We start from the raw sequence: 57,671 nt of genomic DNA on the forward strand, positions 1-57,671 counted from the left end.
CTCTTCTGCGCGGCGTGGACGGCGACGCGCGGCAAGGGGGAAGAGGAAGAGGGGCAGGCGACGGCGACGGGGACGACGGAGGAACCGCCCGGACCCGGACCGAAAGGTACGGGCCCGGCCGGGCCCGTCGAACCCGGCGGAGCCACCCGCGCCGGCGGGGGGTGAGGCGCCGCTACGGGCGGGGACGGCGGCGGACCATGTCCGGGAGCGGGTGGCGGCGGTTGACCAGGAACACCGCGCCCGAGAGCACGATCAGCGCGGCGCCCGCGAGGGCGAGGGCGATACCCATGCCGCCCGAACCGCCGTTGTGCGCGGCGGCGACCTGGCCCCCGGTGGATCCGGCCGAGTCGGCGCCGGCCGCGGTCGGCTTCGACGACGGGTTCGTCTCCGCCGACTTCGGCGGCACCAGCGTGCCCACCGGCTTGACCTTCCCGGCGGCGGCGAAGCCCCAGTCCAGCAGCCGAGCCGACTCCTGGTAGACCGCGTGGGCCTCGGTGGACGACGGGTTCATGACCGTCACCAGCAGCACCCTGCCGTCGCGCTCCGCGACCCCGGTGAAGGTCGCGCCCGCGTGCGTGGTGTTGCCGTTCTTGACCCCCGCGATGCCCCGGTACTGGCTGACGCCGTCGGCACCGGTCAGCAGCCGGTTGGTGTTCTGGATCTCGAACATCTCGCGCTTGCGCGGGACGGCCCCCTCCCGCTCGCTCCCGGTGCCCTGCTGGTCCGTGTCGGCCTGCGCGGTTCCGGTCTTCTCGTCCTTCTCGTCCTTCTCGTCCTTCTTCGGCTTGACGTACTCACCGGGGAACTTCGCGGAAGGCGTCGCGCAGTACTCCCGGAAGTCCTTCTTCTGCAGTCCGGAGCGGGCGATCAGGGTCAGGTCGTACGCGCTGGAGACCTGGCCCTCCGCGTCATAGCCGTCCGGTGAGACCACGTGCGTGTCGAGAGCCTGGAGTTCGTTCGCGTGGGCCTGCATCTCCTTGACGGTCTTGGGCACGCCGCCGTTCATCGCGGCCAGCGCGTGCACCGCGTCGTTGCCGGAGCGCAGGAAGACGCCCATCCAGAGGTCGTGGACGGAGTACGGGAGGTTCTCCTTGACCCCGACCAGGCTGCTGCCGTCGCCCATGCCCTGGAGGTCGGCGGGGGCCACCTTGTACTCCTTCTCCTTGGGCCACCTGGGCAGCAGGGTGTCCGCGAAGAGCATCTTGAGGGTGGAGGCGGGCGGCAGCCGCCAGTGCGCGTTGTGCGCGGCCAGCACCTCGCCCGACTCGGCGTCCGCGACGATCCAGGCCCGGCCGCTCAGCTGCTTCGGCAGGACCGGGGCCCCGGCCCCGAGGTCCACCTGGGTGCCCGCCGTGCCGAGCCTGGCGCCGCCGACCGTGGACATCGAGGCGGGCGGCCGGGGCTGCTTCGGACCCGGCGTGGGCGTCGCGCTGTCCGCGACGGACGGCGTCGCGGTCAGAAGAGGAAGCAATGCGGCGGCGGTGACCGTGAGAGCGGTCTTCTTGAGAGCGGGCACGACCGAGAAGGTACAGGGGGCGGCGACCGGTGCCGACATCGCCCGAACGGAGGACGCGGACGAGGCGGCGGCCACCGGCCCCGGGGCCGGTCCGGGGCCGGCCACGGGGTCCGTGCCCGGCCGATGCCGCCCCCGCTGCCGATCCCCTGAAAGAGACGGCGATACTGAACCCATGAAGCTCAGCCGCCCCGTGTCCTGGTTCCTGCTCGTCTTCGGGGTCTGGAGCTGGTTCATCTGGATCACTTTCGTCAAGAACCTGTGGCAGGACGGGAGCGGACTCGCGTTCGACGACGCCGGTGACCCCACCGGGTACTTCTGGGTCCACCTGCTGCTCGCCATCGTGTCCTTCCTTCTCGGGACGGTCATCGGAGTGATCGGGTTCCGAGGTGTGCGCGCCCTGCGGCGGGAACAGCGGTAGCGGCGGCGGACGCGGTGCAGTGGTAGCGACGGGAAGAGGGACCTGTACGTGGTCGTCGTGGTCATTTTGATGGTGCTGGTGGTCATCGCGCTGCTCGTCGGAGCGCACTGGTACCTGTGGAGACGCCTGGTGCACGACACCACGGCGCCGGGCTCGGCCGCCCGGAGGCTTGGTACGGCGGCGCTCGTCGTGCTGCCGTTACTGGCCGTGGGGGCGCTGACTTCCGGACGGTCCGGTGCGCCCTTCTGGGTGCAGCAGGTGCTCGCCTGGCCGGGGCACCTGTGGCTGGCGACGCTGCTGTACCTGCTGCTGGCGCTCGCGGTGGGCGAGGCCGTACGCCCGTTCCTGCGCCGCGCGCTGGACCGCCGCGACGCCCGCGCGGGCGCGGGCCCGGTCCCGGCGGGCACGCCGGCCGGCACGGTCCCGGTCGGCGCGGGCGCGGCGGGTCCGGCCGCGGCGGGCACCCCGGTCTCCGGTGCCGGAAAGGCCGACGCCCAAGCCGCCGGCATGGCGAGCGTGACGGACACGGCGGGCGTGGTGGGCGCGGCGGCGCCGCTCGCACCCTCCGCGCCGGACGGAGGCACCGGGCCTTCCGCACCGGCCGGCGCCGCCACACTGACCCCCACCGCCGCATCCGCACCGGCCTCCGCATCGGGGTCCGCGCAGACGGGCGGTATCACGACGAGTCCGGCAACGACGGGCTCGGCAACGACGGGCTCCGCACCCGTACCGGAGCCGGCCGGTGCCTCCGCCGCGGTCGCCCGGCCGTCGCGTCGGCTCTTCGTCTCCCGGGTCGTCGGCGGAGCCGCGGCCGCGGCGGCGCTCGGGACCGTCGGCTACGGCACCTACGGCGTCCTGCGCGGCCCGCGCCTCAAGCGCGTCACCGTGCCCCTCGCCAAGCTGCCCCGGGCCGCGCACGGGTTCCGTATCGCCGTCGTCAGCGACATCCACCTCGGCCCGACCCTCGGCCGCGCCCACACCCTGCGCATCGTCGACACCATCAACTCCGCCCGGCCCGACCTGATCGCGGTCGTCGGGGACATGGTGGACGGCACCGTCGAGGACCTGGGGCCGGCCGCCGAGCCGCTCGCCGGGCTGGAGGCACCGCACGGCGCCTTCTTCGTCACCGGCAACCACGAGTACTTCTCCGGCGCGGACGCCTGGGTCGACCACGTACGCGAACTGGGGATGCGTCCCCTGGAGAACGAGCGCGTCGAGATCGCGGGCTTCGACCTCGCCGGGGTCAACGACGTCGCCGGCGAGAGCGAGGGCGCGGGACCGGACTTCGCGAAGGCGCTCGGCGACCGCGACCGCGGCCGTGCCTCCGTCCTCCTCGCGCACCAGCCCATCGTGATCGACGACGCCGTGGAGCACGGCGTGGACCTCCAGCTCTCCGGCCACACCCACGGCGGCCAGCTGTGGCCCGGCAGCCTCCTCGCGGGCCTTGCCAATCCCACCGTCGCCGGGCTGGAACGTTACGGCGACACCCAGCTGTACGTGTCCCGGGGCGCCGGTGCCTGGGGCCCGCCCGTACGGGTGGGCGCGCCCTCCGACATCACCATCGTCCAGCTGGCGTCGCGTCAGGCATGACAGGAGGGGGGCCGGGCCCCGCCCCCGGCCCGGCGGGCGACGGGCGCGCGGTACCTGTCGGACGGGACGGGCATCCGGCGGCCGTGGGCGCCGGCCGGGCTCTGGGCGCCGTCACCGCTGAAGGGCCGCCGGCGGCGCGCCGCGCTCGGCGAGAGCCCGGCGGAGCCGCATCACCCCTTCCGCCAGCTGAGTGGTGCCCGGCGTGCTGATGTAGCTCAGCCGCAGGTGGGGGGCGGGCGCTTCGGCGGTGAAGTAGGGGCCGCCGGCGGTGACCGCCACGCCGTGGCGCAGGGCGGTCGTGGTGACGGCGCGCTCGTCGGTGCCGTCGGGCAGCCGCAGCCACAGGTGGCATCCGCCGCGGGGCGGCCGGGGCGGCAGGAGGGCGGGCAGGGCACCGCCCAACGCGGTGAGCAGGGTGGTCCGGCGCTCGTGCAGCGTGCCGGCGAGCGCCCGCAGGTGACGGGCCCAGGCGGGGGAGCCGACCAGTTCGAGGGCGGTCTCCTGGAGCGGGCGGGGGACGAAGAAACTGTCGACGGCCTGGATCGCGCGCAGCCGCCCCTGCACCGGACCACGGGCGGTCAGGGCCGCGATCCGCAGGCTGGGGGATGCCGCTTTGGTCAGCGAGCGCACATGGACGACGACGCCGTGCGGATCGTCGGCGGCCAGCGGGAGCGGCAGGGGCGGGGAGTCCGCGTGCACCAAGTGGCGGGCGAAGTCGTCCTCGACGACGAAGGCGCCCGCCGCCCGGGCGATGTCGAGCACGGCGGTGCGCCGCGGCGGGGACAGGATGGCGCCGGTGGGGTTGAGGAACAGCGGCTGGCAGACGAACACCCGGGCCCGGGTGGCCTCGAACGCCTCGGCCAGCAGGTCGGTGCGTACGCCGTCCGCGTCGACCGGTACGGGGACGGGCCGCAGTCCGGCGGCGCGGGCCACGGCGAGTACGCCGGGATACGTGGGTGACTCGACCAGGACGGGGGAGCCGGGCGAGGCCACGGCCCGCAGGGCGGTGGTGAGCGCGCTCTGGCCGCCAGCGGTGATCAGGACGTCCGAGGCGTCGAGCGAGCCGGCCGGCCCGCCGATGTCGCGGGCGAACCAGTCCCGTAGCTCGGCCAGGCCCTCCGCCGGGGGCCGGGACCAGGTGCCGGGCCTGCGGCCGGCCCGGGCCAGGGCGCCGGCCAGGGCGCGTTCCGGCCGGATCGACGCGTGCAGGTAGCCGCCGTTGAGGTCGATGACCTCGGGCGGCAGGGCGGCGAGGGTGGCCAGCACCCCGGCGGCGTCCACGCCGCGCGGGCCCGTGTCGAGGGCGGCGTGCGGCGGGTCCGCGCTCAGCGCCACCTCCTGCCAGGAGACGTCGCCGAGACCGCCCGCGACGCGCCGGGCGGTGGCCTTGAAGACACCGGTGCCGGGGCGGGAGGCCACGAGCCCCTCGGCGGCGAGGGTGGCGACGGCCCGGGAAACCGTCACGGGGCTGACCTGGTACCGCGTCACCAACTCCCTGCTGGACGGGAGCTTCTCACCATCCGAGTAGCGGTCCAGCTCCTTTCGCAAGGTCGCGGTCAGGCGAGCCACACTGCTACTGTCATTCATGACAGTACAAGATAGCGCTACTCCCGCCTCCGCGATAGCGGTCCGCAGCGGTACTCCCCTGGCCGCGCTCGGCGTGGTGTGCTTCTCGTTCAGCTTCCCGGCGACCGTATGGGCCCTGGAAGGACTCGGCCCGTGGACGGTGACCGGCGTGCGGGGTCTGCTGGCGGGCCTGCTGGCGGCGGCCTGCCTGTACGGGGCCCGGGTCCCGCTGCCCGGCCGGGAGCACTGGCCGGGGCTGCTCACGGTGGCCGGCGGCTGCTCCATCGGCTTTCCGCTGCTGACCGCGCTCGCCCTCCGGACGTCCACCAGCGCGCACTCCGCCGTCGTCATCGGCATCCTGCCGCTGGCCACCGCCGCCGTCTCGTCCGTCCTGACCGGCCGACGCCCGTCGCGCGCGTTCTGGGCGGCCGCCGGCTTCGGCGCCCTCACCGTGGTCGCCTTCACGCTCCAGCAGAGCCACGGCCTGCCGGCCCTGGGGGACGTGTACCTCTTCGGCGCGCTGCTGGTGTGCGCCGCGGGATACGCCCAGGGCGGCAGGCTCGCCTCCCACATGCCCGGCTGGCAGGTCATCGCCTGGGGAGTGGTCGCCGCTCTCCCGGTGTCCGCACTGGTCGCAGCGCTGGCCCTGCCCGAGGAGCCGGTGCACGTGACGGGCCGGGCGGTCGTCGGCATGGCCTACCTGGCGGCCGTCTCCTCGTTCGGCGGGTTCGTCGCGTGGTACCGCGGCATGGCCGCCATCGGGGTGCCCAGGGCGAGCCAGATCCAGCTCGCCCAGCCGCTGCTCACCCTCGTGTGGTCGGTCCTGCTGCTGGAGGAACCGCTCTCACCCCTCGCCCCTGTCGCGGCCCTGATCGTCCTCGGCTGCATCGCGGTCACCCAGCGCGCGCGAAGCTGACCGAGACGCGCGAGGCGCGTGGGTACGTCTCGGCCGGAAGCGTGCGCGTACGGCCTCAGCGGAGGGCGCGCGCGTACGTCACGAACCGGCGGCCCGTCGCGGCCGTCTCCGCCTCGCTCTCCGTCACGAGCAGGTACGCCGCCACCTCGTCGCCCGACATCAGCAGCCGTGACATCGCGGGCCGGAGTGGTCGCCGGTGCGGTCGACGCGTTCGACCTCTTCGCGCGGCTCTCGCCAGGCGGGGACACACCCCGCGCCGAGCGGACGGGCCACCAGGCCCGCCACGGTGTCCTGTCCTGTCACGTGTGCCGTCCTCTTGACCGCGCCGCGGCCGTTCCTGCGGCCGGCGCCTTCCGGGAAGCAGCCGCCTCCGCCATGCCCGGCAGGAACTCCGCGAACAGCTCGTGCACCTCGCGTACGAGCGGCCGCAGCGCCCGGAAGCGCGCGAGCGCCACTCCCCGGGCGGTCAGCCGCGAGCCGCGCTCCGCGAGCCGACGGGTGCGCTCGCTGCCCTCCGAGCGGTCGAAGACCCAGTACAGGACGAGCCCCATCTGGGCCAGCCACATCAACTCGGGCAGGGCGTCGGCCAGTTCGTCCGGAACCTTCGCCCGGGACCCGGCCAGCACCTCCCGCTGGAGCGCGACGGCCGCCTCTCGCGCCCCCTCCGACTCGGGGGAGAAGGGGCTGAGCGGGCTGTCGGGGTCGGCCGCGTTCTTGAAGAACTGCGCGGCGAACTCGTGGTACGGCGCCGCGACGTCGAGCCAGATCGTCAGCACGCCCGCCATGCGCGCCCCCAGATCGGTCTCCCGCTCCAGCACCTCCCGGGCCGCCGCCCGGTGCTCGGTGCCGATCCGGTCGTAGAAGCCCTGGACGAGGTGTTCCTTGGACGAGAAGTAGTAGTACGCGTTCCCGACCGAGACCCCGGCCTCCTGTGCGATGGCCCGCATCGTCGTCCGGTCGTAACCGCGCTCCTGGAACAGGCGCAGCGCGGTTTCCAGGATGAGCGTGCGGGTCTGCTCGCTCTTGGGCATCCGGGAGGCCCGGGAGCCCCGGCCCCTGCCGGTCTCCCGGGCCTCCCGGGCCGCGGGCGAGTCCGGGGCGGCTGGGCCCCAGGGGGCGGCGGTAGGCGGCCCGTCGGCGCCGGCCGCCGTCACCCGGGGCTCGGAGTTCTCGTCCTTCACGGTCCCTGAGCCTAATCTCCCGGCGCGGGAGCCTCGCACGCTCCGTGGCAGGGCACCGCCGTCAGCTCCCGGTACTTCGCGGCGGCCAGCATCGTGACCCGCGCGAAGGGCGCACCGGCGGGAGTCGCGAGCCAGTTGGCCTTCGGCCGGTGCTCGGCCAGTGCCCACAGGCACACGATGAAGGCGTTCGTGGACCGGTAGACCTGGCCGCCGTCACCGACGACCGTGATCTCGCCGAGGGTGGCGCCGTGATCGAGGTCCGGGAACCGCCGCCGCGCCTCCTGGGAGGCCGCGGGCACCAGGTCGAGCGGGACGAGCTGGGGCTGGCGGGAGAGCCAGTGCCGCAGGTGGACACAGAGCGAGCACTGGGCGTCGTAGAGCACGGTGAGCCGTCGTACGGACCGCCGGTACGTCGGACGGTGCGGCGAGCGGTTACCGGAGCCGGAGCGTGCGGGCCGACGGGCGGCCGGCGCGGGGTCGTGTCCGTACCGTACGGCGGGCATCAGGCCCACCGGGATGCGCGCGGGTCCCGGCCGGGGGCCCGGTACGGGCGTCGGATCGGTCCGGGCCCACGCTCGTACCGGCGTCGGATCGGTCATGGCCGCTCACACTCCGGTCGCCGGGGTGCCGAACGGGCCCGCGCTCTTGTCCGCGGTCGCCGTCCAGCCCTGCGGCGGCACCGGCGGCTGCTGCTCGCGCTCCATGATCCCCCGGCGCCGGAACTTGTTGAGGACGTAGACGTTGCCGAGGTGCATCACCCCGAGCACCAGCAGGACGACGCCGACCTTCACGGAGATCGCCTCGACCAGCTCGCGGGCGTCGGCGACGCCGTCGGAGTTCTTCAGGTAGAGCGCCACGAATCCGAGGTTCACGAGGTAGAAGCCCACCACCAGCAGGTGGTTGACGGCGTCCGCGAGCTTCTCGTTCCCCTGGAGCACGTCGGACAGGAACACGCGCCCGTTCTTGCTCAGGGTCCGGGCCACCCACACGGTCAGCGTCACGCTGATCAACAGGTAGGCCACATACGCGACAACAGTGAGGTCCATCCCCACACTCCTTCGAACGCGCCTCTGAACGCACCTTTGAACACGTTCAAAAGCTGATGTCGTAGACTGTAGACCTGTTTTTGAACGTGTTCAAGTGAGGTGTGGGAGAGGCCGGTTGCCGATGACGGCATGTCGGGGAGGCCCGGGAAAGGCCGGGAGAACCGGCAGGGCGGGCAGGGCGGGCAGGGGCGGTGGGGCAGCGGCGCCGGGGGCGGGCGGCGGCGGGTCGCCGCGCCGCCCGCCCCCGGCGGCCGGTCACCAGCCGGCGCCCGCCGGCTGCTTGGTCGCCACGTTGAGCCGGTTGAACAGGTTCGTCGCACCGATCATCAGGAGCAGCGACGCGAGCTGCTTCTCGTCGAAGTGTGCCGCGGCCTCGTTCCAGATCTCGTCCGGCACCGGGTCCGGGCGGTCCGAGAGCCGGGTGGCGGCCTCGGACAGGGCCAGCGCGGCACGCTCCGCCTCGGTGAAGTACGGCGCCTCCCGCCAGGCGGCCACCGCGTGCAGCCGCTCGTCGGTCTCGCCGTTCTTCTTGGCGCCGCGTACGCCGCTGTCCACGCAGTAGCCGCACCCGTTGATCTGGCTGGCCCGCAGGTGGACCAACTCCAGCGTCGCCTCCGGTACACCGCCCTCCCGCGCGACCTTGAGCAGGGCGAGTACGGGCGGCACGGCGTCGGGAAGGACCTTGGCGGGGTTTTTCATCCGGGCTTCCATCACGGTCTCCTCGGTCAGCGGGCGGTCAGCGGCCGTCGGTGGCCGATGCTCCGTTCATCCCGTCACCGTTGCGACGGATCCCGACGAGGAGATGTGACATCCCACGGGCCCGGGCCGGGTGAACCCCGGCCCCCGTACCGCCACACGCCGTCACACGCCGTCACATGCTGCTCGGCGTCACATGCTGCTCGGCCGTCAGCTGCTCGGTGTCACATGCTGCTCAGCGAGCGGGCGTGGGAGATCTGCCCCATCACCATCTGGAACGCCCCCGGGTGGGTCGCCGGGACCATCGTCGCGTGGTGCTTGCCGCCGCTGGTGACCGTGACCTGGATGAAGCCGGTCGTGGTCTTCTCCTTCATCAGCAGGAAGAGCAGGCCCAACAGGCAGAACAAGAAGAAGACGACGGCCAGGACGATGGCGTGCGTCGGGATCTTCTCCTCCGTGCGCGACATGTCCGTCGCGTTCCACACGGCGCCCCGCAGCGGGAGCGTGCCCGAGGGCGTGACGATCGAGTCGTTCACGACCGTGATGTCACCGATCGACAGCAGCGGTGCCCCGCCGCCCATGGGGCCGCCGATCGGCACGGGGACCGGGGCGGTCGACTGCGGGTAGCCGTATCCCGGCGTGCCCGGCTGCGGGTAGCCGTACCCCTGCGTCGCGCCGAACTGGCCGCCGTCGACCACGGTGGGGTTGGGGAAGTCGTACTCCGGCGCCCCGGGCGTGGGAGGGCCGGACGGCGGGGGAGGCACCGGCGAGCCGCCCGGCGGCTGCGGCGGTCCCCACTTGTACTCCCCGTCCGCGTTCGGATTCGGCTCGCTCATGTCTCTCCCCGCTTCCCAGCTGCCCCGCCCGCCGGTTCACCGGCTGAACAGGGCTCGTGACGTATGCGTCGATCCTGGCATACGAAGGGCCCGCTTCTGTACGGGCGTTCACACAATCCACGCCGTACGGAAGCGGGCCCCACGGACAGCGCCGGGTCACGCGGGTGACCCGGCGGGCCCGTGACGTCAGAAGCGGCGCGTGATGAGCGCGCGCTTGACTTCCTGGATCGCCTTCGTGACCTCGATACCGCGCGGGCAGGCGTCCGTGCAGTTGAACGTCGTACGGCAACGCCACACGCCGTCCTTGTCGTTGAGGATCTCCAGCCGCTGCTCCCCGGCCTCGTCGCGCGAGTCGAAGATGAAGCGGTGGGCGTTCACGATCGCGGCCGGGCCGAAGTACTGGCCGTCGTTCCAGAACACCGGGCAGGACGACGTGCACGCGGCGCACAGGATGCACTTGGTGGTGTCGTCGAACCGCTCGCGGTCCTCGGCGCTCTGCAGGCGCTCGCGCGTCGGCTCGTTGCCGCTGGTGACCAGGAACGGCATCACGTCCCGGTACGCCTGGAAGAACGGCTCCATGTCCACGACCAGGTCCTTGAGGACCGTGAGCCCCTTGATGGGCTCGACCGTGATGGGCTTCTCGGGGTTGATGTCCTTGATCAGGGTCTTGCACGCCAGCCGGTTGCGGCCGTTGATGCGCATGGCGTCCGAGCCGCAGATGCCGTGCGCGCAGGAGCGCCGGAAGGTGAGCGACCCGTCGACGTCCCACTTGATCTTGTGGAGGCCGTCGAGCACGCGCTCCTTGGGGTCGATCTCGATCGGGAAGTCCTGCCACTGGACCTCGTCGGAGACCTCGGGGTTGAAGCGGCGGATCCGGAAGGTGACCGTGATGTACGGGGAGGCGGCGGCAGCGGCCTCCGCCTCGGCCTTGTCCATGGTCGGGGTAGCCATCAGTACTTACGCTCCATCGGCTGGTAGCGGGTCTGGACGACCGGCTTGTAGTCGAGACGGATGGACTCGTTGCCGTCGTCGCCGACCTCGCGGTACGCCATGGTGTGGCGCATGAAGTTCACGTCGTCGCGGTTGGGGAAGTCCTCGCGGTAGTGACCGCCGCGGGACTCCTTGCGGGCCAGTGCGGAGACGGCCATGACCTCGGCCAGGTCGAGCAGGTTGCCCAGCTCGACGGCCTCCAGCAGGTCCGTGTTGAACCGCTTGCCCTTGTCCTGGATGGACACGTTCAGGTAGCGCTCGCGCAGCTCGCCGATCTTCTCGACGGCTGTCTTGATCGTCTGCTCCGTACGGAACACCATCACGTTGGCGTCCATGGTCTCCTGGAGCTCCTGGCGCAGCGTCGCCACGCGCTCCTTGCCCGTGGCCGCGCGCAACCGCTCGACCTGGGCCTCGACCAGCTCGGCCGGGTTCTCGGGGAGCTCGACGAAGTCGTTCTTCGCGGCGTACTCGGCGGCGGCGATGCCGGAGCGGCGGCCGAAGACGTTGATGTCGAGCAGCGAGTTGGTGCCCAGCCGGTTGGCGCCGTGCACGGAGACGCAGGCGACCTCGCCCGCCGCGTACAGGCCCGGGACGACCGTCGTGTTGTCGGCGAGGACCTCGCCCTCCACGTTGGTCGGGATGCCGCCCATCGCGTAGTGCGCGGTCGGCTGGATCGGGATCGGGTCCGTGTACGGCTCGATGCCCAGATAGGTCCGCGCGAACTCGGTGATGTCGGGCAGCTTGGCGTCCAGCTGCTCCGGCGGCAGGTGGGTGAGGTCCAGGTAGACGTGGTCGCCCTCGGGGCCGCAGCCGCGGCCTTCGCGGATCTCCGTGTAGATGGAGCGGGAGACGACGTCGCGCGAGGCGAGGTCCTTCATGACGGGCGCGTACTTCTCCATGAAGCGCTCGCCGTCCTTGTTGCGCAGGATGCCGCCCTCGCCGCGGGCGCCCTCCGTGAGCAGGATGCCCATGCGCCAGATGCCCGTCGGGTGGAACTGGAAGAACTCCATGTCCTCCAGCGGCAGGCCGCGCCGGTAGCAGGCGGCCTGGCCGTCACCGGTCAGGGTGTGGGCGTTGGAGGTCACCTTGAAGAACTTGCCGGTGCCGCCGGACGCGTAGATCACGGCCTTCGCCTGGAAGATGTGGATCTCGCCGGTGGCCAGCTCGTAGGCGACCACGCCGGCCGACTTCTTGACGCCGTCGACCTCGGTGATCAGCTGGTCCAGGACGTAGAACTCGTTGAAGAACTCCACGCCCTCCTTGACGCAGTTCTGGTACAGCGTCTGGAGGATCATGTGGCCCGTGCGGTCCGCGGCGTAGCAGGACCGGCGGACCGGCGCCTCGCCGTGGTTGCGGGAGTGGCCGCCGAAGCGGCGCTGGTCGATGGTGCCGTTCGGGGTCCGGTTGAACGGCAGGCCCATCTTCTCCAGGTCGAGGACCGCGTCGATGGCCTCCTTCGCCAGGATCTCGGCGGCGTCCTGGTCGACCAGGTAGTCACCGCCCTTGACCGTGTCGAAGGTGTGCCACTCCCAGTTGTCCTCCTCCACGTTCGCGAGCGCGGCGGCCATGCCGCCCTGCGCGGCGCCCGTGTGGGACCGGGTGGGGTAGAGCTTCGTCAGCACGGCGGTACGGCTGCGCTTGGTCGCCTCGATGGCCGCGCGCATGCCGGCGCCGCCGGCGCCGACGATGACGGTGTCGTACTTGTGGATCTTCATCAGTCTCGTCAGCCCCGGCTTTAGCGGATGTTCGGGTCGAAGGTGAAGATCACCAGCGAGCCGAGAAGGATGGTGAACACCGTGGCGGTGTACAGCAGGCCCTTGAGCCACAGGCGCGTGTTCGGGCGCTCCGCGTAGTCATTGATGATCGTGCGGAGGCCGTTGGCCCCGTGCAGCATCGCCAGCCACAGCATCAGCAGGTCCCAGACCTGCCAGAACGGGGAGGCCCAGCGGCCGGCCACGAAGGCGAAGCCGATCTTGGACACGCCGCCGTCCAGCACCAGCTGGATGAGCAGGTGGCCGATGACGAGGACGACCAGGACGACGCCGGAGAGCCGCATGAACAGCCACGCGGCCATCTCGAAGTTGCCGCGGGTGGACTTGGGCGTCTTGGCGGTCCGCTTGCGGGGCGGCTCGATGACGGGCGCCGGGTTGTCCACGTCGTACGGGCTCACGCCCTCGACGGTGCCGACCGCGGACCCGCCGGACCCGGCGGTCCCTGCGGAGTTGTCGGCGACGGTGTTGTTGGCAGACATGCGGACTCAGCTCCCGAATACGTCGCGTACGGCATGGCCGAGCACGGGGTAGAGGGCGCCCACCATGAGGACGATCCAGACGCCCACGGCGCCCCAGAGCATCTGCTTCTGGTAGCGGGGGCCCTTGGACCAGAAGTCCACCGCGATGACGCGGAGGCCGTTGAGCGCGTGGAAGAGGATGGCGGCCACGAGGCCGTACTCCAGCAGCGCGACGACCGGTGTCTTGTAGGTGGCCACGACGTCGTCATAGGCCTCGGGAGAGACACGGACGAGAGCGGTGTCCAGCACGTGGACGAACAGGAAGAAGAAAATGAGGACGCCGGTGACTCGGTGAGCCACCCAGGACCACATTCCTTCCCGGCCGCGGTACAGCGTTCCAGCCGGCACGGAAATACCCTCCGGGAGCGGGATCTAGGGGAGCCGGCCGCCATCTTCTACTCAACAAAGCACAGTGGTGTCGGTCGCGCCCGGCCGGGTACGGTCCACCGGCCCTGGACATCGTAGCGACGACGTGGCGGCTCCTCGCGCCGGGGGGCCTCCGGTGTGATCGAACAGGCAGTCATACGGCCACGGACGGGCTACTCGGGCGGGTGGAATGCCCAGCTCCGCCGTGGCTGGTTTGTTTCAGGCGTTTTTAGCCGGATTTCTGGCTGGTTTCCTCGTTTTGGTTGGCTTCTTGGCCGCTCTGTGCCCCTGGGGGTGCGAGAGCAGGTGCACGATGCGGGCGCGGGCGACCCGGCGGAGTTCGTCGGCGGCGACGGCCCGTTCGTGGTCGGGGTCGTGGGAGAGCCGGGCGCGGATGCCCGCGAGGACGTGGTCCAGGTACTCCTCGGGGCGGCGGCCGTCGAGGCTGATCACGAAGGCGTGGCCGAAGCTGCTCTCGTACGCGGCGTGCGCGGCGGTCAGGGCCGTGCGTGCGGCGGGCGGGGCGCCGGCCGGCGCGACCGGGGACGGCTCTCCGGCGAGGGCGTCGGAGATCTCGGCGGGCGAGAGGTCGTAGCTGGCCTCGTCGGCGGCGGCGAGCAGGGCGTCCAGGCCGGGGTACGGGCGGTGGTCGGCGACCCGCCGGGCCCAGCGGCGGCTGCCGCAGCAGGTGAGCAGCGCGGCTTCGACGGCGGCGTGCGGGGCCGTGTTGAAGAGGTCCAGGCCGCAGGCGTGCGGGCCGTGCGGGTGCGGGGCACCGGCGTGTGGGTCGCAGGCGCGCGGATCGCAGGGGTCGTTCGAACGTCCGCTCGACGCGGGGTCGCTCGGACGGCTGTGCGGACGGCCGGCATGGGGTGCGCGGGACACCGTGGGCTCCTCGAACACGACGGGACGGCGGTGGGCTGACTCGAGTGGAGACGGCCTGTGGGGCGTGGAGGTTGTGTGTGCGAGAGTCAAAGATCGACAACAGGCGCGGTGAAAGATCGGCGGTAGATGCGCGGGGACGGCGGATGCGGGTGAGAGGGAAGCGGTGGATGCGCCGTAACGCTATCGACGGGCCCGGAAGGCGGGTCCGACGGATGCGCGAATTTCACCCGAACGGTGGGGTTTCGCCACGCGTGGTGGACGCGGGCGTGCGACCTTCACCCTAAGTACGCGTGGCGGCTGCCGCCGGAAGTGGCAGCGGTCGCCGGAAGCGGCGGCGGTCCACGGACAACAGTGGGCGGGACACGCGGCTCACGGGCCCTGCGGGCGTCCGGGTCCTGCGGGCGTCCGGGTCCTGCCGGGGTCCGGGGTCTGCCGGGGTCCGGGGCCCGCGGGGACCTCGGGGCCTGCCCGGTTCCGTCGTGCCCCGCGTACGGCCGCGCTCCGCCGCACGGAGGAGGTTGCTCAAGTGATACGTACATCCCGGGGCAGTACCAGGGCCGCCGAGGCGGTCCTCGCGGTGACTGCCGCCCTGGCCCTCACCGCCTGCGGTTCCGGGGGCGGCGACCCGTCCCAGGACAACCGCTCCCCGTCCGCGGCGAAGACGTCGGTCGCGTCACCCTCGCCGACCCGTTCGTACGCGCTCTCGACCGCGCCGCGCACGGTGCCCGCCGTACAGACCCACGAGGCGGCCCGCGGCCCCGGCTGGCGGCCGGCGGGGAACAGCACCGGGGTCGTCATAGCCGGCGGCGACGCGGGCCGGGGCCTCGCCGACGAGGGCAGACTGATCGCCCAGGAGCTGAAGATCCCCTATCGCGGCACGGCCGCGGCGGGCGCCGGCGACGTGGAGCTCGCCCTGGCGAGCGGGGGCGGCGGCGCCGAGTCGTACACCATGGACGTCAGCGGCGGCCAGGTGCGGATCACCGGGGCCGACGAGGCGGGCGTCTTCTACGGCACCCGCACGCTCAAGCAGGCGATACGGGCGGACGGGGTGATGCCCGAGGGCGTCGTCAAGGACGCCCCCGCGCGCGCCCAGCGCGGACTGATGGTCGACATCGCACGCAAGTTCTACACCCAGGGCTGGCTGGAGGACCGGCTGCGCGAGATGGCCGACCTCAAGCTCAACCAGCTGGGCCTGCACTTCTCCGACGACCAGGGCTTCCGCATCGAGTCCACCAGCCACCCCGAGATCGTCTCCGCCCAGCACCTCACCAAGGCGCAGGTCCGGGAGATCCTGGCACTGGCGAAGCGACTGCACATCAACGTCGTCCCGGAGATCGACAACCCGGGCCACCTCGGTGCCGTCCTCGCCCCGAACCCCTCGCTCAAGCTGCGGAAGGCGAACGGCGCGATCGCGAAGGGCGCCATCGACATCTCCCAGCCGGCGTCCGCCCAGCTGATCGACGACCTGCTGCGCGAGTACGCGGGGCTGTTCCCTGGGCCGTACTGGCACCTCGGCGCGGACGAGTACCAGGCGCTGATGGCCTCGAACCCCGAGGCGACGTACCCGAACCTCGCGCGGGCGGCGGTCAAGAGGTACGGATCCGGCGCCACGGTCGCGGACCTGACGACCGGCTGGACGAACGACCGGGCCGCGACGATGCGCCCGTACGGCCGGGAACTGCGCGTCTGGAACGATGGCATCTACAAGGACGGCATCGTGAAGGCCGACCCGAACCTCCAGGTGGCGTACTGGACCGGCAAGGAGATCGGGGCCCGGGAGCCGGTGGCGTATCTGAGCCAGGGGCGCACCGTCGTGAACTACAACGACGAGTACCTCTACTACGTGCTCGGCCAGCCGAACAACTTCACCTACCCCACCGGGCAGCGGATCTACGAGCAGTGGACGCCGCTGGTGCTGCGCGGGACGAGCCCCGTGCCCGCGAAGTACTCGAAGCAGATCGCCGGCGGGGTCTTCGCGATCTGGGGCGACTTCCCGAACGCGCAGACGCAGGACCAGGTGGCCGCGGGCATCCGGCTGCCGCTGGCCGCGACGTCCCAGAAGCTGTGGGACGCGCGGAAGCCGACGCAGAGCTGGACGTCGTTCAAGGCGCTGGCGGTGAAGGTGGCCGGCTGAACGCGGGGCGGGGTCCTGGCCCGGGCGGGCGGGGCCGGGGCCGCCCGTCTGCCCGGACCCCGCCGGCCCTGCCCGGACCACGGGCCCGCGGCGGAGCCGGGCGGGCGGTGTGCTGCGGGCGAATTCCGGGTGTACAGCGCCTTTCCGGGATCAGCGGGCGCTTTTCGGAGTGACGAATTCCGTCCGTGCGGCGCAGTAGGGGGCAGTGCGTGCTCAGCGGGTGCTCGGTGCCGAGGCCACTCCGTCCGGAGGGCCGTCGGCACGTCCGTGCTGACCGCTGCCGCGTTCGTGACAGTGACGGGAGACGTCGTCCATGAGTCTGGTGAAGCTGATCGCACAAGCGGATGAGCGTGGTCTGGCCGCGAGCGGTCTGGCCTGCCTCGATCGCTGTCTGCCGTTGCTCTCCGCCGAGGAGACCGATGTCCTGCGGCCGTTGTGGACGGGCGTGGTGGACGGGGAGCAGGACTGGCGGGCGCGGCTGGTGGAGTCCAGGGAGGCACTGGACGAGCTGGGCGTGGGCGACCCGGTGGACGGCGGTGCGGGGACGGCGGACGCGGGCGCGGCGGCCACGGCGGATCCGGGTTCCGCGGACGTGGGCCTCATGGCCGTCCTCGTACGGACGATGCTCGGATCGGCGCCGTCGGACTGGGCGGCGGAGCCGCTGCGCACCTGGGCCGACACCTGCTCCGTCATGTCCCTGGAGCTCCACCAGCGGCTGGACGCGGTCGGTGACGGCGGGAGCGCGGGCGCGGCGGAGCGGCTGGCGCGCTGCCGGGAGGACACCGTCGTCGTGGCGGACGCGGAGGACGGAGCGGCGGGTACGGACGGGATCGGCCCGCTGGTCGCCGGCGAACTGCGCCGCCAGGTCAAGGTCCTGGAGATCCTGGCCGAGACGGCGGGAGCCCCCGGGGTGCGCCGCGCCATGGACGTGTCCACCGAGGGGCAGCGCGTGCTGCGGGCTGTGGTCTCCCGCCGGGCACGGGCGCGGAGCTGACGCGAGGTACGGCGGAGACCACCTGGGGCCGGTGCCGGGGCGGCGCGGCCCGGGGCGGCACGACGGCCGGGCGGCCGGGTATTCCGGTCGGCGGGGCGCGAAGAAACAGCCACCGGGTGAACTCAGTAGCGGCGAGTTCCGTCGAAGTACACTTAGACGGGTTTCGTCGCAGTCGAGGTGGTGGGAGCGCCGAGTGAAGAGAAGCCTGCCGGCTAAACCCGGCGACGTGGTCGACCGGGACCGGGAGTGGGATCTGCTCGCGGAGTTCCTGACCGATCGGGATCCGGCGATGCGGCTCGGCATCGTGTCGGGGCGGCGGCGGCACGGGAAGTCGTACCTTTTGCAGGCCCTGTCCGAGCAGGTCGGCGGCCTCTACGTCACGGCGGTCCGGGAGGAGGGGCGGCTGCCCGCGATCCAGCGGTTCAGTGACGCGGTCGCTGCCCACGCCGGCCTGCGGCCGGGCAGTCTGCGCCTGACGGACTGGCGTGACGTCCTGTCCAACGCCCTTGACGTGACCGCCCGTTCGTCCCACCCGCTCCTGGTGATCGACGAGTTGCCGTACCTGCTCCAGCACTCGCCCGAGATTCCGGGTCTGCTGCAACAGCTCTACGACGAGCGCCAGCGCGGCTCCCGGTCCGGCGCCGGACCGGGACCGCGGCTGATTCTGTGCGGCTCGGCGATGAGCGTCATGCACGAACTGCTCTCGGGGACGAAGCCGCTACGGGGACGTGCCGTGGTCGATCTACGACTGGGTGCCTTCGACTACCGGAACAGCCGGGACTTCTGGAAGATCGCCGACCCGCTGACCGCGCTGAAGGTGCACGCGGTCCTGGGCGGAGCGCCTGGCTATCGGCCGGTGGCGGGTCGTCCGCATCCGGACGACGGCTTCGAGGCATGGCTGACCCGGACGCTGCTCGACCCGGGTCGGGCGGTGTACTCGCGTACCGAGACCGAGTACCTGCTGCGCGAAGACCCGAGGATCACGCAGCACACGCTGTACTACGACATCCTCACCGCGATCGCGCGAGGCGCCACCACCCCCAGCAAGGTCGGTGCCGCCCTGGAGCGCCCACGCAACGCCGTCGCCCACCCGCTCGGAGTGCTGGAATCCACCGGCTACATCCGGCGGGAACAGGACATCCTCCGCTCCCGGCATCCCGTCATCACGCTCGCCGACCCCGTCATCCGCTTCAACCAGCTCATCACCCTCCCGCAGGCCGCCGCCGTGGAGCAGGGGTTCGCCGAGCAGGTGTGGCAGCAGGCCGCTCCGACCTTCAACTCCAAGGTTCTCGGGCCGCACTTCGAGGACCTGGCCCGCGAATTCACCCGCCGCTACGCCCACACTCTGTTGCCGGGGGGATTGCCCGGCCCGGTCGGTACCACCGAGGTGGCCGACCAGGCCGCCCGGACGAAGCACGAGGTCGACGTGATCGCCCTGGCCGCCGGTGAGCGCCCCCAGGCCCCCCGGGTGAAGATCGCGCTGCTGGGCGAGGCCAAGGCGACCGCCGCCCGCCGGGGGACCGGTGACCTGGAGCGTCTGGAACGTATCCGTGCCCTGCTCGCGGACCAGGGGTACGACACCGCTGCCACGATTCTGGCCCTGTACTCCCTGCACGGCTTCTACCCCGACCTGGTCGACTTGGCCGACCGCCGGGACGACCTCCTCCTGGTCGATCTGCCCGCCCTCTACGGCGGCTGACACCCCTCGCGCCGGCCTTGGGAGTCGAGACGGTCCCGGGCCGCGGGGTGGTGGGCGTGTGCTCAGTGGGAGCGGGGTTTGGCCTTGGTGGCGTGGCGGGCGGCCTTGTAGGTCTCGGGCAGGAAGCGGTGCTCGAGGGCGGTGCGCTTGGTGGCGGCATCGCCTCCGACGACCTGGGCGCGTCCGTCCATCAGGGCGAGGAAGCCCTGGCGGGCGACGTCCTTGCGGCTGTTCTTCTTCATGCCGGGACCGAAGGCGGTGTTGTTCATGCCGGCTCTGGCGTGGAAGTCGCTGTCGGTGGCGCCGGGCATGAGGCAGGTGACGGTGACACCGTGCTCCTTCAGTTCCTCGCGCAGCCCGAGAGCGAACATGCGGGTAAAGGCGCGGGAAGGCCCGTACACGGTCTCGTAGGGGGTGGGCAGGGTCGCCGACAGCGAGGACGTGATCAGGACGCGGCCCCGGCCGTTGCCGGCCATGTGCCGGGCGACGTGCTTGGCCAGGTGGACGACGGAGGCCACGTTCAGCTGAATCAGCGAGAGCTCGTCGTCGAGGTCGGTGTCGAGGAAGGCACCGCCGATGCTGCGGCCGGCGTTGAGGACCGCGGAGTCGAGCGGCCGACCGGTCTCCTCCACCGCCCGCCACACCGTCTCGACGCCCTCGCTCAGGGAGAGATCCGCGCGCACGGGAGTGACGTCGACACCGTGCCGCGCGAGGTCGGCCGCCGCCTGGTCGGTGTGCTCACCGCGGCCGGTGGCGATCAGGTCGAAGCCGTTGATGGCGAACAGCTTCGCGAGTTCGTAGCCGATGCCCGCGGAGGCCCCGGTCACCAGGGCGAGCGGGCGGTGGGAGGCGGTGCTGATCATGAGAGGTACTCCGTTCCGTGTGGGGGTGGAGGTACGGTGCCGCCGGTGGCCGACCGCGGCGGACGCGGAACTTGGTGGCGCTGTGGACGCCGCCGGCACCCCCGACGCGGATCTCATCGGTTCCGCTTCCGCGCGGGGTACGGGGCAGGCGGCGCGGCTGCCCGGGCGCCGCCGGCCGGTGACAGGCCGGAGCACGGCGTCGTCACCGGCCGGCGGATCCTGGCGCGAGGTCAGGCGGCCGGAGCATCGAAGTCGGCCGACAGGGTCAGCGCCTCGTTCGCGCGGATCTCGGCGAGCATCGACTCCAGCTGCTCGATCGCCATGCTGTACGCCGGGGCACCCAGCAGCAGGCGCTGCGGGTGGGTGTCGTCGGCGAGGGCGGTGATGATCGCCCGGGCGGCGGCGTGGGGGTCGCCGGGCTCCTTGCCGGTGTCCGCGCGGAACGCGGCACGCTGCGCGCCGACCGTGTCGGCGTAGTCGGCGATCTCCCGCTCGGGCAGCGTCTCATTGGCGGACCGGCCGGCCCAGTCGGTGCGGAAGGGGCCGGGCTCGACGAGCAGCGTGGTGATGCCCAGCGGGGCGACCTCCTGGCGCAGGGCGTCGGTCAGGCCCTCGACGGCGAACTTGGTGGCGGCGTAGTAGCCGACGGCCGGGAAGGCGCGCAGCCCTCCGATGGAGGAGAAGTTCACGATCGTTCCCGAGCGGCGCGCGCGCATGCCCGGCAGGACGGCACGGATGACGTCGGACAGACCGAAGACGTTGATGTCGAAGATCCGGCGGATCTCCTCGTCGGTGCTCTCCTCCACGGCGGCGAAGTAGCCGATGCCGGCGTTGTTGACCAGTACATCGATGCCGCCGAAGTGCTTCTCGGCGGCCTCCGTGACCTGCGCGGCGTCGGTGACGTCGAGGGGCAGGGCGAGCGCCTGATCGGTGCCCTCGACAAGGTCCTTGACCTGAGCGACGTCGCGGGCGGTGACGACCGCCTGGTGGCCGGCGGCAAGCACCTCCTGGGCCAGGGCGCGGCCGAAGCCGGTCGAGCAGCCGGTGATGAACCAGACCTTCTGCGAAGCAGTCACGATGCGGATCTCCCTCGGAACGGGCGCACCCCTCCCACGACGGTCACAACGGGTGACGCGGACAGGGGGTGCTGTGTACGGGATGAAGCGGCGCCCGCCCCAGCCGGTGCGACACACACGGCAGGCGGGCCGCAGACCCTTTCCAGGTAGCTGCGATGGCCGCCCCACCATTCACGCACGCCGCAAAGCAGCAGGCCAAGCGGTGAACGGGGGGCATTGCTGCCGGGGAAAGACCTTCCCCCCCACGCCGGTGGATCCCCGCTGCGGGCCGGGCAACACTGGTCTCCATGGCGAACAATGCCGAGGAGATCAAGAAGTTCCTGCGCACCCGGCGTGACGCGGTCCGCCCCTCCCAGGTCGGCCTGGCGAACTACCCGGGCCGGCGGGTACCCGGCCTGCGCCGCGAAGAGGTCGCGCAGCTGGCAGGGGTCAGCGTGGACTACTACACCCGCCTGGAGCAGGGACGGCTCACCAGTGCCTCCGAGGGCGTCATCCTCTCCATCGCCGAGGCGCTGCGGCTCACCCAGGCCGAGACCCAGTACCTGCGCGACCTGCTGCGCCCCCAGCCCCGCCGCGGAAAGGAACAGGCGCCGCCCCAGCAGGTGCGGCCCGATCTGCTGCGCATGCTGAACGGGCTGCACGACCAGCCCGCCTTCGTCCTGGGCCGCCGCAACGAGATCCTGGCCTCCAACGACCTCCTCGACGCGCTGTTCACCCCGTTCAACCACCGCCCGGCCGACGAGCGCAACCTGCTGCGCTGGATGCTCCTCGACCCCGCCGCCCGCTCCCTGTACCTCGACTGGGCGCAGGTCACCTCCGAGGTCGTCGGCGTGCTGCGCGCCGAGGCCGGCCGCAACCCCGACGACCCGCAGATCGCCGAATTCGTGGCCGAGCTGCGCTCGATGTCGCCCGAGTTCCGCACCTGGTGGGCCGAGCGGACCGTCGTCGAACGCACCTGGGGCACCAAACGGTTCAACCACCCCGTCGTCGGCCGCCTCGACATCACCTACGAAGCCCTCTCCCTGCCGGGCGACCCCGACCAGATCCTCTTCGTCTACGCCGGCAAGACCGACGGCGACCTCGAAAAACTGCGCATCCTCGCCAGCTGGTACGCCCGGTCCGCCCCGCACCCCGCCGTCTCCGGCAAGGACACCGCGCAGCCGCGACGGCACGGGACGGGCGAACAGGACCCCCGCCACGCGCAGGCCCGCCGCGGCGTCCCGCCCCGCCCGGCGACGGACTGATGTGCGCGAGTGGGCGGGGAGGGCGACCGGGGCCGCCACCCCCCACAGGAGAGGCCCCGGTCGCCGTCCGCGGAGCCGCGTGACGGCTCCGTACTTCTCACAGCGTCGCGGCTGCGTTTTCTGTCACACCGCATATCGTCGGTAAGTCGTTGCATGTTGTACAAGTTGTGGACGAGGGGGCGCGAAGGCCGTAGCGTGCACATGCGTGTGGGGTGGCGTGGTGTGGACCGGCCGCGATGTCAGAACGGGTTGTGGGAGTGCTGGGGGACGACGCGGAGCTGACCGCCGCGGTGCTCGCGGCACAGGACGGGGACGAGGACGCCTTCCGTACTGTGTACCGCGCCGTGCACCCGCGGCTGCTCGGCTATCTACGGACGCTCGTCGGCGAGCCGGACGCCGAGGACGTGGCGTCCGAGACCTGGCTGCAGATCGCCCGGGACCTCGACCGGTTCAGCGGGGACGCGGACCGCTTCCGGGGCTGGGCCGCGCGGATAGCCCGTAACCGGGCGCTCGACCACATGAGGATGCGCGGCAGGCGCCCCGCCGTGGGCGCGGACGAGACGGAGCTGACCGGGAAGCCCGCGCCGTCCGACACCGCGGACGAGGCCATCGAAGCGCTCGCCACCGGCCGGACGATGCGGCTGATCGCCCGGCTGCCCCGGGACCAGGCCGAGGCGGTCGTACTGCGGGTGGTGGTCGGGCTGGACGCGAAGAGCGCGGCCAGGACGCTGGGCAAGCGGCCGGGCGCGGTACGGACGGCCGCGCACCGGGGGCTGAAGCGGCTGGCGGAGCTGCTCGACGCGGAGAACACGGAGAGCGCGGAGGAAACGGACGGCCCGGGCGGTCCTGGTGGCCTCGGCGGCGAGGACGGTACGAGCGAGGGGGACGGTACGGGCGACGGGGACGAGGGACGGCGGCCGGAAGGCCGCGGTCCGGCGGCCCCGGAGGGGCCGGAGGGCCCGGATGGCGTTCGTGAACGGGCCGGGGCCCGCCGGCGGTCCGTGCCCCGCGCCGCCGGGCGCGCGCCGGTCGATTACGCACCGGCCGGAGGCGCGGGTCTCGATGCCGTACCGGCACCGCGAGGCGCCCTGCCGAGTGCGACGGTGCCGGTGCCGGCGGGTGTGACGCATTCGCGCGCGCGGGCGCAGAAGGACATGTGATGGCCGAGGAGCATGACGCGTGGCTCGACAAGGACGCGGCGGATCGCCTCCTGCGCGGCGAGCCCGTGGCGCCGGCCGGGGACGACCGGACGCGTGGCCGTACGGTACGGCTCGACGCCGCCCTGCGGGAACTCGCCGCCGACGCGGACATCACATACGCGAACAACCGGGAACTACCGGGCGAGGCGGCGGCCGTCGCGGCGTTCCGGCGGGCACGGAGGACGGCCGGCCGAGCGTACGGCGATGGCACGTACGCGGCGGCGTCCGAGGCGCGGGTGCCCGGGGCGAGGGCGTACGAGGCGAGGGCGTACGACGAGACGACGGCGCGCGCGGACAGGAAGCACTGGGCGCGCACGACGCCGGGGCTGCCCGCGGGTGCGGCCGGTGCGATCGGCGCGGTCGGTGCCGTGGGCACGGTCGGGCAGGCCGCCGACACCGAGGGCGTCCGCGGTACGGAGGCCGCGGTGCACGAGGGGCACGCGGGCCACGCGGTTCGCGCGGGACGCGCCGAGGCCGGGGACGCGGACGGGTACGCGGACGGGTACGCGGACAGGGCGACGGCCGCCGGGAGCGGCGGGGGCGGCGGAAAGCCGCTCGGCACGCTCCGGCTCGTCCTCGCGCCCGGGACCGGACGGCGCGCACGGACCGGCCGGGACGCGTCCGTTCGGCCGGCGCCGTCCGACCGGCCGGTGCGCAGGGGGCTCGCGGCGGCGGTGGCCGGCTGCGCGCTGGGCGGTATGGCGGTGATGGCGGGCGCGGGTGCGCTGCCCTCCCTGGTCAGCGGCGAACAGTCGCCGCTGCCCGGGAACTCGGTGTCGACGAAGGCCTCCCCGAGACCGTACGTGTCCGAGTCCTCCGGGCTCGGGGCGGAATCGCCGGCACCGCCGGACGGCACCCCCGGCCGGTCCGCCGGCCCCTCGCCGGGCGCCTCGTCCGCTTCCCCCGCTTCCCCGGACGGGAACGGCGACGACGGGCGTGACGCCCGGGACGGTGCGCACGGGAACGAGGCGATAGGGCCGGCCGGAGCGCACAGCGACTGGAGCGGTTCGCCGTCCGACCCCACGAGCGGACAGTGGTACAGCGAGACGGTCCGGGCCTGCCGCGCCTACGTCAGCGGTGCCATCGACGCGGAGCGCGAGCGCGCACTGGAGTCGGCGGCCGACGGCCCGGCCGGTGCGGCGCGGTTCTGCGACAAGCTGCTGGACGGCGCCGACGGCCACACCTTGCGGGGCGAGGGCGGCCGGCTGAACGACCCGAGCGGCACGCCCGGCCCGGCCGCCCCCGGCACGCCGTCCCTGCCGTACGAACCGCGGCCGGACGAGTCCGGCGGGCCGGGGCCCACGACCTCCCCCACGTCGCCCGGTACCGACAACGGCCAGGGGGACGGGCCCGAGAACGACGGCACGGACAGCGGCAAGGACACAGGCAGCGGCAAGGACAAGGCCAAGAGTCACCCCGGCGGTGACGACGGCGCGAGCGACGACAGTGCGCGCGACGACGCCGACCGGCACGGCTCCCCGGCCCTGGCCCCGGTCCCGGCCCCGTCCGTGACGTCATCCTCGTAGCCGCACCTGAACGGCGCTGACCTGCTGTTTTCTCCTGCCGACCGGCGAGGTGTGACATTTTTTCCGGCCACGGCGCAGTACTGAGTGCCGACTGGTCATCGGCAGCGCACAGAGCCGGGGGTTCCCCCCGTACCTACGGCTCGGCGCATTGGCGCGGGCGGGACACGTTCCCCCGGTCCCGCCCGCGCCCTCTCTTCCTTCTTCCCCTCGTCCTTCTTCTCCTTCTGGCTGCCCCCTCTTTCGCCCGCTAGTGCCCCTCCCGGCAACGTTTGCCCCGTCGCGACGCCCGGCACGCGCGCTCGCCGCGTTGGCCAAAAGCCCAGGTAGCTCCGCTACATGGACTTCTGACCGCCTTGCGATCACACGCACCGGACGCCGCTCCTTGACGGGCAAACCTTGCCGGTCGCGGCACTAGTAGATGACGACCTTGTCGCCGTTGCTGACCTGCGAGAAGAGCGCGGCGATCTTCTGTTTGTCCCGGACGTTCACACAGCCGTGCGAGGCTCCCGTGTAGCCGCGGGCCGCGAAGTCCGCCGAGTAGTGCACGGCCTGGCCGCCGCTGAAGAACATCGCGTACGGCATGGCCGTGTCGTACAGCGTCGAGACGTGGTCCCGGGACTTCCAGTAGACCGAGAAGGTGCCTTCACGGGTCGGGGTGTACTGGGAGCCGAACCGGACGTCCATGGTGGACATCACCGAACCGTCCACCATCCACGACAGCGTGCCGCTGCTCTTGCTGATGCACATCACCCGGCCCGTCATGCACCGGGGATCGGACGAGGCCTTCGGCCCCGCGGCGGGCCGGACGGCCGGTTTCCTGGTCGGGGGCCGCAGTTCGGCACCGGTCGGTTCCTCGGTCATGGCGAGGAGCCTGGCCCAGGTGACGACATCCGTCCTGCCGGTCCGCGGCAGGCCCCGTTTGTTCTGGAAGGAGCTCACGGCGGCGGCGGTGACCGAGCCGTAGTAGCCGGTGGGGGCGCGGTGGAAGTGGCCGATCTGCCGCAGCCTGGCCTGGAGTTCCCGCACCTGCGCGCTGCTCGCCCCGCTCGCCATCAGCGTCCGGGGCAGTGGGGCACGCGGGGCCACGGGGACCGCCTTCGACGGTGGCACGGCCCGTTGTCGCTGCGAGGGGGTGGCCGCCCGGTACGTGGGCGCCGACCAGGCGGGGCGCTCACCGGGCTTCTGGTCGGTCGCCGGGCCCCCCGGGCCCGTCATGCCGGGCTGGACCGTACAGCCGGTGCTCAGGGCCACGACGAGGGCGGCCCATAAACCGGCGCGGCGCCCGCGGCCGAATGCCTTGGATGACGTACGCATCGTCGTCCTCCAGTCTCTCCGATCTCGACGTTCTCGAAGGTCTCGAAGGGTCTCGGAGGAGCTCGGTCCGTCCGTGCTCCATGGCGTGTTTTCCCTGTGGCCCCCCTCGGGCAATCCATCGCGGGGCCCGTCGTTCGAGCATGGTGGAAAATGTCCGAATGGGCTCGCACCTCTGACACGCACTCCGCGCACTCCGCGCACTCCGCATCTCCCGTCGACTGACGTCGTAACGTCGGGTAACCGTATGTGCCGATACGGTAATGGCGGGTGACGGTGGCGCGGTAGGAGGCGGACGAGACATGGTGCGGGGCCCCGGGCGTGTCCGGCTCACCGAGAGCGGGTTGCCCATCGAATCGGTGTACGAGCCGGACGTGCTGGCGGGCTGGGACCCCGTCGAACGGCTCGGCGAACCGGGCGCGTACCCCTTCACCCGCGGAATCCACCCCACGATGTACACCGGCCGGCCCTGGACGATGCGGCAGTACGCGGGCTTCGGCACCGCCGCCGAGTCCAACGCCCGCTACCGGCGGCTGATCGCGCACGGCACCACGGGCCTGTCCGTCGCCTTCGACCTGCCGACCCAGATGGGGTACGACAGCGACGCGCCGCTCGCGGGCGGCGAGGTCGGCAGGGTGGGGGTGGCGGTCGACTCGCTCGACGACATGCGGGAGCTGTTCGACGGGATTCCGCTCGACCGGGTCTCCACGTCGATGACGATCAACGCGCCGGCGGCCGTACTGCTCCTGCTGTACCAACTGGTGGCCGAGGAGCGGGGGATCCCGGCCGAACGGCTGTCCGGAACCGTCCAGAACGACGTCCTCAAGGAGTACATCGCGCGCGGCACGTACATCTACCCTCCGGAACCCTCGCTCCGGCTGACCGCGGACATCTTCCGCTACTGCCGTGCGGAGATCCCCCGGTGGAACACCATCTCGGTCTCCGGCTACCACATGGCGGAGGCCGGGGCCTCGCCCGTGCAGGAGATCGCGTTCACGCTCGCCGACGCCATCGCCTACGTACGGGCGGCGGTCGCCGCGGGAATGGACGTGGACGAGTTCGCGCCGCGCCTGTCCTTCTTCTTCGTGGCACGGACGACGCTGCTCGAAGAGGTGGCCAAGTTCCGTGCCGCGCGGCGGATCTGGGCCAGGGTGATGCGGGACGAGTTCGGCGCGCGCCGTCCCAGGTCGCTGATGCTGCGCTTCCACACGCAGACGGCCGGCGTGCAGCTGACCGCGCAGCAGCCGGAGGCCAATCTCGTACGGGTGGCGGTGCAGGCGCTGGCGGCCGTCCTGGGCGGCACCCAGTCGCTGCACACCAACTCCTTCGACGAGGCGATCGCCCTCCCGACCGACAGGGCGGCCCGCCTCGCCCTCCGTACGCAGCAGATCCTGGCGTACGAGACGGACGTCACCGCGACCGTCGACCCGTTCGCCGGCTCGTACGCGGTCGAGACGATGACGGACCAGGTGGAGGCGGCGGCGACCGTGCTGATGACGCGGGTCGAGGAGCTGGGCGGGGCGGTCGGTGCGATCGAACGGGGTTTCCAGAAGGCGGAGATCGAGCGCGCCGCGTACGCCGTGGCCCGGGAGACCGAGCGCGGGGACCGGGTGGTCGTCGGCGTCAACCGCTTCGTACTGGACGAGGAGGAACCGTACGAGCCGCTGCGCCTGGACCTCGCTATTGAGACCCGCCAGAAGGCCCGCCTGGCCCGGCTGCGCGCGGAGCGCGACGGCGGGGCGGTGGCGGACGCGCTGGCGGGGCTGAGGGAGGCGGCGCGCGGGACGGGCAATGTGCTGTACCCGATGAAGGCGGCGCTGGCGGTGCGGGCGACGGTGGGGGAGGTGTGTGACGCGCTGAGGGAGGTGTGGGGGACGTACGAGCCGAGAGAGCAGTTCTGAGGCGTCCCCGGGCCCGACCCCGGAGCCCCGGGCTTCGAGTCGGGTGCCCGAAGCTCCGAGTTCCCCGATCCCGTGATCGTCCGGCGATCGGACACCCGGAAGAGGATGTCAGTCGCATGTGCGACACTCCGCCATATGTTGGGTGTCACTGATCTTCCGACCTACCTGGTCGGTCTGGCGCTGATCGTTCTGCTGCCGGGGCCGAACTCGCTCTACGTGCTCTCGGTCGCCGCCCGCGGGGGAGTCAGGGCGGGGTACCAGGCCGCCGCCGGCGTCTGGTGCGGCGACACCGTCCTGATGGTCTGTTCGGCCGCGGGTGTCGCGTCCCTGCTCAAGGGCAACCCGCTGCTGTTCGGCATCGTGAAGTACGCGGGCGCCGGCTATCTGACCTGGCTGGCGATCGGGATGCTGCGCGCGGCGTGGTCGCTGTGGCGCGGGCGGCACGACCGCAAGGAGGCCGCGCCCCTTGCCGGGAGCACCGCCGCGATCACCGCCGGGACGGCCGCCGAAGCCGCCGGCACGGAGGCCCACCGGGCTCGCGAAGGTCAGCCGACCACGGAGCGCCCGTACCGCCGCGCCCTGGTGATAAGCCTGTTCAACCCGAAGGCGATCCTCTTTTTCATTTCCTTCTTCGTGCAGTTCGTCGATCCGGCCTACGCCCACCCGGCTCTCTCCTTCGTCCTGCTGGGCGTACTCGCCAACGCCGCCAGCGCGCTCTACCTCTCCGCCCTGATATTCGGCGGCACCCGCCTCGCCGCCGCGTTCCGCCGCCGCAAGCGCCTCTCGGCGGGTGCGACGACGGCGGCGGGCGCGCTGTTCCTGGGCTTCGCGGTGAAGCTGACACTCAGCAGCGCGTGACGCACGCTCAGGGGCGGGTTGCCTGACCGGACGCGGGGTGGTCCGGCGGATCGTGGTGGATGTCGCCGCAGATGAGGAAGTCCTGGAGTTCGCGGTGGCGGAACTGGTAGGCGATTCCGGCGGTGCGCATCAGACCCGCGTCGCAGCACCAGTCGAGAAAACGGCCGAGGCGCCAGGGCAGCGGTTGGCCGGACCACCAGCGGCGGGTGCAGAGCAGGAAAGCGATGTAGCGGACACCCGCGGCGCCGAGGCCCGGGCCGGCGCCGGTCCTGAGCAGGGGGCCGAAGGCACGCCAGGGCCTGAACAGCGCGTCGAACGCGCCCCGGTAACCACATCTGAACAGGCGGTTGTAGAGGAGAGCGAGCGCACGCCCGCCGCCGAGACCGAACAGAAGCATGTAGATCAGCACTGCCCCGAGCGAGAGCAGGGGGCTCAGGGCGAACCAGTAGTAGGGGACGTACCCGAGCCCGACCACGAGGCCGGTCGCCAACCCGGTCACGAGGTCGTCGCGCACCATGCGGCGCGGCGACGCGTTCCCGTGTGACCTGCGAACGTCCGGCGTGTCCGAGAGCACGCCCGCCAGCCCGACTCCGACCATCGCTCCACCGGCGAGGCCGAGCACCGACCCGTAGACGAGCCCGGTCACCGGCCCCACGACGTCCCCGATGTCGACCATGACGACGAGCCCTCCCCAGAAGAGCCCACCCACCAGCCCGTTCACGAGCTGGTGTCTCCCGGCACGGGTCGCGGCGGTTGCCCGTTCCAGCCGAGACGGCACGGGCCAGGGAGGGAGCGCCAGGAGAAGGGCGGCCGCCACCATGAGCGCCACGTTCATCGCGTACACGTCCCAGCCGTCGAGCAGGCCGGCGGACAGGTCGGCGGTGGCCCACAGCGCGACGGTCAGCAGGACGTGGACGGCGCGGGCGCGGCGGGGGCCGGTGAGCGGCCAGAGTTCATGGAGGACGAGGTCGGTGCCCGACAGACGCCGTCCGGCCACGTCGCGGGGGCCGGTGGTGTTGGCGTGCAGGTAGCGGGCGAGGACGGTCAGCCAGGTGCGTACCTGCCGCTGGGTGTAGGGCGCCGTCGTGCCACCTGCCGGGGCAGCGGCGAGGATGAACAGGTTCAGCAGGTGATCTCCGATCTGCTCGGGGGTCCGCAGGGTGGGCCCCAGGAGATCCGCGGGATCACGGACCCCGTCGGCGCCGGGGTCGCGTTCGTCGTAGACGACGAGGGCCATGGTCAGCCGCCATGGTGTGGACAGGCCCTGGGCCAGTGGACCGGCCGGGTCGTTGCGGAGTGTGTTCAGGACGGGTTGCCAGCGGGCCGGGTTGCGGGCGCGGGCGGTGACGAACGCCTCGATGGCGGCCGGGCCGATGGAGGCGATCTCGATACGGGCGGCGTCCTCTGCCCACACGTCCGCGCGTTCGAGAGCGGCGTAAAAATCGCTGCGGCAGGTGAGGACGAGTTGGCCCCTGTCGATGCCGTGGACGTAGCGGTTCATGGCCTCCAGAGCGGCCGCGGCGCGGGAGCCGTACCCGGGAGTCTCACTGGCGTCCATCTCGTCGAGCCCGTCGAGCACGGGGAGGATGCGCCGGGCGCCGACAAGGGCGGCTGCCACGGTGGGGCGTAACCGGTAGGTACGGGTGAGCTGGTCGGCGAGCCAGTCGTCGAGCTCGTTCCGGCTGGGGTCGAAGGTGGACAACGACAGGCGTACGGGAACGGGGCCGCCCGCCGCTCGCCGGTCGAGGAGAAGCAGCATGAGGTGGAGGGCGAGTACGGTTTTGCCGGCTCCGGGTGCGCCGGTGATGACGAGGCGGCCGGGCCGGAGAGCGTCGTAGTAGGTGGCGACTCCCTCCAGCGTGCCGTGGGGCGCCGCGCCTGCGGCGTGGTGGGCGGGGGAGGGCTGGAAGGTGAACTCGATGTCGATGGTGCGGACGTGCTCGCCGAGGAGTCTCCTGCGGGTTTCCCTCTCGAGTTTGCTGACGACGTCGGCGAGGTCGGCGGCGAGTGCGGCGGTGTCGATGACCTGCCCGGCCGGGTGCCTCGCCTGGTGGAGGCCCGCTGCCGCGAGCATCAGGCCGGCCAGCCCGACCACCAGCCCGCCCGGGTCCACGTCCCCGGTTCCCGCCCGAACGGCCAGGGTGACCGCCACCCCCACGGCCACCACCGTCAGCGGCCACCATCCCCACCGCGTGTGACGTGCGGTGGCAGGGTTCGCCCCGGTCACCTGCTGCGGCGTGAGCGGAAGCGGAAGGCGGCGGCCACGGCAATGGCGCCCAGGACAACAGATCCCGCAGCCGGCGGGATCAGACTCCTGGCGCCCTGGCTGCCGGTCGTGGCCATGCTGCCGGAGGGGGCCGCCGAGCCTTCCGTGGTCGCACCTGACCTCACACCTTCGCTCGGGTTCCGCGACCCGGTGGTGCCGGACGTGGCCGTAGCAGACGTCCCGGACGGAGCAGGGCCGGTCGTCGTTCCCGTCCCGGCGATGTCGAACGACGCCAAGACGTTGTTCTGCCCCGCCTCGAGCTTGCAGGGTACGTCGAGCTTGACCGTGAAGGCCCCGCTCGCGGTGACGCGCAGGACGAGGTCACCGACGGTGTCTTCCGCCCTTCCCGGCCGGCTGAAGGTGAGCCTCGGTGCGGTGCCGGTCGCCTTGACCGAGAACGGTCCGGACGCCGGGACGTTGGTGCTGACCACGTCGAACGGCACTGTACGGTCGGTGACGCTCTTCGGCGCCGTCACGCGGATCTTCGCTTGCACGGTGCCCTTGATGGACTTGATATGTGCCTTGCGCAGCTCTCCCGCGTCAGCCGCGTTCACCGGAACCACCGCACGGATGGCGAATTTCGGGGTGGGCTTGCCGACCGCGGCCGACTCCGGGACATTCGTGTCGATCCTTACCGTGCCCGACCGCTCGAAGACCCCCGGAACCGAGCACCTGTACCGCAGTGTGAGCGGTACCGGGTTCGCGGCCGCGGGGCCGGTTCCGAAGACTCCCACGCTCGCGCCCGCGACCCCTGCGGCCATCGTCAGTCCCCAGGCTCTACGGGCCACCGGACCGCTCGGGACGGCACAGGATGCCCCACGGGATGTCCTGCGCTTCTCACACTTCTCACGCTGCTCACGCTGCTCACGCTGCTCACGCGAATTCTGGATCAGCTTGTCGCTCGCCATCTCGATCCTCAGCCAAGTGCTCGGGTCTCTGGATGCGGCCCACGGCTTCCTCCCTCGGGTGGGATGGTCGCGGGGCCGTTTTTCCTCGGTCGGTGGGGACCCGCCTCGCCCTGGCGTACAGCGGATCCTGGGACCGACCGTAGGCCGGGACCGGGCGCCGGAATTGCGCTCGCGCGCAAGGAAGTTGTCGCAGTGCGCAACGACGAGGTCACCGCGCGCGGGTGCCTATTGCGTCACATATGGCGCAAGCTGCCCAGACCGTGCCGCCGGCCACTAAACTTCGCGGCACCGCCCGGAGGGCCTCACGCCATGAGCAGGGGAGCCGACTCCGGACAGGCACGCTGTGAGAAGGCCGCGGTGAAGGGGGGCGTCTTCGATGACCTTGGGAACCTACGTTGTGGATTCGGCGACAACCCAGGACGTGCCATCGCGTGAGCGTGCCGACTTCTGGAGCGAGCGCGTGACGTCGTATCAATGCCGGATGAACTACGGCTACCCGCACACCGAGGACTTTTCTGCGGGAACGGTCCGTCAGCGTACTGACACCTATCAGCTCGTCACGTGGTGGTCGGACACGATCACCTACACCAGGACCGCGTACCAGGTGCGGCACGACCCGAACGAGGACTACCGCTTACTGTTACCGGTCGCCGGAGAGCTGGTGCTGCGACAGGAATGCCAGGAGTTACGACTGGTGCCGGGTGCCGGGTGTCTGCTCACGTTCGCCACACCGTTCGAGGTCCTGCAAGACGCCTTCACACGGGCGTTCATCATGTCGATCCCCGCTCAGGAGGTGAACGGTCGATTGAACCGGGCGTCGCCGCTGGCCATGGGCCTCGACCTGACCTCCGGCCTGGGCCGGGTGGTGGGCGCCATACTGGCCGGCCTGCACGAGGAGCGCGACATCCTCACCCGCGTCCAGTTCGACGCGGTGTCGGACCGGCTGGCCGAGTTGCTGTGCATGCTCGCCGCGGGCGACGACCGCCCCACCGCACCGGGCCATCTGGCCGACGTGGAGACGGCGGTCCGCCGGTACGCCCGCGAGCACGCGGCCGACCCCGACCTGACCGGCGCCACCATGGCGCGGGCGCTGGGCTGGTCGCTGCGCCAGGTGCAACTGGCCCTGCGGCACGCCGGGACGACCCCCCGCGAGCTGATCCGCGAGGAGCGGCTGCGGCTGGTACGGGACCGGCTGCGGGCGCCCGCGTACCGGCATATGACGATCACGGAGCTGGCGTACACGTCGGGATTCGCCTCCTCGAGCGCGCTCAGCACGGCCTTCCGACAGCGCTTCGGGGTGTGTCCCCGCGAGATGCGGCATGCCGGCCCCGGTCTGTCGGCGATACGCGCCGGAGTCGATTGACGAGTCCGCACTGGCAGTCCCCGGCGGGGCGGGCCGTGCTCGTCGTGCCCATGTCTACAACCGCCACCGCCACTACAACCCGGAAACGGCCCGCTACCTCTCCCAGAGCCCCCTGGCTCAGCGTATGCCCGCCCGGAACTTCGCGTTCTCGTTCCCATCGTCAGCCATGGTGCCACGGCGGATCGACCCGGAGATGGCCGGGCCATCGACGCCGGTGCGGCACGTGCGGTCGGGGTGCGGGGATCCTGAACCAGTGTCCACGCGTGCCCCGGCTCCGTTGTTCAGTGCGACCCGGCGACGACCGAGGGCGCCGGGCGAGGGCGTCGAGCGTCTTTTGCGTCCACGGTTGCGGTAACAGCGCGGATCGACCCGGCTGACCGCGTCGCGACGAAAGGAATGGCCGTGGCACGCACACTGACCGGTCGGGGCAGGGTGACCGCCTTTCCCTTCCTGTACGGGTGGCCCGACCGTTACGCCCTGCTCGGGTACACCGCCACCGGGCGGTACGGCACCACCGCCGTCCTCGGTCGGATCCCCGCCCCCGGGGTGCCGGAGCTCTCGCTGATGGACGTGGCCGCGCGGCACGAGCCGGCTCAGCTGTACGGCGGGGACTACGGCGACGACAGCGGCGAAGAAGACGGCGACGGCGCCGAGAGCAACGCGTTCGCCGAGGCCTGCTGGCTCATCTGCGTGGGGTGGAGCGCCCGGAGCGTGCCCAAGCCCGGGACGCTCGAGCTTCCCGGCGTCTCCTGGACGCTGGAGATCGACCGCACCACCGAGCTGGGCAGGATCATGTACGGGCACGACCGCCTGCACGCCGGGAGGCTCACGTTCGACGATCCCCGGGTGACCGCCCGGGTGCTGGACCAGGCCGCCTCCGTCATTCCGGACGCCCACTCCGACGGGCCGCCCGCGTAGCCAATGCGTCGTTTCCTTTGCAGCCACGGGTCGTTGGTCGGGGCATGGGGGCGGGACACGGGGAGCCGGACACTTCCGGGCGGGGCGCGGGAGCGCGCCGATCCGCTGAACCCCGCACACTCATGCGCCCCGGGCCAGCGTCACGCGCCCCTCCGCCGCACGCCCCCAAACGTCACGCCCGTCACGCCGGTTACACCCGTCAAGCGAGAACACTCCATGAGCGACCTGCACACCGTCATCCCCGTCCCGGCCGTGGCGCCGGGCACCGCCGGGCCCCCGTGCGCCTATGCCCGGCTGCGGCGCGAACAGCCCGTTGCCAAGGCCCAGTTGCCCAACGGCGAGACCGGCTGGCTCCTCAGCCGCTACGAGGACGTACGCGCGGCCTTCGCCGACCCCCGGCTCATCCGGCCCCTGCTGTCGGCGTGGCCGCCCCGCGAGGGCGCCGACGCGCCGCCCCCGTGCCTGCCGACGTTCCTGGAGATGACGGGACGGCACCACGAGCGGGTGCGCCGCGCCGTGCTGCCGCTGTTCGGCCGCCGGCGGCTGGGGTTCATGGTGCCCCGTATCCGCGCCATGGCGGAGGAACTGATCGACTCGATGGTGGCGGGGGCCGAGGGGCGCTCGGCGGACCTGGTCGCCGCGTACGTGGAGCCCCTGCCGTTGCGCGTGTTGTGCGAGGTCGTCGGGCTGCCGTACGAGGACCGCGACGTGTACCTGCCCCACACGCTCACCCTGCTGAGCGCCGCCGCGCTGCCGATGGAGGAGGTACTGGCGGCCTTGTACGCGTTGCAGGAATACGCCGCGGCGCTCATCTCCCGCAAGGAGCGGGAGGACGGGCCTCACGAGGGACGCGAGGGGGAGGGGGACTACGTACGGCTGCTCCTGGAGGAGAGCGGACGGCCGGGGAGCGAGCTGACCCGGGACGACGTCATCAGTTTTGTCGTCACCATGCTCATGGCCGGCTACAAGACGAACATGCAGCACACGGGCAACGCCCTGCTCACCCTGCTCACCCACCCTGAAGAGACGCGCGGACTGCGCGACGCGCCGGGCCGCGTCGGCCCCGCGGTGGACGAGCTGCTGCGTCACGTCCCGCTCATGAACGCCATCAACGTCCTCGTCGCCCAAGAGGACCTCACCCTCCACGGACAGCGCATCCGGGCCGGGGACGCCGTCGTCCCCGTACCGGCGTCCGCCAACCGCGACTCCGAGGCGTTCACCGACCCCGACCGTCTCGACCTGACGCGCACCCCCAACCGGCACGTCGCGTTCGGCCACGGACCGCACGCCTGCACCGGCGGACACCTGACGCGCCTGCAACTGGCCACCGCGATCCAGGTCCTGCTGGAGCGGCTGCCCGCGCTGGAGCTGGCGGAACCGGCGGACTCCCTTCCCTGGGACGAGTCCACTCCGCTGCGCGCTCCCGCGCGGCTGCCGGTGCGCTGGTGACCCCTTCCGTACGGCCGGCTTCGTACCGCTGACCGTCGCCCCCGCCCCCGCCCCCGACCCATTCGTGCTGAACGCCGCACCTCAGCAGCCTCCGAAGCCGCCCTCCGAAGCCGCCCTCCGAAGCAGCCTCCGAGGCAGCCCTCCGAAAAAGAGATCCGCACGCCGTGACCGCACCGCACCCGCACCCGACCGACGACACCTCGCCCGGGGACGCGCCGCTTCCCCACTACCCCTTCAGCACCGACGGCGACCGCCTCGCCCCCGAGCTGACCGAGCTGCGGACCCGCTGTCCCGTGGCCCGGGTCAGCACCAACGCCGGCGGCGAGGCATGGCTGGTCACCGGCTACGAACTGGCGCGGGACGTCCTCCGGGACCGCTCCTTCGCGCGCTCCGTACTGGCCGGGACCGACAGCCCCCAGCAGGACGCGCCCGTCCTGGCCCCCGAACTGCTGGACGCCATGAACCACCTCCAGCGGGCCGGACTCCGCGACGAGGTGCTCCGGGCCCTCGGCCGCAACCAGCCCGAACTGCCCGCCGACTGGGTCGCCGAGGTCACTCGGGAGGGCCTGGACACGATGGTCCGGCAGGGGGCCCCGGGGGACCTGCAACACCATTTCGCGGAGTGGGTCGCCGCCCAGTGCCTCTGCCGGGCGCTCGGCCTGCCCTTCGAGGACCGCGAGTGGCTCGCCGCGCGTGCCGACGTGGACCTGACCATGGTGACGTACTCGGACGAGGAACTCGCCCACAACTGGGAAGAGCTCCGCGCCTACATGGCGGCCTACCTGGCCGCCCGCCGGCCCGGCCGGCCACGCGGTCTGGTGGACCGTCTCGCCGACCTCAACGCCGAACGGCAGGGACCGACGGAACAGGGTCTGACGGGGCGGGATCTGACGGGACGGGGACCGAAGCGGCAAAGGCTGACGGAACGGCAGCTGTCCAACATCGTCGCCGTTCTCTTCGTCAGCGGCTACGAGGACTTCGCGAGCTTCCTGGGAGTGGCGGCGCTGAACCTCCTGCGCCACCCGGAGGCCGTCGAGTCGCTGCGCGCCCGCCCGGAGACGATGCCGCAGTGCGTGGAAGAGCTGCTGCGGTGCGGGGTCGTCCTGGGCAACGCCATCCCGCGCTTCGTCACCCGGGACACCACGCTCGGTTCCGTCGCCGTCGAAGCCGGTGACCTGATCCTGCTCTCCCTGGACGCGGCCAACTTCGACCCCGCCGCGTTCGCCGACGCCGACACCTTCGACCCCGGCCGCGCTCCCAATTCCCACCTGCGCTTCGGCTACGGCCGCCACCACTGCCCCGGCGCCCACCTGGTCCGCCGGCAGTCCGACACCGCTTTCCGCGTGCTCCTCGACCGCCTGCCCGGCCTTCGCCTCGCCGTTCCGGTGGAGGAGGTGCCCTGGCAGCCCAACCGGATGGCGATCACGCCCGCGCGGCTCCCGGTCACCTGGTGATCCAACCGGTGCACCTCTGACCCCGGCCCGCCTCCGACCCGTGAACGTCCGACCGGCATACGCCTGACGGTGTACGGCGGGCCCCTACGCTTCAGGGGCCCTGGGTTCTCCAGGGCCTCCGGGCCCGCCCCGCCCCGGCCCGCCCGTTCACCCGACTGCCGTACCCCGATGGCCCCCCGGCCGCCCCGGACGCAGCGTGGTGCACATGACACAGACCTCGGCGGGCGCGGGGTCGTCCGGTCCGCAGGGCATACGTTCCCGGCCCGGCCCGCGCCGTGGCCTCGGCCGCCGGACCGGGCCGGGGCCCGCGTTCGGAGTCGGCCCCGGGCGCCTGCCCGGGCCGCTCGGCACTGTCGCCTGTGCGTACACGCTGCTCCAGCTGGTCCTCGTCGTTCCCGGCACCGGGCTCGGCTGGGACGAGACGGTGTACGTCACCCAGGTCAGCCCGGGCGTCGACCCCGCCTTCTTCAGCGCGCCGCGCGCCAGGGGCATCACCTACCTCATCGCGCCGGTGACCCTCCTGACCCCGTCCGTCACCGCCCTGCGGATCTACCTCGCGCTGCTGTCGGGCCTGGGGCTCTTCCTCGCGTTCCGGGCATGGCGGCGGCTGTGTCCCGAGCCCGTACTCGCCCTGGCGAGCGCGCTGTTCGCCGGGCTGTGGATCACGCTGCTCTACGGTCCGCAGGCCATGCCGAACCTGTGGGTAGCCTTCGGCTCGCTCTTCGCGGTCGGCTGTTTCCTGCGCGCCGTACAGCTCGCGAACACGGCACAGGCCGCGCCCGTGTGGTCCGGCCCGCACGGACGGTCCGGCCCGCACATCCGGTCCGGCCTGCCCGCCGCCCTCCTCGGGCTCGGCGCCGGGGTGGCCTTCGTCGGGCTCATGCGCCCCGTCGACGCGCTCTGGCTCGCCCTGCCGCTCACCGCCGCCTCGCTGTTCGTCCGCCGCTGGCGGCGCCCGGCCCTGCTCCTCGTCCTCGTGGTGGGCGCCGCGCTGGGCTGGGCGCAGTGGGTGGCCGAGGCGTACGCGCAGTACGGCGGTCCCGTCGCCCGGCTGCGCCGGGCCGGAGAGATCCAGGGGGGCCTCGGCTGGAACCTCGCGGTCGACGACCAGGTGCGCTCGCTCGACGGCCGGTTGCTGTGCCGCCCCTGCGACGTGCCCTGGCGCAGGCCCGTCACCGCCCTGTGGTTCTTCGCCCTGCCGCTGTTCGTCCTGGGCGGGATCCTGGTCGCGGCCCGCCTGCGGCGGTTGCCGGTGGTCCTGTTGCCCGCCCTGGTCGGGCTCTCGCTCGGTGTGCAGTACCTGCTGCTGATCGGCTACGCCGCGCCGCGTTTCCTGCTGCCCATGTACGCGCTGCTCGCGCTGCCCGTGGCGCTGTGCCTGGCCTGGATCGCGCGGGGCCTCGTACAGCGACGCGGGCGGCGGCTCCTCCAGTGGCACGTACAGCGGCTCACGGGGACAGTGGGCCCGCGGAGATCCGTCCGGGAAGCCCTGGCCGTGTCCGCCCTCGCGCTGGCGCTGGTCGCGCATCTGGCGGTCCAGTACGCCGTCCTGGATTCCGCCGTCAGGCGCGGCCGGGTCAGCGCGGCCGAGTTCGGCCGGGCGGCGGCGGAGCTGAACCGGCTGGGCGTGCGCGCGCCGTGCGTCGTGATCGGTGAGGAGGCCGTCCGGGTCGCCCACCGTGCGGGCTGCGCGTCACGGCAGGTCGGCGGGCACGACGGCAGCATCACCCCGGCCGGGATCGCCGCCCTCGCGCGCGAGCGGCCGGTGGCCGTCGTGGTGGAGGGGGACGACCGGCCGCCGGCGTACGCCCGGGGCTGGCGGGCCGTACGGCTGCCCCGGCTCCCGGGCCGGGACGACGTGCGCGCCTACCTGTCCCCGGCCGTCCCGCCGGACGACCGGCCCTCGGTGACCGTCCAGGTCCAGGGAGATCAGCCGAGCGTCGCCTTCTTCAGCGAGCGCGCGCGCCGGGCGACCCTGCGGACCGTCGCGTTGCGCGGGATGAACGCCAACTGCGCCGGCACCGCGCCCGGCAGGGCGAGAGCGGTGAGGCGGCGGCGCTTGAAGTAGCGCCAGGTGCGGCGGTCCAGGTGGTGCGTCAGGTAGTTCTCCGCCGTGGGCCGCAGCTCCGGGTAGATCTGCGGCTGCATCGCGAAGCCCACCGCCGCCACCAGTTCCGCGATCCGCTCGTCCGGCCGGTGCGCCGTCGCCGCCTCGGGGTCCAGCGGCGGGAGCAGCGCGTCGACGATCGTCACCGGCACGCGGTTGCTGTTCTGGTACGGCGAGAGCCGTTCCAGGAGCAGTTCCGTACCGACCCGGGCCACCGGCAGGTCGTAGAAGGCCGACGCCGTGAGCAGGGCCGTGGAGAAGCAGGCGACGACGAGGGCCGGGTTCAGACGCTGGTAGAGCACCTCGGCGAGGGACGGTTCCGCGTGCACGGTCAGCCGGGCGCCGAGCTGTTCGGCCTCCTCCTCCAGTCGGCGCGACCACTGGTCGGGTGCCGACGGGTGCGGCTTGAACACGACGTTCCGGTGCCCGCGCGCGACGGCGCCCCGGACCATCTCCACATGCAGTTCCTCCTCCTCGGCCGGGGTGAGGATGCCGAGCCGGGAGAGGTACTGGCCGAGCAGCAGGGCGGGCCGCTCGCCGTCCGCGCCCGTACCGGCCGCCGAACCCGCCCAACCCGCCGCGTCCGCCGCGTCGGCGAGTTCCGCGAGCACCTTGACGAAGACGTCCGTCGGGATGATCTCCGGTGCCACGTCGAACTCGGTCAGCAGCAGTGGCTCCAGGCCCGGCACCAGGTCCAGGTGGAGCAGCCGCTCGACGCGGGAGCCGATCAGCGGGTGCAGCTTGGACCGCGTGGGGCCGTAGCTCATCAGGCCGTCCGCGTAGATGTGGATCGGGCTCTCGCTGAAGATCGTCGCCACGGCCTGGGACGGATTGGCCTGGATGGACTCGCAGGCGATCTCCACCGGCCCGTCGCCCAGGTTCCACGCCTCGCGCACGGCCCGCTGCCACAGCGGGGCGTCCTGCTCGCGCGGGGACCAGCCCGCCGGGTGGAACGGCCGGATGAAGTCGTTCCACGAGCGGACCTCGTCGAAGTCCGGCAGCAGCCGCTCGCACCCGGGCCGGGCGTCGAGCGGCGTGCCCAGTTCGGGCGAGGCCGAGACGTCGCTGACCACCAGGATCCGCCGGTGATCCGCCCGCGAGCCGAACAGGCCGGCCCGGAGCGCCGCGGTCACGGTGGCCGCGGCGTACTGCGTGCACGCGAAGAACAGCTGGATGGAGGAGGAAGCCGAGGAGGACGCGGGGAAGGAGGACACGGCGGAGGCGGACGCGGACGCGGAGAAGGGATCGTTCGTCGTCATCAGACCTGGACCTCCGCCGAGCGGGCGGCGGGCCGGCGGCGCACCCGGCGCAGCTGGCCGGCCCGGCGCGTGCCCAGCCCGTCGAGCGTCTGCGCCAGGATGTCCGACGGCATGCGCCTGAGCGCGGCCGAACTCAGGGAGCGGAGTTTACGTGCCACTGCCGGTTCCATCCTCTCGATGGATTCCAAGTGATGAGCCATGACCGCGCAGTAGGTCCGTACCGCCTTGGGCAGCAGCCGGTCGGCCTCGGGGTCGGCCGCGGTCTCCGCCAGCACCTGGTCGAAGGCCCGGATGAAGTCGAGCTGCCGTACGTCACCGATCTGGGTGAGCGAGGAGACCACGCCGCGCCGGTAGAAGACGCCGTGCAGCCCGAGCGCCGCGAACGACTCCGCCTCCCGGTGCAGCCGCCAGATCCAGGGGCGGTCCTCGGCGGTCCGCAGTCCGTCCTTGAAGTGCAGCAGTCCCCGGTCGACCAGGCGCCGGTGGTAGGCGCCGGCCCAGGCGTACGCGTAGTCGACGGACGTGGAGCGGTCCACCGGCAGTATCGCGTCCCGGGGCCGCAGCACCTGCCCGCGCCGGCCGACCGGCACGCGCTGGACCGTGCGCGCGTTGTCCGTGAACTGGACGTGGTCGGTGCGTACGAAGTCGCAGCCCAGCGTCTCGATGGCGGCGAGCAGTTCCGCGAAGTAGCCGGGCGCCACCCAGTCGTCCCCGTCGAGGAAGGTGAGGTACTCCCCGCGTGCCGCGTCCAGGCCGGTGTTGCGCGCGGTGGCCAGGCCGCCGTTCTTCTCGTGTCTGAGCACGACCGCGCCCGGCAGGTCACGCGCCGCGCGTTCCAGGATCTCCGGGGTGCCGTCGGTCGAACAGTCGTCGACCAACAGGAACTCGAAGTCCTTCCGGCTGTTCGCGCGGAGACTTCTCAGGGTTTCTAGGGCGTATGTCTGCACGTTGTAGAACGGCACGACGACGGAGAGCTTGACCACACGGGTGACGCTATGGGGTGGCCCGTCCTTCGCCCTGACGTCCGGGCGCATGACAGGTGAACGAAGAATGGCGGGACGGTGAATCGGCCCGCGAGGGCGGTGCCGCCGGCCCTCTCCGAACCCCCTCCAGGCGCCTCCAGGCCCCTCCAAGGCCCCTCCAGGAAGGGGTGCCGGACGCCAAGTCGGGGGCGCCGTGGAGCCGTTTCCCGAGGTGTGACGCCATTCGTAGGCATTCTGTTAACCCTTTATTGCCATTGAGTTGGGCCGCAAAACGAAATGGCTTTCTAGCGTCCTGGACGTGCCATCACGCAACCGTCAAGCGGTCCGGGTCGCCGTGCTCGCCGACTCCGACACCCGGTGGAAATGGGGCGCGCTCACCGCGCGCCGGATCGCCCCGGACGACCGCCCCGTAGAGCTCAGCGGATACCTGCTGCGCGGACGAGCCACCCCCACCGCACGACAGCTCGCGGAGGTCGGCGCGGAGGCCGACACCCTGCGCGAGGTGACCGGTACGGCGTTCCTGCGCACACTGAGCGATCAGGCGGAGAGCGACCGGCCGTACGACCTGGTCGTGCTCGCCCTCGTCGGCGGCGCCGTCCAGGCGATGCTGCACGGGACGGCCGCCCTGCGCCTGGAGCACCGGCCCGTCATCGTCACCGGCTATGTGGGGGTGGTCTACGAGAAGCTCTCCGACGGGCTGCTGCTGAGGCACGGCGCGGACGTCGTCCTCGCCAACTCCCGTTACGACGCGGAGCGTTTCCGCGCGGTGTACGAGGGGGTGGGCGCCGACGCGTCCTCGGTGACCGAGGCCGCGCTGCCGTTCCTCGGCGGCGCGCCGTACGCCCCCGAGGCGGGCCGGGAGACCGTCGTCTTCGCCGCCCAGCCGTCCGTGCCGGTCACCCGCGCGGACCGTACGTACCTGGTGCGCCGCCTGGTCGAGCACGCCCGGCTGCACCCGCACCGCGAGGTGCTGCTGAAGCTGCGCAGCAAGGTCGGCGAACACACCACCCACGTGGAGGAGTTCCCCTACCAGCGGCTGGTCGAGAAGGTCCCCGGCGGACCGCCGCCCAACTTCCGTCTGGTGTACGGGAACATGGGCGAGGTCCTGGACCGCACCGACCTGCTGGTCACCGTCTCCTCGACGGCCGCGCTGGAGTCCCTGCACCGGGGGATCCCGACCGCGGTCCTCACCGACTTCGGGATCCGCGAACCGCTGGGCAACCACCACTTCCTCGGCTCCGGCTGCCTGGCCTCGTGGGACGAGCTGGACGGCGGGGGCATGCCGAGCCCGGACCCGGTCTGGGCCGCGCGGCAGGGCGTCGCGCCGGACGGCTCGTACGCCACCGCGTTCGACCAGGCCCGCGAGCGGGTGACGAAGCTGCTCGACGGGCCGGAACCGCCGCCCGTCAGCCCGTACTACACGGCCACCACCGCGCCCGGCTACCTGCCGGGGCTGCTGGCCCGCTACCACCTGGCGGCGGACGGCACACCGCTGACGACCCGGCCGGCGGAGAGCGAGCCGAGCGGGATCCGGCGGGTCGTGCGCGAGGCGGTACGGGGCGCGGCGCGCGGCGCGTACCGGCACGGCGTGCAGCGCGTGGCGCCGGTGATCCGGCGGATGGGGGAGCTGTGACCGCGCCGCTCGCGCACCGAGCGCTGTCGTCCGGCCTCGCGCACCGAGCGCTGTCGTCCGGCCTCGTGCACCGCGCGCCGACCAGCGACCGAGCGCCGTCCCCCCGCCCCGCACACCTGTCCGAGCCGCCCACCAAGGAGTTCCGATGACCGTCCTCGCGGTGATCCCCGCACGCGGCGGATCCAAGGGCGTCCCCGCCAAGAACCTCGCCCCCGTCGGCGGCGTCCCGCTCGTCGTCCGGGCCGTCCGCGCCTGCCTGGCGGCCCGGCGCGTCACCGATGTCGTCGTCTCGACGGACGACGCGGCGATCGCGGACGCCGCCCGGTCCGCCGGCGCCGAGGTCGTCCTGCGCCCCGCCGCCATCGCGGGCGACACCGCGACCAGTGAGGCCGCCGTGCTGCACGCCATGGACGCGTACGGCGCGATGCGCGGGGTGGAGGCCGAGGTCGTCCTGCTCGTGCAGTGCACCAGCCCGTTCATCACGGCCGAGGACGTGGACGGCGTCGCGGGCGCCGTCACGGACGGCGGCGCGGACTCGGCGCACACCGTCGCCCCCACGCACGGCTTCATCTGGCGCCGGGAGGACGCCCCGGCGGACACGGCCGACGCGTACGGCGTCAACCACGACAAGTCCCACCGCCCGCGCCGCCAGGACCGCCCCCAGGAGTTCCTGGAGACGGGCGCCGCGTACGCGATGCGCGTCGACGGCTTCCGGGCGGCGGGCCACCGCTTCTTCGGCCGGACCGCGCTCGTACCGACCGACCCGGCGCGGGTCCTGGAGATCGACGACCCGCACGACCTGGCGCGCGCCCGCGCGCTGGCGCCGCTGCTGGAGCCCGCCGTGCTGCCCTCGTACGAGGACGTCGACGCCGTCGTCCTGGACTTCGACGGCACCCAGACGGACGACCGGGTCATGGTCGACTCGGACGGCCGGGAGACGGTCGCCGTGCACCGGGGCGACGGACTCGGCATCGCCGCGCTGCGCCGCTCCGGGCTGAAGCTGCTCATCCTCTCCACCGAGCGGAACCCCGTCGTCGCGGCCCGCGCCCGCAAGCTCCAGGTGCCGGTGCTGCACGGCATCGACCGCAAGGACCTGGCGCTCAAGCAGTGGTGCGACGAGCACGGGGTCGCCCCCGAGCGGGTGCTCTACGCGGGCAACGACGTCAACGACCTCCCCTGCTTCGGCCTCGTCGGCTGGCCCGTGGCCGTCGCGAGCGCCCACGACGCCGTACGCGCCCAGGCGCGTGCCGTCACCGGGGCCCGGGGCGGCGAGGGGGCGATCCGCGAGATCGCCGGCTGGCTGCTGGGCCCCGGGCTCGACCACACCCCCGCGCGCACGGCGGACCACCCGCACGACGCGCAGCACACCCGATAGCGACAAGGCGTACGACACGCACCACGCGTACGGCACGCACCACGCGTACGGCACGCACCACGCGTACGGCACGCACCACAGCGCACGAAGCGCACCACGCGCACAACACCGCACGACCCCACAACCCACATCACCCCCCCAAATCACCACCCTCAACACGTAAGGACGCTCCATGAGCACCGACGCCACCTCTCGCCTGCGTACGCTCGGCACCCGCACCGCGGGCCCCAACCGCCCCGTCTACGTCACGGGCGAGATCGGCATCAACCACAACGGTGAGCTGGAGAACGCTCTGGCCCTCATCGACGTGGCCGCCGACGCCGGCTGCGACGCGGTCAAGTTCCAGAAGCGCACGCCGGAGATCTGCACCCCGCGTGACCAGTGGGACATCGAGCGGGACACCCCCTGGGGCCGGATGACGTACATCGACTACCGGCACCGCGTCGAGTTCGGCGAGGACGAGTACCGCTCCATCGACGAGCACTGCCGCAAGCGCGGCATCGACTGGTTCGCCTCCCCGTGGGACACCGAGGCCGTCGCCTTCCTGGAGAAGTTCGACGTCCCGGCCCACAAGGTGGCCTCCGCCTCCCTCACGGACGACGACCTGCTGCGCGCGCTGCGCGCCACGGGCCGGACGGTCATCCTCTCCACCGGCATGTCGACGCCGAAGCAGATCCGGCACGCGGTCGAGGTCCTCGGCAGCGACAACATCCTGCTCTGCCACGCCACGTCCACGTACCCGGCCAAGGCCGAGGAGCTCAACCTGCGCGTGATCAACACGCTCCAGGCCGAGTACCCGAACGTGCCGATCGGCTACAGCGGCCACGAGACCGGCCTCCAGACCACCCTCGCGGCGGTCGCCCTCGGCGCCACGTTCGTCGAGCGCCACATCACCCTCGACCGCGCCATGTGGGGCTCGGACCAGGCCGCCTCGGTCGAGCCGCAGGGCCTGGCGCGGCTCGTCCGCGACATCCGCACCATCGAGGCGTCCCTCGGTGACGGCGTCAAGAAGGTGTACGAGTCGGAGCTGGGCCCGATGAAGAAGCTGCGCCGGGTCCCGGGCGTCGTCGCCGAGGCCACGCAGTCCACCGAGCCGGCGGCGGTCTGACGCCATGACCGGTGCCGGCGGGGACCGTTCCCCGCACCCTCGTGCGATCGCTTTCGTGGAGAGTCCGGTCCAGCTGCTCAACGTGCTGGAGTGGACGCGGTCGGCGGCACCCGGTGCCGCCGCGCCGGGTGAGGCCGGCACCGCGGCCGACGGCCCCGCCGCGGCCGACGGCCGGACGGCGGCCGACGACCTCACCGTCGTCGTGCTGTCGCCCACCGATCCCATGTCGCGCGGCCAGCTCCGGCGGATGGCGGAGCTGGCCCGGGACGAGGGTTTCACCGTGCGCTGGCAGGAGGCGCGCGGTGGTGCGGGGGCGCCCCTGCGGACGGTGCGCGAACTCGCGCCACTGTTGCGCGGGGCCGGCCGGATCGTCATAGGCGACCCGTTCTCCCGCTACGTACAGCTCCTGCTGACCCTGGTCAGCGGCAAGGAGCTGACGGTCGTGGACGACGGGACCGCGACGCTGGAGTTCATCGGACAGGTGGCCCGCGGCGAGCCGCTGGTGCGCTGGCACCGGCGGGCCGCGGGCCGCGGCCCGCGGGAGCTGGTCCTCGCCCCGGTCACCGCCGCGGCCCGGCGCCGGCTCGTCCCCTCCGAGGCCCGCACGGTCGAGGTGTTCACCTCGATGCCCGTCGAGGAGGTCCCGGCCGGCATCGAGGTGACGGCCAACCGGTTCGCCTGGACCAGGGCCACGTTCGGGCCGCCCCGGATCACGGAGGGTGCGGACCTGGTCGGCACCTCGCTGGTCGAGACGGGCGTGGTGGACGCGGACCGGTACTCCGACGCGGTCGCCACCCTGGCCCGCGCGCACGGCGCGACGCGCTACTTCGCGCACCGCCGCGAGCACGTGGACAAACTGCACCGGCTGCACACGGAGACGGGCCTGGAGATCGTCCGCCCGGACCTTCCGCTGGAAGTGATCGCGCGCCGGGGCCCGATCGGCTCCACGATCGTCAGCTTCCCCTCCACGGTGGTCCACACCCTCCCGCTCGCCCTGGCGGGCACAGGCGTACGGGTCGCGGTCTGCGACATCGCCCCCGAGTGGCTGAAGGACACGGCCTCTCCCCGGGCCCAGGGCTTCCTCTCCGGCGTCACGGGCACGGCCCGCGACGTACACCGGCTGCCCCGGCTGCCGTCACCGGCCTGAACGACGCGAGCGGTCCGGGCGGTGTGATCCGCCCGGAGCCACCTGGACCCGGGCGAGCGGGCGCCCCGGACCCGGGTCGGCGCCCGAGCCCGGCCGACGGACCGCACCCGGTCGGTGGCCCGAGCCCGGCCGGCGCTCCGGACCCGCCGGTCCCGTCGGCGCCCCGGGCCAGGTCTCAGCGCCGTAGGGCCCACTTCTGGACCGACTCCAGCGGGCCGTTGTCGAAGCGGCGCAGCCACAGCGTCGCCCCGGCCATGAGCACGGCGCTCACCGCCGCCCACAGGCCCATCACCCACCACGGGTGCCAGGTCTCGCCGAGTCGGTGGGCCAGGCCGAGGCCGATTCCGTACGCGACGAACACGCACAGCACGTTCTGCAGGACGTAGCCCGACAGGGCGGTCCTGCCGACGGCCGTCAGGCCGTTCATCACCGGTCCCGGACGGCGCACCCGGTCCACCAGCGCGCCGACCAGGCCGAGGTAGCCGAGCGCGGTCAGCGGTCCGACGACGTAACGGTCCAGGAGGAACAGGTCGGGACCGCCCAGGGCGGCCGCGACGCTGAGGGGGAGCCCGAGGCCCAGGCCCCAGACCAGCAGCCGGGAGCGGATGCGGCGCCCGGTGGCGTCGTCGCCGAACGCGCCCGCCCGGAAGAGCCGTACGCCCAGCAGGAACAGGAAGACGAGCAGGAAGAAGGTCAGCACCGGCTCCACGCGGAAGGCCACCGCGTTGTCGAGCCGGAACGCGACCTGCTCCAGGTAGCCGCCGTGCGCGTACAGGTCGGCCAACTCGTCCGGGACGGTACCGGCGGTACCGGCGGTACCGGCGGCCCCGCCGGTCCGCGCCGGGGCGGCTGCCAGGGCGACCGTCAGCAGCGCGATCAGCGTCAGATGGAGACTCGCGGCGCACCACATCACCCGGCGCCGGGCCGCCACGGAACGGGTCAGCAGCCAGGCCACCACCAGCGCGGTGACCGCGTACCCCATCAGCACGTCCCAGGCGAAGACGAGGAGGAAGTGCGCCGTCCCCTCGGCGAACAGGAACAGGGCCCGCCACCGGTACCGGCCCGGCCAGGGGGCACCGCGCCGGGCGGCCGAGGCGTACTGGATGGCGAGTCCCACGCCGAACAGGACCGTCAGCAGCGACAGGAACTTCCCGTTGGCCAGCAGGCGCATGATGCTCTCGGCCGCGTCCGGGAGCGAGGCGAAAGACGCCGGTTCCGTGCCGCCGTTCAGCACCCACCCTTCCGATCCGGGACTGGTGAAGATCCAGACGTTGGTCATCAATGTGCCCAGGATCGCGACGCCGCGCACCACGTCGAGCAGGGGAAGCCGGCCGGCCCGCCCGGGCGCGGCAGCCGGTGGGGACAGAGTCTCGGTCATACGTTCATCGTCCGGGCGCGTCCGGCCGTGTACGTCATGAGCGCAGAGGAGATCCCGCCCCGTCCCGCTACATCGAAGGATGTAGCGGCCGGCCGGCTCTGACAGGAGAGCCGAAGCACGCGAGCAGCCAACGAGGGTTTGACACGATCATAGTGTCATGGTGGCATGCAGGCGTGCTGTACAGAACACCGCCTTTGGATGCCGACGACCACCGAGTCCTCGACGAGATCGGGGAAATGCGTCGCACCCTGCGGCACGCGTTGCGCGCTCAGCCGCGCTGGTCCGGACAGCTGCGGCGCAATCTGACGGCACGAGCGATCGCCGGATCGAACACGATCGAGGGATACGCCGCGACCGTGGACGATGTCGAGGCCCTGATGACCGGCGAGGAGCCGCTGGAGACGGCCGACAGCGTTCGCGTGGAACTGGAGGGATACCAGCGGGCGATGACGTACATCCAGGCGCTCGCCGACGCCGGGGACGGCTTTCGGTACGACGCGGGTCTGCTCAACGGTCTTCACTTCATGTTGCAGGGTCACCACTTGGACAAGCGTCCCGGCCGGTGGCGCGACGGGCCGGTTTACGTCACCAGTCCGGACGATCCGCTGGTCCCCGCCTACACGGCACCGGCGGCCGGTCAGGTGTCCGCGCTGATGGCGGAACTGATCGACTGGCTCAATGACGGTGACCCCGACACTCCGGTGCACGTTCGGGCCTCCATGGCTCATTTGAATCTGGTCAATGTCCACCCGTGGAAGGACGGCAACGGACGGATGTCGCGGGCGCTGTCGACCCTGGTGTTCGCCCGGGAGGCATTGGTGCCGCCGGAGTTCTGTTCCATCGAGGAATGGCTCGGCCGTGGCCAGAACACCTACGCCTACTACGCGGTCCTCCAGCAGGTGGGCGGTCCGAGGTGGAGCCCGGATCGCGATACGCGCCCGTGGATCCGTTTCTGTCTGGACGCTCATCACCGTCAGGCCCAGCAGGCGCAGCGCCGTACCGATCTGCTCTCGCGTGCGTGGGCCGGGCTGGGGGAGGCGGCCGCGGAGTCCGGGCTCGACGAACGGGTCGTGTTCGCCCTGCTGCCGGCCTTCTGGGGCTCGCGGGTGCGGCGCACGGTCTACCAGCGGGACGCCGAGCTCAGCGAGCAGCAGGCCATCCGTGACGTCCGTGAACTGGTCCGCCTCGGCTGGCTGGTTCCGCACGGCCGGGCCCGGGCCCGGCACTATGGACCCGGCGAACGGATGGAACCCGTGCAGAACCGGATTCGCCAGTCCGTCGCGCCGTACAGAGACCCCTATCTGCGGGCCTGAGCCCGCGAGCCCGAGCGGTACCGGCCCGGAGGGGTCGGGCCGATCGACGATCTCTGAACGGTCCGCACGCGCGTGAACGGTCCGCACGGTGCGGCGGTTCATGACGTGGAGCGGTTCACGAGGCCGGCCGTGCGCGCGGGCGTGCGCCCCGAAAAATTGGGCCTTTATACCCGCTGGAAATGAGCGTCATGCATGTTGCGGGCAGGTTTCTTCGCCTGGGTGGCTGAAATTTTGTTGATCGACAGGCGGTTGATCATTGAAGGGGCCTACCCTTCAACAGGTGAGCCAGTTGATGTCCCGAGAGTCCGAAAACCGTCTTTCCGGCGAAGCCGCCGCCCTGCCCGGAGTGCTGCCCGACGCGCTGCGGGAGGAGCTGATCGCCTTCCGCCGGGACATGCACATGCACCCGGAGCTCGGAAACCAGGAGTTCCGCGTCACCGCCGCTCTCAAGAACCGGCTGGAGAAGGCCGGGCTCCGGCCGCGGGTGCTCGGGACCGGCACCGGGCTCGTCTGTGACATCGGGGAATGGGACCGCGTACGGCCCATGCTGGCTCTCCGCGCCGACATCGACGCGCTGCCCATTCCGGACACCAAGACGGGCGTGCCGTACCGCTCCACCGTGCCCGACCGGGCGCACGCCTGCGGGCACGACGTCCACACCACCGCCGTCCTGGGCGCCGGGCTGGTGCTCGCCGGGCTCGACCGGCAGGGTCTGCTGCCGAACGCCGTCCGGCTCATCTTCCAGCCCGCCGAGGAGGTCCTGCCCGGCGGCGCCCCCGACGCGATCGCCGACGGGGTGCTGGACGGAGTGGGGCGGATCGTCGCCGTGCACTGCGACCCCCGTGTGGACGCGGGCCTGATCGGGCTGCGCCCGGGGCCCATCACCTCCGCCTGCGACCGGCTGGAAATCACCCTCGACGGCCCCGGCGGGCACACCGCGCGCCCGCATCTGACCACTGACATGGTCACCGCCGCCGCGAAGGTCGCCGTCGAGGTGCCCGCGCTGCTGGCCCGCCGCGTCGACGCGCGCTCCGGGCTCGCGGTCACCTGGGGACGGATCGAATCCGGCCATGCCTGCAACGTCATCCCGCAGCACGCCGAACTCTCCGGCACCGTCCGCTGCCTGGACCTGCCCGCCTGGCGCGACGCCCCCGACCTGGTCCATGCCGCGATCGACGAGGTCGCCGCGCTGTACCAGGCGAAGACGCAGATCAACTACGTGCGCGGCGTGCCGCCGGTCGTCAACGACCCGGTGATCACGGAGCTGCTCCGGGCCGCGCAGACCGCCCGGCGCGGCTCGTACGCGGTCGAGGACACCGAACAGAGCCTCGGCGGCGAGGACTTCTCCTGGTACCTGGAGCAGGTGCCCGGCGCGATGGCGCGCCTCGGCGTCCGCACCCCCGGCAGCGGGGCCCGCTACGACCTGCACCGGGGGGACTTCGACGTGGACGAACGGGCGATCCAGGTCGGCGTGGAGCTGTTCACCGCCACGGCGCTGCTGGACGGCGGAGCCACGACCCCGTCGGCGTAGCTCCGCGACCCGCCGCCACCGCCGCCACCGCCGGCACCGTCCGCACCGGCGGCCCCGGCTCTCGGGGCCGCCCCGGACCGCCCCGACCGCCCCCGAACCGCCGTCGGACCGCCGTCCCGCCGGGCCTGACCGCCCCCTCCGCCCCGGCGTCACCGTCGCACACGCGACACCCTCGGCAACGTTCCGTATCACCTTCGTCATCAGCGGGAAGGCGCCGCGACACCCGCCGTTCGCGACGATCCGATAACAGCTTCCGTAGGGGGCTTTGTCTGACATCTACGCGCGTTACGATCTGGCGCGGTAACCAGCGCCGAGAAGAGGCGCTTAGGCCAGGTCGAAGGAGCCTCCCTTGCGCCGGATCACCAGGATCGCGACCGTGGGCGTCGCGTCAGCGGCACTCGCGCTCACCGCCACCGCGTGTGGCAACAAGTCGTCCTCGGACGCCGCTTCGGACTCCGGTGAGTCCCGCGCCGCCATCGCCTACGACGTCGGCGGCCGGGGCGACCAGTCGTTCAACGACGCCGCCTACGTGGGCCTGGCCAAGGCCGAGAAGGACCTCAAGGTCAAGGGCAATGACGCCGAGCCCTCCGACGGGGAGTCCGACGCCGACAAGGTCCAGCGCCTGACCGAGCTCGCGCGCGCCGGCAACAACCCGGTGATAGGCGTCGGCTTCGCCTACGCGCCCGCGATCAAGAAGGTGGCCGAGAAGTTCCCGAAGACCACCTTCGGCATCATCGACGACGCCTCGGTGACCGGCAAGAACATCGCCAACCTGGTGTTCAACGAGGAGCAGGGCTCCTACCTCGCGGGTGTCGCCGCCGCCAAGGTCACCAAGACCAAGACCGTCGGTTTCGTCGGCGGTGTCGAGACCCCGCTGATCAAGAAGTTCCAGGCGGGCTTCGAGCAGGGCGTCAAGGAGACGGACCCCTCGGTCAAGGTCCTCTCGCAGTACCTGACCCAGCCGCCGAACTTCGACGGCTTCTCCAAGCCGGACCTCGGCAAGGCCGCCGCGCAGGGGCAGCTCGACAAGAAGGCCGACGTCGTCTACGCGGCCGCCGGGCTGGCCGGTTCCGGCTCGATCGAGGCCACCTCCAAGGCCGGCAAGTGGGCCATCGGTGTCGACTCCGACCAGTACGCCCAGAAGGGCCTGGCCGCGTACAAGGACCAGATCCTGACCTCGGTCACCAAGGACGTCTCGGACTCCGTCTACAACCTGATCAAGTCGGTCCAGGACGGCAAGCCGCAGACCGGCGAGATCCGCTACGGCCTGGACAAGGACGGCGTCGGCCTGGCCGACTCCAACCCGGCGTACACGAAGCTGACGGATGTCGTCGCCGCCGTGGAAAAGGCCAAGAAGGAGATCGTGGACGGCAAGATCACGGTCAAGACCACCCCGTGACACCCGCGCGGGGGCCGTGGAGCCGGCCGGCGCGTCCCGCTCGGCGTCCGCCCGGCGCATGACCGGCCGGGCGGTGCCGACGGGCGGCACACGGGACGCGGCGACGGGCCGGAGCGAGGGCGCGGTACACCACCGCCCGGCGCCGCCGGCCCGGCGCCATCGCCCCGCCCCCGGGCTCGGTCCCGCCCCCGGGCTCGGTCCCGCCCCCGGGCTCGGTCCCGGAACCGGTCGGTCCCGGAACCGGTCGGTCCCGGAACCGGTCGGTCCCGGAACCGGTCGGTCCCGGCCACCGGGACCGGTCCCGGGCCGGGGGCTCCGGTCCGCGCCGACGCTCCCGGCACGGGACCGGCCCCGGCCCCGGCTCCCGCCCCCGCCTCCTCGCACACCCACTCCTCCGCGTCCTGGCCGATCACTCGGCAGGCCGCACACCCTTGCCTTACGATTCGGCTGCGCTACGCGTGTAGACGTACCTCCGGCGCGATAGCTTCACCCCGCCTGCCTCACCTGTCTCACCCGCCCCTCCACTCCTTTTCGGCCAAGGAGAGTCCGTCATCAACGCGTCCAGCACAGCCCCCGCCTCCGCCCCCTCCACGGCGGCTCCCCCCGCGGTGGAGCTGCACGGCATCACCAAACGCTTCCCCGGCGTCGTCGCCAACAGCGACATACACATCACCGTCCACAAGGGCACCGTGCACGCCCTCTGCGGGGAGAACGGCGCCGGCAAGTCCACCCTGATGAAGATCCTCTACGGGATGCAGAAGCCCGACGAGGGAACCATCACCGTCGACGGCGACCAGGTCGCCTTCGCCGGCCCCGCCGACGCCATCGCGCGCGGCATCGGCATGGTGCACCAGCACTTCATGCTCGCCGACAACTTCACCGTGCTGGAGAACGTCGTCCTCGGCGCGGAGAACCTGTACGGCATCGGCTCCAAGGCCCGCAAGAAGATCGTGGAGATCTCCGAGGCGTACGGTCTCGGCGTCCGCCCCGACGCGCTCGTCGAGGACCTCGGCGTCGCCGACCGGCAGCGCGTGGAGATCCTCAAGGTCCTCTACCGGGGCGCCCGCATCCTCATCCTGGACGAGCCCACCGCCGTCCTGGTCCCGCAGGAGGTCGACGCCCTCTTCGAGAACCTGCGCGAGCTCAAGGCCGAGGGCCTGACGGTCATCTTCATCTCGCACAAGCTGGGCGAGGTGCTGTCGGTCGCGGACGAGATCACCGTCATCCGGCGCGGTACGACCGTGGGCACCGCCGACCCGGCGGCCACCACCTCCAAGCAGCTCGCCGAGCTGATGGTCGGCAGCGAGCTGCCCTCGCCCGAGACCCGCGAGTCGACGGTGACGGACCGGCCGATGCTGGACGTCGCCGGGCTGCGGCTGACCGCGACGGACCCGGACGGAGCCATACGCGACGTCCTCGACGACATCACCTTCACCATCCACCAGGGCGAGGTCCTCGGCATCGCCGGCGTCGAGGGCAACGGCCAGACCGAGCTGATCGAGGCCCTGATGGGGCTGCGCGACCCCGACGGCGGCGCGATCACCCTCGACGGCGCCGACATCTCGCACGCGCCCACGCGCAAGCGCCGCGAGCGCGGGATCGGTTACGTACCGGAGGACCGGCACCGGCACGGGCTGCTGCTGGAGGCACCGCTCTGGGAGAACCGCATCCTCGGCCATGTGACCGAGCGGCCCAACAGCCGGGGCGGGCTCCTCAGTCCGCGGGCCGCGCGCGAGGACACGACACGCATTGTGCGTGAGTACGACGTCCGCACGCCCGGGATCGAGGTCACCGCGGCCTCCCTGTCCGGCGGCAACCAGCAGAAGCTGATCGTCGGCCGCGAGATGAGCCACGCCCCCAAGCTGCTGATCGCCGCGCACCCCACGCGCGGGGTGGACGTCGGCGCGCAGGCGCAGATCTGGGACCAGATCCGCGAGGCGCGCCGCGAGGGCCTCGCCGTGCTGCTGGTCTCCGCCGACCTGGACGAGCTGATCGGGCTGTCCGACACCCTGCGGGTGATGTACCGGGGCCGGCTCGTGGCCGACGCCGACCCCGCCACCATCACCCCGGAGGAGCTGGGCTCGGCGATGACGGGCGCGGCCACGGGGCACCTGGAGGGACACGGGACGGAAGAGTCCGACGGCGCGGACGACACCGCCGCCCCGGCCCCCGAGGCTCCCGAGGCCGCAGAGACCACCGAGGTTCCGGAACCGGCGCCGAAGGCAGCACCCCCGAAGGACGATGCCCGATGAAGAAACTCGACAAGGACCGGCTGATCCTGGGCTTCGCCGGCCCGGTGCTCGCGCTGGTCGTCGCCATCGCCCTCACCACCGTGGTGCTGTTCGTCTCCGGCAGTGACCCCGTCGAGCCGTACCGGATCATGTTCGAGTCGGCGACCTACGTCGACATCCAGGTCCTGATCGTCAATCAGGCCGGCACGTACTACCTGGCCGCCCTCGCGGTCGCCATCGGCTTCCGGATGAACCTGTTCAACATCGGGGTCGACGGCCAGTACCGGCTCGCGGCGATGATGGCCGCGCTCGTCGGCGCCAGTGTCGACCTGCCGGGGCCCCTCCAGATCGCGCTCATCGTGATCGTCGCGATGCTGGTCGGCGCCTTCTGGTCCGGGATCGCGGGCATCCTGAAGACCACCCGCGGGGTGAGCGAGGTCGTCTCCACGATCATGCTCAACTCGATCGCCACCAGCCTCGTGGCCTGGCTGATCCTGCCCAAGAACTTCGGCGTCCAGCCCGCCGGCTCCAACAACCTGACGACGGGTGACATCCCCGAGTCCGGCTGGTTCCCCGGGCTGTCCATGGGGGCCGAGGCCGGTGAGATCTACGGCTTCACCTTCGTGGCCGCCGCCTGCGGCATCCTCTACTGGTTCGTCCTCGGCCGCACCCGCTTCGGCTTCGACCTGCGCGCCACGGGCGCCAGCGAGAGCGCGGCCCAGGCGTCCGGTGTCGACGCCAAGAAGATGATCCTCACCTCGATGCTGATCTCCGGCGGGGTCGCCGGACTCGCCGGTATGCCCACACTGCTCGGCGACACCCACACCTACAGCCTCGACTTCCCCACCGGCATCGGCTTCACCGGCATCACCATCGCGCTCCTCGGCCGCAACAACCCGCTCGGCATCGCCTTCAGCGCGCTCCTGATCGCCTTCCTCGACAAGACGTCGGCCTCCCTCGACCAGTACGGGTACGAGAAGGAGATCGCCACGATCATGCAGGGCCTGATCGTGATCTCCGTCGTCGTCTCCTACGAACTCGTCCGCCGCTACGGGCTGCGCCGCCAGCAGCAGAAGGTCGGCGAGGAACTCGCCGCCGGAGGCGCCCTCGCGACCGCGCACACCGCCGGCCGGTCCGACGCGGACGGCGACGACCGGGGCGACGAGAACAACAACGGCAGGAACCAGAAGGAGGGGGCCGCGCTGTGAGCACGAGTTCGAGCACCAGTAGTACGGGCACGACGAGTACGAGTACGACGCGCGCCGGCTCCGGCTCCGCCCGCGGCTCCGCTCCCAAGAAGGGCGGCCGCCGCCCCCTCACCCTCCCCGTCGTCCTGCTGATCATCGCGGGCGCGCTGGCCCTCGTCTCGCTGGTCCGGCTGATCAGCGGCGCCGACGACATCACCTCGGTCGGCCAGGTCTCCGGCGCCCTGGAACTCGCCATCCCCATCGGCCTCGCCGGGCTCGGCGGCCTGTGGGCGGAGCGCGCGGGCGTCGTCAACATCGGCCTCGAAGGCATGATGGTCCTCGGCACCTGGTTCGGGGCCTGGGCCGGCTTCCAGTGGGGCCCGTGGGCCGGCGTCGTCCTCGGCATCCTCGGCGGCGCGCTCGGCGGCCTGCTGCACGCCGTCGTCACCGTCACCTTCGGCGTGAACCACATCGTCTCCGGTGTGGCCATCAACATCCTCGCCGTCGGCGCCACCCGCTACCTGTCGAACTTCGCCTTCGACGGCGTCGAGGGCGGCTCCTCCAAGCAGTCCCCGCGCATCGACGCGATCACCGAGATCACCGTCCCCGGCCTGGCCGACTGGATGCAGGACCTCCAGGCCAGACACTGGTTCCTGGTCTCGGACCTCGCGGGCGTCATAGGCGGCCTGGTGACCGACCTGTCGCTGCTGACCGTGGTCGCGCTGCTGCTCGTGCCCGGCACCTGGTGGGTGCTGTGGCGCACGGCGTTCGGCCTGCGGCTGCGCTCGTGCGGCGAGAACCCGGTCGCCGCGGAGTCGCTCGGCGTCAACGTCTACCGGTACAAGTACATCGCCGTGACCGTCTCCGGCGGCCTCGCCGGTCTCGGCGGCGCCTTCCTCGCGATCGTGGCCACCGGCATCTACCAGGAGGGCCAGACCGGCGGCCGCGGCTACATCGGCCTCGCCGCGATGATCTTCGGCAACTGGATGCCGGGCGGACTCGCCCTCGGCGCCGGGCTGTTCGGCTTCACCGACAGCCTCAAGCTGCGCGGCGGCGCCGAGAACGTGCACGCCATGCTGCTGCTCCTCGGCATCCTGCTCGTGCTGGTCGTGGCCTGGCAGCTGTACCAGAAGAAGTACGTCGCGGCCGTGGTCTCGGCGGCCGTCGCGGCGCTGCTGTTCCTCTGGTACGCGCTGACGGACCAGGTGCCCAGCCAGTTCGTGGACGCCGCTCCGTACGTGACGACGCTGCTGGTCCTGGCGCTCTCGGCGCAGCGGCTGCGGATGCCGAAGGCGGACGGTCTGCCGTACCGGAAGGGCCAGGGCACATGACGGCCCCGCCGCCCGCTCCGGACCCCGGCTCCGGCTCCGGGAGCGGTGGGGACGGGGTCGACTGGGACGCCCTGCGGACCGCCGCGCGCGAGGCCATGTCCCGCGCGTACGCCCCGTACTCGCACTTCCCGGTCGGCGCGGCGGCCCTGGTCGACGACGGCCGCACGGTCACCGGCTGCAACGTCGAGAACGCCTCGTACGGCATCGGCCTGTGCGCCGAATGCGGCCTG

General features: G+C 72.2%; 48 protein-coding genes (2 of these 48 cut by a window edge). 27 read left to right on the top strand and 21 right to left on the bottom strand.

Annotated elements, in window-relative coordinates; all coding sequences use genetic code 11:
* Positions 1 to 165, top strand: the end of a protein-coding gene (locus ACU6P3_RS21010) for a YihY/virulence factor BrkB family protein (RefSeq protein ID WP_447193629.1). It extends 813 nt beyond the left edge of the window; only the last 165 of its 978 coding nucleotides appear in the window; its start codon lies beyond the left edge, outside the window; its stop codon occupies positions 163 to 165.
* A 7-nt stretch (positions 166 to 172) separates the two neighbouring features.
* Here the strand turns inward: ACU6P3_RS21010 and ACU6P3_RS21015 are convergent, their stop codons facing one another.
* Positions 173 to 1,516: a D-alanyl-D-alanine carboxypeptidase family protein gene (locus ACU6P3_RS21015; protein ID WP_447193630.1), complete on the bottom strand. Its 1,344-nt coding sequence runs from the start codon at positions 1,514 to 1,516 to the stop codon at positions 173 to 175.
* A gap of 172 nt (positions 1,517 to 1,688) precedes the next feature.
* On the opposite strand from ACU6P3_RS21015, the gene ACU6P3_RS21020 reads away from it, so the two are divergent.
* Entirely contained in the window at positions 1,689 to 1,934 is a 246-nt protein-coding gene (locus ACU6P3_RS21020; protein ID WP_030747162.1) for an SCO4848 family membrane protein, read from the top strand.
* 69 nt (positions 1,935 to 2,003) lie between these two features.
* On the top strand, positions 2,004 to 3,524 hold the full coding sequence (locus ACU6P3_RS21025; protein ID WP_447197994.1) for a metallophosphoesterase: 1,521 nt from the start codon (positions 2,004 to 2,006) through the stop codon (positions 3,522 to 3,524).
* 111 nt (positions 3,525 to 3,635) lie between these two features.
* Here ACU6P3_RS21025 and ACU6P3_RS21030 read toward each other — a convergent pair whose 3' ends face one another.
* The gene (locus tag ACU6P3_RS21030) at positions 3,636 to 5,111 is read right to left on the bottom strand and encodes an aminotransferase-like domain-containing protein (protein WP_447193631.1); all 1,476 of its coding nucleotides are present in this window, start codon (positions 5,109 to 5,111) and stop codon (positions 3,636 to 3,638) included.
* On the opposite strand from ACU6P3_RS21030, the gene ACU6P3_RS21035 reads away from it, so the two are divergent.
* Positions 5,110 to 6,006: a DMT family transporter gene (locus tag ACU6P3_RS21035; protein ID WP_447193632.1), complete on the top strand. Its 897-nt coding sequence runs from the start codon at positions 5,110 to 5,112 to the stop codon at positions 6,004 to 6,006. The genes ACU6P3_RS21030 and ACU6P3_RS21035 overlap by 2 nt on opposite strands.
* Before the next feature lie 159 nt (positions 6,007 to 6,165).
* On the opposite strand, the gene ACU6P3_RS21040 is transcribed toward ACU6P3_RS21035, so the two are convergent.
* The 11 genes from ACU6P3_RS21040 to ACU6P3_RS21090 all read right to left on the bottom strand — a co-directional run bounded on the left by ACU6P3_RS21040 (position 6,166) and on the right by ACU6P3_RS21090 (position 14,296).
* Positions 6,166 to 6,309, bottom strand: a complete 144-nt coding sequence (locus tag ACU6P3_RS21040) for a hypothetical protein (protein WP_447193633.1) — start codon at positions 6,307 to 6,309, stop codon at positions 6,166 to 6,168.
* Positions 6,306 to 7,037, bottom strand: coding sequence for a TetR/AcrR family transcriptional regulator (locus ACU6P3_RS21045; RefSeq protein ID WP_447197995.1), 732 nt, complete (start codon positions 7,035 to 7,037; stop codon positions 6,306 to 6,308). Before ACU6P3_RS21045 ends, ACU6P3_RS21040 begins: the two co-directional genes overlap by 4 nt.
* A 161-nt stretch (positions 7,038 to 7,198) precedes the next feature.
* Positions 7,199 to 7,690, bottom strand: a complete 492-nt coding sequence (locus tag ACU6P3_RS21050) for a thiol-disulfide oxidoreductase DCC family protein (RefSeq protein WP_447197996.1) — start codon at positions 7,688 to 7,690, stop codon at positions 7,199 to 7,201.
* Positions 7,691 to 7,792: 102 nt separating this feature from the next.
* Positions 7,793 to 8,233, bottom strand: a complete 441-nt coding sequence (locus ACU6P3_RS21055; RefSeq protein WP_352084224.1) for a hypothetical protein — start codon at positions 8,231 to 8,233, stop codon at positions 7,793 to 7,795.
* A 255-nt stretch (positions 8,234 to 8,488) separates the two neighbouring features.
* On the bottom strand, positions 8,489 to 8,944 hold the full coding sequence (locus tag ACU6P3_RS21060; RefSeq protein ID WP_447193634.1) for a carboxymuconolactone decarboxylase family protein: 456 nt from the start codon (positions 8,942 to 8,944) through the stop codon (positions 8,489 to 8,491).
* Between the two features lie 209 nt (positions 8,945 to 9,153).
* Positions 9,154 to 9,765 carry a hypothetical protein gene (locus ACU6P3_RS21065; protein WP_447193635.1) on the bottom strand — a complete coding sequence of 204 codons (612 nt, stop codon included), beginning with the start codon at positions 9,763 to 9,765 and terminating at the stop codon, positions 9,154 to 9,156.
* Between the two features lie 186 nt (positions 9,766 to 9,951).
* Complete coding sequence (locus tag ACU6P3_RS21070) at positions 9,952 to 10,716, bottom strand: succinate dehydrogenase iron-sulfur subunit (RefSeq protein ID WP_030747107.1); 765 nt, start codon at positions 10,714 to 10,716, stop codon at positions 9,952 to 9,954.
* Entirely contained in the window at positions 10,716 to 12,470 is a 1,755-nt protein-coding gene (gene sdhA / locus ACU6P3_RS21075; RefSeq protein ID WP_344272417.1) for a succinate dehydrogenase flavoprotein subunit, read from the bottom strand. The genes ACU6P3_RS21070 and sdhA overlap by 1 nt, the downstream gene beginning before the upstream one ends.
* A gap of 20 nt (positions 12,471 to 12,490) precedes the next feature.
* Entirely contained in the window at positions 12,491 to 13,006 is a 516-nt protein-coding gene (locus ACU6P3_RS21080) for a succinate dehydrogenase hydrophobic membrane anchor subunit (RefSeq protein WP_447193636.1), read from the bottom strand.
* 6 nt (positions 13,007 to 13,012) lie between these two features.
* Positions 13,013 to 13,393: a succinate dehydrogenase, cytochrome b556 subunit gene (gene sdhC, locus ACU6P3_RS21085; protein WP_078854503.1), complete on the bottom strand. Its 381-nt coding sequence runs from the start codon at positions 13,391 to 13,393 to the stop codon at positions 13,013 to 13,015.
* Between the two features lie 237 nt (positions 13,394 to 13,630).
* Positions 13,631 to 14,296: a 2-oxo-4-hydroxy-4-carboxy-5-ureidoimidazoline decarboxylase gene (locus ACU6P3_RS21090; RefSeq protein WP_447193637.1), complete on the bottom strand. Its 666-nt coding sequence runs from the start codon at positions 14,294 to 14,296 to the stop codon at positions 13,631 to 13,633.
* A gap of 529 nt (positions 14,297 to 14,825) precedes the next feature.
* Between ACU6P3_RS21090 and ACU6P3_RS21095 the strand changes: the two genes are divergently transcribed.
* From ACU6P3_RS21095 to ACU6P3_RS21105, 3 genes are all read left to right on the top strand, one after another.
* Positions 14,826 to 16,430, top strand: a complete 1,605-nt coding sequence (locus tag ACU6P3_RS21095) for a beta-N-acetylhexosaminidase (protein WP_447197997.1) — start codon at positions 14,826 to 14,828, stop codon at positions 16,428 to 16,430.
* Between the two features lie 313 nt (positions 16,431 to 16,743).
* Positions 16,744 to 17,424, top strand: a complete 681-nt coding sequence (locus tag ACU6P3_RS21100; protein ID WP_447193638.1) for a hypothetical protein — start codon at positions 16,744 to 16,746, stop codon at positions 17,422 to 17,424.
* 193 nt (positions 17,425 to 17,617) lie between these two features.
* Positions 17,618 to 19,123 carry an AAA family ATPase gene (locus ACU6P3_RS21105; RefSeq protein ID WP_344272403.1) on the top strand — a complete coding sequence of 502 codons (1,506 nt, stop codon included), beginning with the start codon at positions 17,618 to 17,620 and terminating at the stop codon, positions 19,121 to 19,123.
* Between the two features lie 62 nt (positions 19,124 to 19,185).
* On the opposite strand, the gene ACU6P3_RS21110 is transcribed toward ACU6P3_RS21105, so the two are convergent.
* On the bottom strand, positions 19,186 to 19,986 hold the full coding sequence (locus ACU6P3_RS21110) for an SDR family NAD(P)-dependent oxidoreductase (RefSeq protein WP_447193639.1): 801 nt from the start codon (positions 19,984 to 19,986) through the stop codon (positions 19,186 to 19,188).
* Positions 19,987 to 20,216: 230 nt separating this feature from the next.
* The gene (locus tag ACU6P3_RS21115; RefSeq protein ID WP_447193640.1) at positions 20,217 to 21,062 is read right to left on the bottom strand and encodes an oxidoreductase; all 846 of its coding nucleotides are present in this window, start codon (positions 21,060 to 21,062) and stop codon (positions 20,217 to 20,219) included.
* Positions 21,063 to 21,349: 287 nt separating this feature from the next.
* Between ACU6P3_RS21115 and ACU6P3_RS21120 the strand changes: the two genes are divergently transcribed.
* The 3 genes from ACU6P3_RS21120 to ACU6P3_RS21130 all read left to right on the top strand — a co-directional run bounded on the left by ACU6P3_RS21120 (position 21,350) and on the right by ACU6P3_RS21130 (position 25,031).
* A complete protein-coding gene (locus ACU6P3_RS21120) occupies positions 21,350 to 22,306 on the top strand; it encodes a helix-turn-helix transcriptional regulator (protein ID WP_447193641.1) in 957 nt (318 codons plus the stop codon).
* A 257-nt stretch (positions 22,307 to 22,563) separates the two neighbouring features.
* Positions 22,564 to 23,466 carry an RNA polymerase sigma factor gene (locus ACU6P3_RS21125; RefSeq protein ID WP_447197998.1) on the top strand — a complete coding sequence of 301 codons (903 nt, stop codon included), beginning with the start codon at positions 22,564 to 22,566 and terminating at the stop codon, positions 23,464 to 23,466.
* Positions 23,466 to 25,031 carry a hypothetical protein gene (locus tag ACU6P3_RS21130; protein ID WP_447193642.1) on the top strand — a complete coding sequence of 522 codons (1,566 nt, stop codon included), beginning with the start codon at positions 23,466 to 23,468 and terminating at the stop codon, positions 25,029 to 25,031. The genes ACU6P3_RS21125 and ACU6P3_RS21130 overlap by 1 nt, the downstream gene beginning before the upstream one ends.
* Before the next feature lie 411 nt (positions 25,032 to 25,442).
* On the opposite strand, the gene ACU6P3_RS21135 is transcribed toward ACU6P3_RS21130, so the two are convergent.
* The gene (locus tag ACU6P3_RS21135) at positions 25,443 to 26,345 is read right to left on the bottom strand and encodes a L,D-transpeptidase family protein (RefSeq protein WP_447193643.1); all 903 of its coding nucleotides are present in this window, start codon (positions 26,343 to 26,345) and stop codon (positions 25,443 to 25,445) included.
* A 299-nt stretch (positions 26,346 to 26,644) separates the two neighbouring features.
* Here ACU6P3_RS21135 and ACU6P3_RS21140 point away from each other — a divergent pair, with 299 nt between their 5' ends.
* Together ACU6P3_RS21140 and leuE are read left to right on the top strand one after the other, a co-directional pair.
* On the top strand, positions 26,645 to 28,243 hold the full coding sequence (locus tag ACU6P3_RS21140; RefSeq protein ID WP_447193644.1) for an acyl-CoA mutase large subunit family protein: 1,599 nt from the start codon (positions 26,645 to 26,647) through the stop codon (positions 28,241 to 28,243).
* A gap of 135 nt (positions 28,244 to 28,378) precedes the next feature.
* Positions 28,379 to 29,101: a leucine efflux protein LeuE gene (leuE, locus tag ACU6P3_RS21145; RefSeq protein WP_447193645.1), complete on the top strand. Its 723-nt coding sequence runs from the start codon at positions 28,379 to 28,381 to the stop codon at positions 29,099 to 29,101.
* A 7-nt stretch (positions 29,102 to 29,108) separates the two neighbouring features.
* On the opposite strand, the gene ACU6P3_RS21150 is transcribed toward leuE, so the two are convergent.
* Positions 29,109 to 31,259 carry an NACHT domain-containing protein gene (locus ACU6P3_RS21150; protein WP_447193646.1) on the bottom strand — a complete coding sequence of 717 codons (2,151 nt, stop codon included), beginning with the start codon at positions 31,257 to 31,259 and terminating at the stop codon, positions 29,109 to 29,111.
* Between the two features lie 65 nt (positions 31,260 to 31,324).
* Positions 31,325 to 32,275, bottom strand: coding sequence for a DUF6801 domain-containing protein (locus ACU6P3_RS21155; RefSeq protein ID WP_447193647.1), 951 nt, complete (start codon positions 32,273 to 32,275; stop codon positions 31,325 to 31,327).
* 460 nt (positions 32,276 to 32,735) lie between these two features.
* Between ACU6P3_RS21155 and ACU6P3_RS21160 the strand changes: the two genes are divergently transcribed.
* The 4 genes from ACU6P3_RS21160 (at position 32,736) to ACU6P3_RS21175 (ending at position 37,459) form a co-directional block, all read left to right on the top strand.
* A complete protein-coding gene (locus tag ACU6P3_RS21160) occupies positions 32,736 to 33,638 on the top strand; it encodes a helix-turn-helix domain-containing protein (RefSeq protein ID WP_447193648.1) in 903 nt (300 codons plus the stop codon).
* A gap of 402 nt (positions 33,639 to 34,040) precedes the next feature.
* Entirely contained in the window at positions 34,041 to 34,556 is a 516-nt protein-coding gene (locus ACU6P3_RS21165; protein WP_447193649.1) for a hypothetical protein, read from the top strand.
* Between the two features lie 216 nt (positions 34,557 to 34,772).
* Positions 34,773 to 36,005, top strand: a complete 1,233-nt coding sequence (locus tag ACU6P3_RS21170; RefSeq protein WP_447193650.1) for a cytochrome P450 — start codon at positions 34,773 to 34,775, stop codon at positions 36,003 to 36,005.
* 164 nt (positions 36,006 to 36,169) lie between these two features.
* Positions 36,170 to 37,459, top strand: coding sequence for a cytochrome P450 (locus ACU6P3_RS21175; protein ID WP_447193651.1), 1,290 nt, complete (start codon positions 36,170 to 36,172; stop codon positions 37,457 to 37,459).
* A gap of 1,929 nt (positions 37,460 to 39,388) precedes the next feature.
* Here the strand turns inward: ACU6P3_RS21175 and ACU6P3_RS21180 are convergent.
* Positions 39,389 to 40,828: a polysialyltransferase family glycosyltransferase gene (locus ACU6P3_RS21180; RefSeq protein WP_447197999.1), complete on the bottom strand. Its 1,440-nt coding sequence runs from the start codon at positions 40,826 to 40,828 to the stop codon at positions 39,389 to 39,391.
* Positions 40,825 to 41,808 (bottom strand): glycosyltransferase family 2 protein, encoded by a 984-nt coding sequence (locus ACU6P3_RS21185; RefSeq protein ID WP_030747041.1) that lies wholly within the window; start codon positions 41,806 to 41,808, stop codon positions 40,825 to 40,827. Before ACU6P3_RS21185 ends, ACU6P3_RS21180 begins: the two co-directional genes overlap by 4 nt.
* Positions 41,809 to 42,106: 298 nt before the next feature.
* Here ACU6P3_RS21185 and ACU6P3_RS21190 point away from each other — a divergent pair, with 298 nt between their 5' ends.
* From ACU6P3_RS21190 to ACU6P3_RS21205, 4 genes are all read left to right on the top strand, one after another.
* Positions 42,107 to 43,441: a DUF6716 putative glycosyltransferase gene (locus ACU6P3_RS21190; protein ID WP_447193652.1), complete on the top strand. Its 1,335-nt coding sequence runs from the start codon at positions 42,107 to 42,109 to the stop codon at positions 43,439 to 43,441.
* A 145-nt stretch (positions 43,442 to 43,586) separates the two neighbouring features.
* Entirely contained in the window at positions 43,587 to 44,816 is a 1,230-nt protein-coding gene (locus tag ACU6P3_RS21195) for a cytidylyltransferase domain-containing protein (RefSeq protein WP_447193653.1), read from the top strand.
* A 172-nt stretch (positions 44,817 to 44,988) separates the two neighbouring features.
* Positions 44,989 to 45,924 carry an N-acetylneuraminate synthase family protein gene (locus tag ACU6P3_RS21200; protein WP_344272357.1) on the top strand — a complete coding sequence of 312 codons (936 nt, stop codon included), beginning with the start codon at positions 44,989 to 44,991 and terminating at the stop codon, positions 45,922 to 45,924.
* 4 nt (positions 45,925 to 45,928) lie between these two features.
* Positions 45,929 to 47,071: a P-loop NTPase family protein gene (locus tag ACU6P3_RS21205; RefSeq protein ID WP_447193654.1), complete on the top strand. Its 1,143-nt coding sequence runs from the start codon at positions 45,929 to 45,931 to the stop codon at positions 47,069 to 47,071.
* A gap of 175 nt (positions 47,072 to 47,246) precedes the next feature.
* Here the strand turns inward: ACU6P3_RS21205 and ACU6P3_RS21210 are convergent, their stop codons facing one another.
* Positions 47,247 to 48,449 carry a DUF418 domain-containing protein gene (locus ACU6P3_RS21210; protein ID WP_447193655.1) on the bottom strand — a complete coding sequence of 401 codons (1,203 nt, stop codon included), beginning with the start codon at positions 48,447 to 48,449 and terminating at the stop codon, positions 47,247 to 47,249.
* Between the two features lie 173 nt (positions 48,450 to 48,622).
* On the opposite strand from ACU6P3_RS21210, the gene ACU6P3_RS21215 reads away from it, so the two are divergent.
* The 7 genes from ACU6P3_RS21215 to ACU6P3_RS21245 form a co-directional block, all read left to right on the top strand.
* Complete coding sequence (locus ACU6P3_RS21215) at positions 48,623 to 49,762, top strand: Fic family protein (protein ID WP_447193656.1); 1,140 nt, start codon at positions 48,623 to 48,625, stop codon at positions 49,760 to 49,762.
* A 292-nt stretch (positions 49,763 to 50,054) separates the two neighbouring features.
* Positions 50,055 to 51,293, top strand: a complete 1,239-nt coding sequence (locus tag ACU6P3_RS21220; RefSeq protein WP_030747020.1) for an amidohydrolase — start codon at positions 50,055 to 50,057, stop codon at positions 51,291 to 51,293.
* Positions 51,294 to 51,642: 349 nt separating this feature from the next.
* Complete coding sequence (locus ACU6P3_RS21225; protein WP_447193657.1) at positions 51,643 to 52,692, top strand: BMP family lipoprotein; 1,050 nt, start codon at positions 51,643 to 51,645, stop codon at positions 52,690 to 52,692.
* Positions 52,693 to 53,300: 608 nt separating this feature from the next.
* Positions 53,301 to 54,944: an ABC transporter ATP-binding protein gene (locus ACU6P3_RS21230; protein WP_447193658.1), complete on the top strand. Its 1,644-nt coding sequence runs from the start codon at positions 53,301 to 53,303 to the stop codon at positions 54,942 to 54,944.
* Positions 54,941 to 56,131: an ABC transporter permease gene (locus tag ACU6P3_RS21235; RefSeq protein WP_447193659.1), complete on the top strand. Its 1,191-nt coding sequence runs from the start codon at positions 54,941 to 54,943 to the stop codon at positions 56,129 to 56,131. The genes ACU6P3_RS21230 and ACU6P3_RS21235 overlap by 4 nt, the downstream gene beginning before the upstream one ends.
* Positions 56,128 to 57,441: an ABC transporter permease gene (locus ACU6P3_RS21240; protein WP_447193660.1), complete on the top strand. Its 1,314-nt coding sequence runs from the start codon at positions 56,128 to 56,130 to the stop codon at positions 57,439 to 57,441. The genes ACU6P3_RS21235 and ACU6P3_RS21240 overlap by 4 nt, the downstream gene beginning before the upstream one ends.
* Positions 57,438 to 57,671 carry the 5' portion of a cytidine deaminase gene (locus ACU6P3_RS21245; RefSeq protein ID WP_447193661.1) on the top strand. The gene runs 210 nt beyond the window's last position, so the window shows 234 of its 444 coding nt (coding positions 1-234); the start codon lies at positions 57,438 to 57,440; its stop codon lies off the right edge, out of view. Before ACU6P3_RS21240 ends, ACU6P3_RS21245 begins: the two co-directional genes overlap by 4 nt.

The sequence above is a fragment of the Streptomyces hebeiensis genome (genome assembly GCF_052983195.1).

What these genes read in the sequence shown, in the direction of transcription:
- ACU6P3_RS21020 (WP_030747162.1), top strand. Translation starts at nt 1,689, where the DNA reads ATGAAGCTCAGCCGCCCCGTGTCCTGGTTCCTGCTCGTCTTCGGGGTC.
- ACU6P3_RS21025 (WP_447197994.1), top strand. Translation starts at nt 2,004, where the DNA reads ATGGTGCTGGTGGTCATCGCGCTGCTCGTCGGAGCGCACTGGTACCTG.
- ACU6P3_RS21035 (WP_447193632.1), top strand. Translation starts at nt 5,110, where the DNA reads ATGACAGTACAAGATAGCGCTACTCCCGCCTCCGCGATAGCGGTCCGC.
- ACU6P3_RS21030 (WP_447193631.1), bottom strand. Translation starts at nt 5,111, where the DNA reads ATGAATGACAGTAGCAGTGTGGCTCGCCTGACCGCGACCTTGCGAAAG.
- ACU6P3_RS21045 (WP_447197995.1), bottom strand. Translation starts at nt 7,037, where the DNA reads ATGCCCAAGAGCGAGCAGACCCGCACGCTCATCCTGGAAACCGCGCTG.
- ACU6P3_RS21050 (WP_447197996.1), bottom strand. Translation starts at nt 7,690, where the DNA reads ATGCCCGCCGTACGGTACGGACACGACCCCGCGCCGGCCGCCCGTCGG.
- ACU6P3_RS21055 (WP_352084224.1), bottom strand. Translation starts at nt 8,233, where the DNA reads ATGGACCTCACTGTTGTCGCGTATGTGGCCTACCTGTTGATCAGCGTG.
- ACU6P3_RS21060 (WP_447193634.1), bottom strand. Translation starts at nt 8,944, where the DNA reads ATGGAAGCCCGGATGAAAAACCCCGCCAAGGTCCTTCCCGACGCCGTG.
- ACU6P3_RS21065 (WP_447193635.1), bottom strand. Translation starts at nt 9,765, where the DNA reads ATGAGCGAGCCGAATCCGAACGCGGACGGGGAGTACAAGTGGGGACCG.
- ACU6P3_RS21070 (WP_030747107.1), bottom strand. Translation starts at nt 10,716, where the DNA reads ATGGCTACCCCGACCATGGACAAGGCCGAGGCGGAGGCCGCTGCCGCC.
- sdhA (WP_344272417.1), bottom strand. Translation starts at nt 12,470, where the DNA reads ATGAAGATCCACAAGTACGACACCGTCATCGTCGGCGCCGGCGGCGCC.
- ACU6P3_RS21080 (WP_447193636.1), bottom strand. Translation starts at nt 13,006, where the DNA reads ATGTCTGCCAACAACACCGTCGCCGACAACTCCGCAGGGACCGCCGGG.
- ACU6P3_RS21100 (WP_447193638.1), top strand. Translation starts at nt 16,744, where the DNA reads ATGAGTCTGGTGAAGCTGATCGCACAAGCGGATGAGCGTGGTCTGGCC.
- ACU6P3_RS21110 (WP_447193639.1), bottom strand. Translation starts at nt 19,986, where the DNA reads ATGATCAGCACCGCCTCCCACCGCCCGCTCGCCCTGGTGACCGGGGCC.
- ACU6P3_RS21120 (WP_447193641.1), top strand. Translation starts at nt 21,350, where the DNA reads ATGGCGAACAATGCCGAGGAGATCAAGAAGTTCCTGCGCACCCGGCGT.
- ACU6P3_RS21130 (WP_447193642.1), top strand. Translation starts at nt 23,466, where the DNA reads ATGGCCGAGGAGCATGACGCGTGGCTCGACAAGGACGCGGCGGATCGC.
- ACU6P3_RS21135 (WP_447193643.1), bottom strand. Translation starts at nt 26,345, where the DNA reads ATGCGTACGTCATCCAAGGCATTCGGCCGCGGGCGCCGCGCCGGTTTA.
- ACU6P3_RS21140 (WP_447193644.1), top strand. Translation starts at nt 26,645, where the DNA reads ATGGTGCGGGGCCCCGGGCGTGTCCGGCTCACCGAGAGCGGGTTGCCC.
- leuE (WP_447193645.1), top strand. Translation starts at nt 28,379, where the DNA reads ATGTTGGGTGTCACTGATCTTCCGACCTACCTGGTCGGTCTGGCGCTG.
- ACU6P3_RS21155 (WP_447193647.1), bottom strand. Translation starts at nt 32,275, where the DNA reads ATGGCGAGCGACAAGCTGATCCAGAATTCGCGTGAGCAGCGTGAGCAG.
- ACU6P3_RS21170 (WP_447193650.1), top strand. Translation starts at nt 34,773, where the DNA reads ATGAGCGACCTGCACACCGTCATCCCCGTCCCGGCCGTGGCGCCGGGC.
- ACU6P3_RS21195 (WP_447193653.1), top strand. Translation starts at nt 43,587, where the DNA reads ATGACCGTCCTCGCGGTGATCCCCGCACGCGGCGGATCCAAGGGCGTC.
- ACU6P3_RS21200 (WP_344272357.1), top strand. Translation starts at nt 44,989, where the DNA reads ATGAGCACCGACGCCACCTCTCGCCTGCGTACGCTCGGCACCCGCACC.
- ACU6P3_RS21205 (WP_447193654.1), top strand. Translation starts at nt 45,929, where the DNA reads ATGACCGGTGCCGGCGGGGACCGTTCCCCGCACCCTCGTGCGATCGCT.
- ACU6P3_RS21210 (WP_447193655.1), bottom strand. Translation starts at nt 48,449, where the DNA reads ATGACCGAGACTCTGTCCCCACCGGCTGCCGCGCCCGGGCGGGCCGGC.
- ACU6P3_RS21220 (WP_030747020.1), top strand. Translation starts at nt 50,055, where the DNA reads ATGTCCCGAGAGTCCGAAAACCGTCTTTCCGGCGAAGCCGCCGCCCTG.
- ACU6P3_RS21235 (WP_447193659.1), top strand. Translation starts at nt 54,941, where the DNA reads ATGAAGAAACTCGACAAGGACCGGCTGATCCTGGGCTTCGCCGGCCCG.